50 protein-coding genes and 1 pseudogene are annotated in these 55468 nt (G+C 74.3%); 27 read left to right on the top strand and 24 right to left on the bottom strand.

Annotation, left to right across the window (positions count from 1 at the left end):
* Positions 1–180 precede the first annotated feature (180 nt).
* Positions 181–1164, top strand: coding sequence for a hypothetical protein (locus tag ACIBEC_RS28385; RefSeq protein WP_360497571.1), 984 nt, complete (start codon positions 181–183; stop codon positions 1162–1164).
* A gap of 185 nt (positions 1165–1349) precedes the next feature.
* Here ACIBEC_RS28385 and ACIBEC_RS28380 read toward each other — a convergent pair whose 3' ends face one another.
* Positions 1350–4100 (bottom strand): M4 family metallopeptidase, encoded by a 2751-nt coding sequence (locus ACIBEC_RS28380; RefSeq protein ID WP_360497568.1) that lies wholly within the window; start codon positions 4098–4100, stop codon positions 1350–1352.
* Between the two features lie 640 nt (positions 4101–4740).
* Between ACIBEC_RS28380 and ACIBEC_RS28375 the strand changes: the two genes are divergently transcribed.
* From ACIBEC_RS28375 to ACIBEC_RS28355, 5 genes are all read left to right on the top strand, one after another.
* The gene (locus tag ACIBEC_RS28375) at positions 4741–5706 is read left to right on the top strand and encodes an alpha/beta hydrolase-fold protein (protein WP_360497565.1); all 966 of its coding nucleotides are present in this window, start codon (positions 4741–4743) and stop codon (positions 5704–5706) included.
* 538 nt (positions 5707–6244) lie between these two features.
* Positions 6245–7159, top strand: a complete 915-nt coding sequence (locus ACIBEC_RS28370; RefSeq protein ID WP_360497562.1) for a hypothetical protein — start codon at positions 6245–6247, stop codon at positions 7157–7159.
* A gap of 71 nt (positions 7160–7230) precedes the next feature.
* Positions 7231–8094 (top strand): hypothetical protein, encoded by an 864-nt coding sequence (locus ACIBEC_RS28365; protein ID WP_360497559.1) that lies wholly within the window; start codon positions 7231–7233, stop codon positions 8092–8094.
* Positions 8091–8957: a hypothetical protein gene (locus tag ACIBEC_RS28360; RefSeq protein WP_360497556.1), complete on the top strand. Its 867-nt coding sequence runs from the start codon at positions 8091–8093 to the stop codon at positions 8955–8957. The genes ACIBEC_RS28365 and ACIBEC_RS28360 overlap by 4 nt, the downstream gene beginning before the upstream one ends.
* Positions 8954–10045 carry a hypothetical protein gene (locus ACIBEC_RS28355; protein WP_360497553.1) on the top strand — a complete coding sequence of 364 codons (1092 nt, stop codon included), beginning with the start codon at positions 8954–8956 and terminating at the stop codon, positions 10043–10045. The genes ACIBEC_RS28360 and ACIBEC_RS28355 overlap by 4 nt, the downstream gene beginning before the upstream one ends.
* Positions 10046–10160: 115 nt before the next feature.
* Here the strand turns inward: ACIBEC_RS28355 and ACIBEC_RS28350 are convergent, their stop codons facing one another.
* The 4 genes from ACIBEC_RS28350 to ACIBEC_RS28335 all read right to left on the bottom strand — a co-directional run bounded on the left by ACIBEC_RS28350 (position 10161) and on the right by ACIBEC_RS28335 (position 15566).
* Positions 10161–10802 carry a hypothetical protein gene (locus tag ACIBEC_RS28350; RefSeq protein WP_360497550.1) on the bottom strand — a complete coding sequence of 214 codons (642 nt, stop codon included), beginning with the start codon at positions 10800–10802 and terminating at the stop codon, positions 10161–10163.
* Positions 10803–10905: 103 nt separating this feature from the next.
* Positions 10906–11328: a carboxymuconolactone decarboxylase family protein gene (locus tag ACIBEC_RS28345; RefSeq protein WP_360497547.1), complete on the bottom strand. Its 423-nt coding sequence runs from the start codon at positions 11326–11328 to the stop codon at positions 10906–10908.
* A gap of 162 nt (positions 11329–11490) precedes the next feature.
* On the bottom strand, positions 11491–12594 hold the full coding sequence (locus ACIBEC_RS28340) for an NADH:flavin oxidoreductase/NADH oxidase (protein WP_360497544.1): 1104 nt from the start codon (positions 12592–12594) through the stop codon (positions 11491–11493).
* A gap of 182 nt (positions 12595–12776) precedes the next feature.
* Complete coding sequence (locus ACIBEC_RS28335; protein WP_360497541.1) at positions 12777–15566, bottom strand: AAA family ATPase; 2790 nt, start codon at positions 15564–15566, stop codon at positions 12777–12779.
* Between the two features lie 186 nt (positions 15567–15752).
* Between ACIBEC_RS28335 and ACIBEC_RS28330 the strand changes: the two genes are divergently transcribed.
* Entirely contained in the window at positions 15753–16688 is a 936-nt protein-coding gene (locus ACIBEC_RS28330) for a hypothetical protein (RefSeq protein WP_360497538.1), read from the top strand.
* A gap of 78 nt (positions 16689–16766) precedes the next feature.
* On the opposite strand, the gene ACIBEC_RS28325 is transcribed toward ACIBEC_RS28330, so the two are convergent.
* The 3 genes from ACIBEC_RS28325 to ACIBEC_RS28315 form a co-directional block, all read right to left on the bottom strand.
* The gene (locus ACIBEC_RS28325) at positions 16767–18152 is read right to left on the bottom strand and encodes an MFS transporter (RefSeq protein ID WP_360497535.1); all 1386 of its coding nucleotides are present in this window, start codon (positions 18150–18152) and stop codon (positions 16767–16769) included.
* A gap of 353 nt (positions 18153–18505) precedes the next feature.
* A complete protein-coding gene (locus tag ACIBEC_RS28320; protein WP_360497532.1) occupies positions 18506–19111 on the bottom strand; it encodes a TetR family transcriptional regulator C-terminal domain-containing protein in 606 nt (201 codons plus the stop codon).
* A 51-nt stretch (positions 19112–19162) separates the two neighbouring features.
* Positions 19163–20125: a quinone oxidoreductase gene (locus ACIBEC_RS28315; protein ID WP_360497529.1), complete on the bottom strand. Its 963-nt coding sequence runs from the start codon at positions 20123–20125 to the stop codon at positions 19163–19165.
* A gap of 185 nt (positions 20126–20310) precedes the next feature.
* On the opposite strand from ACIBEC_RS28315, the gene ACIBEC_RS28310 reads away from it, so the two are divergent.
* A complete protein-coding gene (locus ACIBEC_RS28310) occupies positions 20311–21093 on the top strand; it encodes an alpha/beta fold hydrolase (RefSeq protein WP_396289183.1) in 783 nt (260 codons plus the stop codon).
* A gap of 22 nt (positions 21094–21115) precedes the next feature.
* Here the strand turns inward: ACIBEC_RS28310 and ACIBEC_RS28305 are convergent, their stop codons facing one another.
* Both ACIBEC_RS28305 and ACIBEC_RS28300 read right to left on the bottom strand, forming a co-directional pair.
* Positions 21116–21622: an NUDIX hydrolase gene (locus tag ACIBEC_RS28305; protein ID WP_360497523.1), complete on the bottom strand. Its 507-nt coding sequence runs from the start codon at positions 21620–21622 to the stop codon at positions 21116–21118.
* Entirely contained in the window at positions 21619–21915 is a 297-nt protein-coding gene (locus ACIBEC_RS28300) for a hypothetical protein (RefSeq protein ID WP_360497520.1), read from the bottom strand. The genes ACIBEC_RS28305 and ACIBEC_RS28300 overlap by 4 nt, the downstream gene beginning before the upstream one ends.
* Before the next feature lie 126 nt (positions 21916–22041).
* Between ACIBEC_RS28300 and ACIBEC_RS28295 the strand changes: the two genes are divergently transcribed.
* The 3 genes from ACIBEC_RS28295 to ACIBEC_RS28285 are packed head-to-tail and all read left to right on the top strand — an operon-like array spanning position 22042 to position 23217.
* The gene (locus ACIBEC_RS28295; protein ID WP_360497517.1) at positions 22042–22875 is read left to right on the top strand and encodes a helix-turn-helix transcriptional regulator; all 834 of its coding nucleotides are present in this window, start codon (positions 22042–22044) and stop codon (positions 22873–22875) included.
* Positions 22856–23071, top strand: coding sequence for a DUF397 domain-containing protein (locus ACIBEC_RS28290; RefSeq protein WP_360497514.1), 216 nt, complete (start codon positions 22856–22858; stop codon positions 23069–23071). The genes ACIBEC_RS28295 and ACIBEC_RS28290 overlap by 20 nt, the downstream gene beginning before the upstream one ends.
* Positions 23072–23082: 11 nt before the next feature.
* Positions 23083–23217, top strand: a complete 135-nt coding sequence (locus ACIBEC_RS28285; protein ID WP_360497511.1) for a DUF397 domain-containing protein — start codon at positions 23083–23085, stop codon at positions 23215–23217.
* 73 nt (positions 23218–23290) lie between these two features.
* On the opposite strand, the gene ACIBEC_RS28280 is transcribed toward ACIBEC_RS28285, so the two are convergent.
* Positions 23291–24013 (bottom strand): heparin lyase I family protein, encoded by a 723-nt coding sequence (locus ACIBEC_RS28280; protein ID WP_360497508.1) that lies wholly within the window; start codon positions 24011–24013, stop codon positions 23291–23293.
* A 137-nt stretch (positions 24014–24150) separates the two neighbouring features.
* Complete coding sequence (locus ACIBEC_RS28275; protein ID WP_360497505.1) at positions 24151–25545, bottom strand: solute carrier family 23 protein; 1395 nt, start codon at positions 25543–25545, stop codon at positions 24151–24153.
* Positions 25546–25912: 367 nt separating this feature from the next.
* Here ACIBEC_RS28275 and ACIBEC_RS28270 point away from each other — a divergent pair, with 367 nt between their 5' ends.
* From ACIBEC_RS28270 to ACIBEC_RS28245, 6 genes are all read left to right on the top strand, one after another.
* Positions 25913–28813, top strand: coding sequence for a BTAD domain-containing putative transcriptional regulator (locus ACIBEC_RS28270; RefSeq protein ID WP_360497502.1), 2901 nt, complete (start codon positions 25913–25915; stop codon positions 28811–28813).
* A gap of 176 nt (positions 28814–28989) precedes the next feature.
* Positions 28990–29520, top strand: a complete 531-nt coding sequence (locus tag ACIBEC_RS28265; RefSeq protein WP_360497499.1) for a hypothetical protein — start codon at positions 28990–28992, stop codon at positions 29518–29520.
* Positions 29520–29822 carry a hypothetical protein gene (locus ACIBEC_RS28260; protein WP_360497496.1) on the top strand — a complete coding sequence of 101 codons (303 nt, stop codon included), beginning with the start codon at positions 29520–29522 and terminating at the stop codon, positions 29820–29822. Before ACIBEC_RS28265 ends, ACIBEC_RS28260 begins: the two co-directional genes overlap by 1 nt.
* Positions 29823–29992: 170 nt before the next feature.
* Positions 29993–30895 carry an RNA polymerase sigma factor SigF gene (locus tag ACIBEC_RS28255; protein ID WP_360497493.1) on the top strand — a complete coding sequence of 301 codons (903 nt, stop codon included), beginning with the start codon at positions 29993–29995 and terminating at the stop codon, positions 30893–30895.
* A gap of 128 nt (positions 30896–31023) precedes the next feature.
* Complete coding sequence (locus tag ACIBEC_RS28250) at positions 31024–31416, top strand: STAS domain-containing protein (RefSeq protein ID WP_360497490.1); 393 nt, start codon at positions 31024–31026, stop codon at positions 31414–31416.
* Between the two features lie 287 nt (positions 31417–31703).
* Positions 31704–32162, top strand: coding sequence for an ATP-binding protein (locus ACIBEC_RS28245; protein WP_360497487.1), 459 nt, complete (start codon positions 31704–31706; stop codon positions 32160–32162).
* A 74-nt stretch (positions 32163–32236) separates the two neighbouring features.
* Here ACIBEC_RS28245 and ACIBEC_RS28240 read toward each other — a convergent pair whose 3' ends face one another.
* A complete protein-coding gene (locus ACIBEC_RS28240; protein ID WP_360497484.1) occupies positions 32237–32605 on the bottom strand; it encodes a PRC-barrel domain-containing protein in 369 nt (122 codons plus the stop codon).
* Between the two features lie 254 nt (positions 32606–32859).
* Here ACIBEC_RS28240 and ACIBEC_RS28235 point away from each other — a divergent pair, with 254 nt between their 5' ends.
* The gene (locus ACIBEC_RS28235) at positions 32860–33963 is read left to right on the top strand and encodes a mechanosensitive ion channel family protein (RefSeq protein WP_360497481.1); all 1104 of its coding nucleotides are present in this window, start codon (positions 32860–32862) and stop codon (positions 33961–33963) included.
* A gap of 37 nt (positions 33964–34000) precedes the next feature.
* On the opposite strand, the gene ACIBEC_RS28230 is transcribed toward ACIBEC_RS28235, so the two are convergent.
* Positions 34001–34624, bottom strand: a complete 624-nt coding sequence (locus tag ACIBEC_RS28230; protein WP_360497478.1) for a TetR/AcrR family transcriptional regulator — start codon at positions 34622–34624, stop codon at positions 34001–34003.
* Between the two features lie 132 nt (positions 34625–34756).
* Between ACIBEC_RS28230 and ACIBEC_RS28225 the strand changes: the two genes are divergently transcribed.
* Complete coding sequence (locus ACIBEC_RS28225) at positions 34757–36955, top strand: MMPL family transporter (RefSeq protein WP_360497475.1); 2199 nt, start codon at positions 34757–34759, stop codon at positions 36953–36955.
* A 41-nt stretch (positions 36956–36996) separates the two neighbouring features.
* Here ACIBEC_RS28225 and ACIBEC_RS28220 read toward each other — a convergent pair whose 3' ends face one another.
* Positions 36997–37680: a hypothetical protein gene (locus ACIBEC_RS28220; protein ID WP_360497473.1), complete on the bottom strand. Its 684-nt coding sequence runs from the start codon at positions 37678–37680 to the stop codon at positions 36997–36999.
* A 97-nt stretch (positions 37681–37777) separates the two neighbouring features.
* Here ACIBEC_RS28220 and ACIBEC_RS28215 point away from each other — a divergent pair, with 97 nt between their 5' ends.
* A complete protein-coding gene (locus ACIBEC_RS28215; protein ID WP_360497470.1) occupies positions 37778–39115 on the top strand; it encodes a M14 family zinc carboxypeptidase in 1338 nt (445 codons plus the stop codon).
* Positions 39116–39159: 44 nt separating this feature from the next.
* Here the strand turns inward: ACIBEC_RS28215 and ACIBEC_RS28210 are convergent, their stop codons facing one another.
* Entirely contained in the window at positions 39160–39744 is a 585-nt protein-coding gene (locus tag ACIBEC_RS28210) for a TetR/AcrR family transcriptional regulator (protein WP_360497467.1), read from the bottom strand.
* 95 nt (positions 39745–39839) lie between these two features.
* Here ACIBEC_RS28210 and ACIBEC_RS28205 point away from each other — a divergent pair, with 95 nt between their 5' ends.
* A complete protein-coding gene (locus ACIBEC_RS28205; RefSeq protein ID WP_360497464.1) occupies positions 39840–40730 on the top strand; it encodes a class I SAM-dependent methyltransferase in 891 nt (296 codons plus the stop codon).
* 23 nt (positions 40731–40753) lie between these two features.
* Here the strand turns inward: ACIBEC_RS28205 and ACIBEC_RS28200 are convergent.
* The 5 genes and pseudogenes from ACIBEC_RS28200 to ACIBEC_RS28180 form a co-directional block, all read right to left on the bottom strand.
* A pseudogene (locus tag ACIBEC_RS28200) lies at positions 40754–41137 on the bottom strand (MMPL family transporter); the annotation flags it as partial.
* Positions 41138–41150: 13 nt separating this feature from the next.
* Entirely contained in the window at positions 41151–42386 is a 1236-nt protein-coding gene (locus tag ACIBEC_RS28195) for an RNA-guided endonuclease TnpB family protein (protein ID WP_360497462.1), read from the bottom strand.
* 50 nt (positions 42387–42436) lie between these two features.
* Positions 42437–42949, bottom strand: a complete 513-nt coding sequence (locus tag ACIBEC_RS28190) for a hypothetical protein (RefSeq protein WP_360497459.1) — start codon at positions 42947–42949, stop codon at positions 42437–42439.
* Between the two features lie 149 nt (positions 42950–43098).
* Complete coding sequence (locus tag ACIBEC_RS28185; protein WP_360497456.1) at positions 43099–45117, bottom strand: NHL repeat-containing protein; 2019 nt, start codon at positions 45115–45117, stop codon at positions 43099–43101.
* A 175-nt stretch (positions 45118–45292) separates the two neighbouring features.
* Entirely contained in the window at positions 45293–46513 is a 1221-nt protein-coding gene (locus tag ACIBEC_RS28180) for an MFS transporter (RefSeq protein WP_360497453.1), read from the bottom strand.
* A gap of 240 nt (positions 46514–46753) precedes the next feature.
* Between ACIBEC_RS28180 and ACIBEC_RS28175 the strand changes: the two genes are divergently transcribed.
* Positions 46754–47851: a chemotaxis protein gene (locus ACIBEC_RS28175; RefSeq protein WP_360497450.1), complete on the top strand. Its 1098-nt coding sequence runs from the start codon at positions 46754–46756 to the stop codon at positions 47849–47851.
* 107 nt (positions 47852–47958) lie between these two features.
* On the opposite strand, the gene ACIBEC_RS28170 is transcribed toward ACIBEC_RS28175, so the two are convergent.
* Positions 47959–48249, bottom strand: coding sequence for a hypothetical protein (locus ACIBEC_RS28170; RefSeq protein ID WP_360497447.1), 291 nt, complete (start codon positions 48247–48249; stop codon positions 47959–47961).
* A 503-nt stretch (positions 48250–48752) separates the two neighbouring features.
* Between ACIBEC_RS28170 and ACIBEC_RS28165 the strand changes: the two genes are divergently transcribed.
* From ACIBEC_RS28165 to ACIBEC_RS28155, 3 genes are all read left to right on the top strand, one after another.
* On the top strand, positions 48753–49565 hold the full coding sequence (locus tag ACIBEC_RS28165; protein WP_360497444.1) for a GNAT family N-acetyltransferase: 813 nt from the start codon (positions 48753–48755) through the stop codon (positions 49563–49565).
* A gap of 31 nt (positions 49566–49596) precedes the next feature.
* Positions 49597–49821, top strand: a complete 225-nt coding sequence (gene infA, locus ACIBEC_RS28160) for a translation initiation factor IF-1 (protein ID WP_360497441.1) — start codon at positions 49597–49599, stop codon at positions 49819–49821.
* Between the two features lie 178 nt (positions 49822–49999).
* Positions 50000–51052, top strand: a complete 1053-nt coding sequence (locus ACIBEC_RS28155; protein WP_360497438.1) for an alpha/beta hydrolase — start codon at positions 50000–50002, stop codon at positions 51050–51052.
* A gap of 113 nt (positions 51053–51165) precedes the next feature.
* On the opposite strand, the gene ACIBEC_RS28150 is transcribed toward ACIBEC_RS28155, so the two are convergent.
* Positions 51166–51837: a TetR/AcrR family transcriptional regulator gene (locus ACIBEC_RS28150; protein ID WP_360497435.1), complete on the bottom strand. Its 672-nt coding sequence runs from the start codon at positions 51835–51837 to the stop codon at positions 51166–51168.
* Between the two features lie 278 nt (positions 51838–52115).
* Between ACIBEC_RS28150 and ACIBEC_RS28145 the strand changes: the two genes are divergently transcribed.
* Both ACIBEC_RS28145 and ACIBEC_RS28140 read left to right on the top strand, forming a co-directional pair.
* Positions 52116–52685, top strand: coding sequence for an NADPH-dependent FMN reductase (locus ACIBEC_RS28145; protein WP_360497432.1), 570 nt, complete (start codon positions 52116–52118; stop codon positions 52683–52685).
* A gap of 245 nt (positions 52686–52930) precedes the next feature.
* Positions 52931–53923, top strand: coding sequence for a DUF4232 domain-containing protein (locus ACIBEC_RS28140; protein ID WP_360497429.1), 993 nt, complete (start codon positions 52931–52933; stop codon positions 53921–53923).
* Between the two features lie 185 nt (positions 53924–54108).
* Here the strand turns inward: ACIBEC_RS28140 and ACIBEC_RS28135 are convergent, their stop codons facing one another.
* A complete protein-coding gene (locus tag ACIBEC_RS28135; RefSeq protein ID WP_360497426.1) occupies positions 54109–55143 on the bottom strand; it encodes a helix-turn-helix domain-containing protein in 1035 nt (344 codons plus the stop codon).
* Between the last annotated feature and the right edge of the window lie 325 nt (positions 55144–55468).

The following is a 55468-nucleotide window of genomic DNA, read 5'->3' as shown; positions in this document are numbered from 1 at the left end:
GACGATCGGCCTCACCTCTCCTGTCTGAACATCGACAACTCTCGTCACATCACCCGCTCCGCGCCAGAGCGCCCGGCGGCGCACCTGGGCCACTGGCGCATGTGAGCCACCCGCCCGGGTAGGCTCCTCCGGCCACCCGGTACGGCCGGGCGGCAGGGGACACGATGACCGGGGGGTGTCGTGCACGACGTCTTGGATCCGGACTCCGAACGCGGCCGCGTCTACCGCGGCCTGGTCGGGCGGCCACGCGCCCGCCTGGCCGACCTGGCACACGGCGCGGGCCTGGACGAGGACACCGTGCTGGCCGTCCTGCGCGACCTCGCGGACGAGGGCGTCGCCGTGGCCATCGACAGCACCGGCAGCGCCGACGACCGCGACCACGACTGGGAGGCGCTGCCACCGGGCCGGGTCGTCGAGACGGTGCTGCAACGCGACGCGCTGCGCCAGGCCACCGCCCGCCGGGCCGGGGCCGAACTGGAACGCCTCTACCGCTTCGCCCGGCGCGACGCCGGCAGCTACGGCGCCCTGGAGGTGGTCGAGGACCCCGCCGAGGTGCTCGCGGCCAGCCGCCGCCTGCAGCTGGTGGCCCGTCACCAGGTACGGGTCATCGACGTGCCCCCGTACTCCGGCAGCCACGCCCACTACGCCGACCAGGAGGTCCTGCAGCGCCGCCGGATGGCCGCGGGCGTCGTCTACCGCGCGATCTACCAGGGCTGCGCGTTCGAGGACCCGGTGGCCGGGCCCAACATGGCCCGCATGGTCGAGGCGGGGGAGCAGGCCCGCACCCTGGACGAGCCGCCGCTCAAACTGGCCATCGGCGACGACGACCTCGCCATCGTCACCCTGCCCGCCGACGACCGCCCCGGCGTCGTCTCCCTGCTGATCCGCCCCTCCAGCCTGCTGCAGGCCATGACCGGCGTCTTCGAGACCCTGTGGCGCCTGGCGGTCCCGGCCACCGTGGTCGGCGTCGACCTGCGCGTCGACGAACGCGACCGGCGCATCCTCACCCTGATGGCCGGCGGCGCCACCGACGACGCCATCGCCCGTCGCCTCGGCCTGGGCCGGCGCACCGTGGTACGCCGCGTCTCCGTCCTCCTCGCCCACCTGGGCGCCACCACCCGCTTCCAGGCCGGCGTCCAGGCAGCCCGCCGGGGATGGCTCTGAACCGGGGGCCGCAGCCCGGGATGCCGTAGCACGGTGGCGGGGCATGGCGGTGGGGCACGGCGGCGGGGCCGCAGGGCAGTTCGCCCCGCGGCCCCGCCGTCCTGCTGTCCCGCCCTCCTGTCGTCCCGCCGTCCTGGCGTCCTGCCGTTCTGTCGTCCTGCTGTCCTGTCGTCCGTGACGCGTTCTCAGCAGGTGCCCGCCGGGCGGTCGCGGACCACCAGGTCGGTACGGCCGGCGGTCGCGTCCAGCCAGATCACCCGGCTGCCCTGGTCGGCGGCGGCGTCGTACTGGCCGCCGCGGTTGCAGGACAGGCGCTGCGGGGTGCCGCCGGCGAGCGGGACCTGCCACAGCTTGGGCAGCGCGGCGTTGGTCCAGCCGCCGGCGGGCTTGGCGCCGCTCTCCTGGTAGGTGACGGTCTGGTCGGAGGCGGTGAGGCCGGTGAGGAACGGGGCGTGCGGGGAGTCGGCGCTCACCAGGTCGACGACGCCCGAGCCGTCCACGGCCGCGGAGCGGATCGTGCTGCGCGTGGTGTGGTCGGCGGGGACGTCCACCCACAGCAGGCGCCCGCCCGCCAGGGCGAGGGAGCCGGCGCTGCTCGGTCCGGAGCCGGCCGGGGCGTGCGCGGTGTACTGGGCGGTGACCTTCCCGGCGGCGATGGAGTAGACGGTCGGGACGGTCATCCACCGGTCGCCGTCCTGCCAGGTCTCGGTCCAGGCGACGAGGCCGTCCTTGAGGACGGGGCGGGACACGCTGTGCCCCTCGGGCAGCGGGAGCGCGATCGGCGCGCCGCCGTCGTGGCTCAGGTACGGCCGGGCGTAGTCGTGCTCGCTGACCGTGAAGACGATGTCCGGGCCGGAGACCTGGGCGGAGCCGAGCTGTTGGGTTGCGGAGCGGAAGACGCTCCGTACGGGGCCGGCGCCGCTCAGCGGGGCGGTCAGCACGTCCTGGGTCCTGTCCTGGGAGCCGCCCATGGCCACCCACGCGGCGTTCGTCCCGTCGGTGGTGGCCCAGCTGTGGATGCGGCCGTCCTCGGGGCTCAGGCGCACCGGGGTGCCGCGGCCGTCGACGGTGCCGGTGTACAGCCCGGTGCCGGCGGGCCCGTCGCCGAGGATCAGCCAGTGGCCGCCCGCGGCGGCCGGGGTGGCCATGCCGTTGGAGGCGTTCTGCAGCAGGGTGCGGCTGTCGGCGCCGAGCCGGTGCTGCCAGCCGGGGCGGATCCCGTGGGCGTCGAACGCGGCGGCCACCGCGCGCAGTTGGCGCTTGTCCAGGCCCTGGTCGCGGCCGGCGGCGAGCACCGCGTCGCGGCCGGCGAGGAAGTCGTCGCTGGAGGTGAGGTAGTCGGCGAGCGCGTGGTAGATGACGCGGTCGGCGGTGAGCGGGTCGAGGGTGCGCCGGATGTCCCACAGCGCGCCGCTGAAGATGGGGGAGTTGAGGTGGACCCCGCCGTTGTCGACCTCGTAGCGGGTGCCCACGTAGTCGGCCGTGGTGGTGCGGTGGCCGTCCAGCCGGCGCTGGGCGCAGGCCTGCGGGGTGCCGGTGCGGCACAGGCTCTCGCCGAGCAGCGCGGCGGCGGGGTCGTCCATGGACAGGCCCCGGGCGGTGGCCTCGATGGCGTTGCCGAAGTAGTCGGCGATGGCCTCGTCCATGGCGCCGGACTGGCCCAGGTAGAGCAGGTTGGCGGTGTGCTTGACGACGCCGTGGGTCATCTCGTGCCCGGCCACGTCCAGCGCGACGGAGTAGGGGTAGAGGCCGGGGCCGCCGGAGCCGTAGACCATCTTGCTGCCGTCCCAGAACGCGCCCGGGTACGGCTTGCCGCCGTCGTTCACGTTGACCACGGAGACGATCGCCCCGCCCTTGCCGTCCAGGCTGTCGCGGCCGAGCCGGTTGCGGTAGAAGTCGTACACGATCCCGGCGTTGAGGTGCGCGTCGGTGACGCCGTGGTCGCCGGTGGCGGCGGGGAAGTCGGGGGTGGGGGAGGTGGCGGGGGCGGTGTCGGCCGGGACAGGTACCTGGCCGACGTCGCCGGCCTCGCGGCCGGTCGCGTCGTAGGTGGTGATGGTGGCGGGGCGGGTGAGGTCGGTGAGCTGGTAGGTGCCGTCCGCCCGCTTGGCGATGTTCACGGTGGCGGTGCGCCCGTGGGCGTCGGGGGCGGTGCCGGTGGCGGGCTGCAGGCCGTCGTCGGCGGCGGTGGGGGCCGGGGCGGTCTCCGCCCCGGTCGCCGGGCGGGGCGCGCCGGCGTCGTGGGCGAGGGCGACGGTGCCGGTGGTGGCGTCGACGTACACCTCCCGGACGGTGGCCGCGGCCTTGTCGCGCACGGTGTAGTGCTCGGTCAGGCGGCCGCCGCCGTCGGGCAGGATCACCGCGCCGCGGTCCTCGGCGGTGGCGGTGGCGGTGGTCTGCGGGCTTTCGGGTGCGGCGGCCTGGGGGTCGGTCGGCGCGGTGAGCGCCGCCTGCCGCAGGGTCTCGGCCGGGACGGTGGGGGCGGTGGGGGCGCTCAGGCCGGTGAAGTAGCGCCCGCCCGCCGATTCCACCTTCTGTCCGGCGCCCTGGCCGGACAGGTGCACCAGGTACTGGCCGCCGAGCACCGGGATCCCGCCGTGGCGCTGTTCGAACCTGACGGTGCGCCGGCCGTCGGGGCCCTGCGTGGAGCCGAGTTCGGCCAGCTCGCCGGTGTCGATGTGGTAGCGGTCGGGGTGCGCGGCGAGGTGGGCCAGGGCGGCCGGGGCCGGGTCGCCCTGGGCGGGTTCGGACAGGCCGGTCACCAGCTGCGGGGCGGCGGTGTCGCGGCCGGCCACCAGGGCCGGCACCGGGTCCGCGTCCGGCGCGGGCGAGCCCGCCGCCGGTACGGCCAGGGCGGGCGGTACGGCCAGCGCCAGCGTCACGACGGCTGCGGCGCCGAGGGCGAATGTGCTTGCGGTACGGGGAAGTCGGGGCACGGCGGTCCTCTCGCACGTGGGTCGGAAGCGCGGCGGCACTCGGCCACCGCACCGATCACAATAGACAGTTGAGAAACATATGTCGATGGACTGCCTATTGCTCGGGGTGGAGCCGGGGGGAGCCGGGCGCGGCATGCCTTCTTCTCCCGCCCGGAGTCGCTGCGCACAGCAGCACGCGGTGAAGCGTGGGCGGAACCAGATGGTCCGATCCCTCGTCCACTACGATGATCGTTTGCTTGGGCCGGCCGACTGGGGGAAACGTGCCGACATCTGTCCATCCGCCGGCTCTCGGCCGGGCTGCCACGCAGGTCCGCTCGACCGGCGGGCGTCAACCAGAAGCCGCAGAACGGCATGCAGTCCAGCACCGCTGCTGCCATCGCCCGCTGCCGCTGCTCTGAACCGGCACCCGCCGCACGCCACCCGCCGCACGCCACCCGCCGCACGCCACCCGCGGCGCACAGCGCCGACCGAGCCCTGCGGCAGTGCCGGGGCCGCAGCAGTGCGGGCCGTCTCCGGGGCCGGCCGGGCGGACCTCAACGACACGCGCCTCATGAACGCGGGCATGCCTACGGGCTTCGCCCCGTGCGACGCCGGCCCGCAGCCGCGCGCACGAAGCCGAACGGCGAAAGGCCGAACAGACATGACCACACATATCGACAGTGCCACCGAGCAGCCCGAGCAGCCGAAGCCGAACCCCGCCGACCGCGCGGTGTCGCGCCGGCGCCTGCTGCGGATCGGGGCCGGCGTCGTGGGTGGCGGTGCCGTGCTCGGGGCGGCGGCCGGGGGCGGGATGCTCGCCGGATGGCTGCCCGGTGGGGTGGGGCTGAAGAAGGTGCTGGGCATGACCGGGACGGACGGCACGGTGCCGGACGTGGCGCCAGGAGCGGTACGCGTCGAGCAGGTGCGTTCGGCGGCGCGGAGCCGGGAGGTCACGATGATCACCATGCTCCCGCCCGGCGCCGCGGCGAGCGCGAACCTGCCGGTCTGCGTCATGCTGCACGGACGCGGGAGCGACGCGCAGGGCATGGTGGCGCTCGGGGTGCCGCAGTTCCTGGCGGCCGCGGTCAAGGGCGGCGTGCCGCCGTTCGCCGTCGTGGCGGTGGACGGCGGGGACGCCACGTACTGGCACCAGCAAGCCCCCGGCGGAGACGACCCGCAGGCGATGCTCCGCGAGGAACTCCCCGGCTGGCTGCACGCCCGTCAACTGCCCACGCCGCGCGCCGTGATGGGGATCTCCATGGGCGGATCGGGTGCCCTGCAGTACGCCATCGGCCGCACGCAGGCCGGCCGCAACCTGGACGCCGTCGCGCTGCTCAGCCCGGCCGTCTTCCGCACCTGGGCGGACGCCCGCACCACCGGCGGGTACGCCGACGAGGCGGACTGGCAGGCCCACGAACCGACACTGCGTCCGGACCACCTGCAGGTCGGCGCCCTCGGCGTGTGGTGCGGCCAGGAGGACCCGTTCTGCCCCGCCGCCCGCCAGGTCGCGAGCCAGGCCCGGGCGCGAGAGGCGCGGTTCCCCGACGGCGAGCACACGGACGGCTTCTGGCGGCGGGTGATGCCCGACGCGATGTCCCTGCTGGGGCACGCGCTCGCCACCACGTGAGAACCCGCTCTTCCCCCGATCCTCTCGTCGGTGCTCGTGCGTAGGGTGCGACCGCACCATGGGCTTCGCCTGAAGCAGGCCAGCCAGGCCGGCCGGCCAGGCGAGGCGGACCCGGGGCGGACGACCGCCATGACGCGACGCCCGCACCCGGGCCCGGTGACCGCCCGCGACCGCCGCCAGCGCCGTCGCCGTCCTTCCCCTCGTCGTCCGTCCTTCCCGCCTCGTCCGGCCTGCCCGTCGATCGTCCTCCCGCCGGGGCCCGACCACACCCCCGGGCCGGGTTCCGTGCCGAGCGGGGACGCGGCCGCGACATCGTCACGGGGTCCCGGGCGGCGCACCGTTGCGGTTAGATCACGACGTGTCCGGTTCATCAAACAATGGGCGAGAGTGCGGTGATTGATTTTGTTGGCAGTGCTGTCAGCGGACTCTCATAATTCCTGCTGACACGCGTGACGCACGGCCCGGAGAACCCGCTGGGAGTGATTCCCACGAGGGGCCCCGCGCGTGGGAATCCGCATTCTTTCCCTGGGGGAGTCCCTTGCCCGAGCCCGAGAACGAGAGCGCCGCCGCCGAACCTCCGGCACCGGCCCAGCCGCCCGCGCCTGTTCCTGCGCCTGTTCCTGCGCCTGTTCCTGTTCCCGCGCCTGCGCAGGCTCCCGCTACGGTCGAGGACCCGGCCACGCAGCCGCAGCCGTCCGCGCGCCGCCTGCCGCGCGCCGTCGGCGTCGCGCTGGCCACCGCCGGCCTGCTCGCCGTCACGGCGGCCAGCGCCGCGGTGACCGTCGCCGTCGGCAAGCCCGACGCCCACCCGGCCGCCGCCGCACCCGCCGTCACCGCCGCCCCGAAGGCGAGCGCGAGCGCCACCGCGAGCGCCTCGCCCACCCCCGAGCCCGTCCCGGCGCCGACCGCCGTCCCGGCCGAGCCCGCCCCGGTCAGCACGGTCAAGGGCACGGTCAGCGGCAGCAAGCACGAGGGCGACCTGCGCTACTTCCTGCTCCCGATCCCCCCCGGCGGCGAGTCGTACGGGCCCGCGGACGGGATGACGATGACCGACGAGGACGTCGCCGACCTCTTCGGCAAGCAGGACGGCATCAAGGACATCCTCGCCTCCTACGGCTACAAGGAGGGCGCGACCCGGATGTACCGGACGGCCGACGGCAAGGCCGAGGTGACCGTCACCCTGCTGCACTTCGGCTCCGCCGCGATGGCGACCGACTTCGTCAAGGGCTACAAGATCAAGTCGCTGGACCCGGTCGACATCGACGGCCTCCCCGACGCCCGCGGCTACCTCAAGAAGCCCAAGCAGCAGGCGTACACCGGCTCGATGACCGGCATCGCCAGCCAGGGCGACGTCCAGTACACGATCGACGTCGATGTGAAGGGGACGCCGGACAAGGCGCTGCTGAGCGAGCTGATGAAGCGCCAGCGCGACTGGCTCGCCTCGGGCGGCTGAGCCCCGCGCCCACGCGCGCCGCCGCACGCCCTCCGACGCCACCCCTTCCTTCCTCCTCTGGAGCCACTTCCGTGACCACCGAACCCGCGGAGCCGGTACCCGCGCCCGCCGCGCCCGCCGCGCCGCCCGCACCCGCCGTTCCACCGCCGCCCGCCACCGAGCCGCTTGCCGCCGAGCCGTACGCCACTGAGCCGCCCGCCGCCGACCCGTTCGCCGCCGAGCCGGGCGACCTGCTGGAGGCCGGCCCCGAGCGCGCCCCCCGCGCCCCGCGCCGCCCCCGCCCGGTACTGCTGGCCGCCTGCGCCCTGGTGCTGGGCACCCTGGCCGGCGGCGGCGTCGGCTACGCCGTGCAGGCCCAGCGCCCGCCCACGCCGCTGCCGCCGCTGCAGGCCACGCGCCCGTCCTACCCGGCCGAGGTGGTCGACCCGGCTGCCCTCGCCGCCGAGCAGCCCGCGCCGCCGGCCATCGACGGCGACCTGACCAAGCTGCTGATCACCGCCCCCGAGGGCAGCACCCCCTGGAGCGAGAACCCGGACAAGCCCAGCTGGATCTCGATCGGCGAGGTCGCCGAGCAGAGCGGCAACGCGGCCTTCGCGTTCCGGGACCTCGCCTCGCGCGGCTTCCGGCGCGCGGCCGAGGTGGACTGGAAGAAGGACGACACCCTCTACCGCGTCTCGCTGATCCAGTTCGCGCCGGACCACGCCGACGAGGCGAAGTCCGCCAGTTGGCCGTCGTTCGCCGACGGCGCCAACGGCGGCTACAAGGTGGAGTCCGAGCCCCGGCACTGGGCCGAGAGCACCGAGCAGTACTACTACGGCCAGGCCGTCGCCAAGCGCGGCTCGTTGCAGATGACGATCGAGGTCTTCGGCACCCAGCAGGTGAACGCCGACCTCCTCAAGGACCTCGCCAAGCGACAGTGGGAGCGGCTGGCATGAACGACGACACCGTGACCGCGAACCCGGCCGCGCCCGCACCCGAGCCGACGCCCGCACCCGCACCCGAGCCGACGCCCACGCCTGACCAGGTGCCCGCCGACGCGCAGGCCCCCGCCGCGCCCAACCCCGCCTCCCGCCGCCTGCTGCGCGCGGGCGCCGCGACGGCCGCCGCCGCGCTGGTCGGCGTGGTCATCGGCATCGGCATCATCAAGACCCAGTACGACGACCCGGCCCCGGCCACCGCCGCCGCCCCGTCCACCGGGCCCACCCCGACCGCGACCGCGACTCCGTACGGCGCCAAGTCCAACGGCAGCCACTTCGGCGCGCTGCGCGACCTGCTGCTGCCCGTCCCGGCCGGCTATGAACTCGGCCCCGACGACGGCGTCTACGGCAACGACACCGAGCTGAACGGCGAGCAGCTGGCCGCCCAGCTGGACGCCGAACTCCAGCAGGTCCCCAAGGAGAAGCGCGACAAGCTCCGCTCCTACTGGGACGGCCTGCACATCAAGGCCACCGGCGTGCGCTCCTACCTCTCCGGCGGGGACGACCTGGTGATCGGCCTGAAGCTGCGCCAGTTCAACCAGCAGGAAGTGCAGCGGATCAACGAGTACACCGCGGTCTTCACCGGCGACACCGGCCTCTTCCGGATCGGCCCGGCGATCCCGGGCCACCCCGAGGCGCACTGCTACCTGATGCCGGCGCCGCCGTCCGCGCCGATCGACTACCTGGAGTGCTCGGCCGCCGAGGGCGACCTGCTGGTCGTCATGAACGCCGAGGGCGTGGCACCGCTGCCCAAGGACAAGATCGTCGCCCTCTTCACCCTGCAGCTCGACCGCCTCGCCCGCCCGGGAGCGTCCGCATGACCGACCACGCCACCCCGCCGCAGCCCGCGTCGGACCCGCTCCCGCCGCCGCCCGCCCCGCCCGCCCCGCCCGCGCCGCCCGTGGCCCCGGAGGCACCGACGGCCCCGCCCGCGCCGCCCGTGACCCCGGAGGCACCCACGGCCCCGCCCGTGCCGCCGCTGCCCGAAACCGCCATCGGTGCCGTCGAGTTCACCGCGCCCGCCCTGACCCCCGAGGCCCTCGCGGAGCAGGAGGCCCGCCGGGCCCGGCGCCGCAAGGCCGCGGTGCGCTGGAGCTGCGCCGCCCTGGTGTTCGCCCTCGCCGGCACCGGCACCGCCCTGGCCGTCACCGCCCCCGAACGCACCGACATCCCGGGCCTGGCCACCGCGAGCGACGGCCGCTACACCTTCCCGCCGCTGACCCTGCCGCCCCTGCCCTCGGGCAAGGCCGCGCCGGACGCCAAGGGCAAGTCCCTCCACTACGCGGACCTGCGCTACCTGCTGCTGCCCGCCCCCAAGGAGGCCGGCGGCTCCGTGACCGCGCCGACCTTCCCGGCCCCCACGGCGAGCCCCACCGCCTCGGGATCCCCGACGGCGTCGCCGACCACGCCGCCGGCCGCGTCCCCGACGGCAGCCCCAACCCCCGCCCAGGCCGCCGCAGCCGCCGCGGCCTGGGTGCCCTGCGACGCGATCCTCACCGAGCAGCAGGACCCGGCCAAGCTGCGCGAACTGCTCCTGCAGAACGCCTGCCGTGCGGCCACCGTCCGGGAGTGGACGGCCTCCGACGGCACCCGCACCCAGATCCGGCTGCTGCGCTTCGGTTCCACCGGCGAGTCCTGGGACACCTACACCTCGCTGCGCTCCAAGGGCCGTTCCAAGGCCGCCCCCGACACGAAGTCCACCGCCCACACGGACTGGGACACCGTCGACGGCGTGGAGCTGACCACCCTGGAGTCCACCGCGAGCGCCCCCAAGGGCAACCCCACCGCCCGCGTCGCCTACCTCTGCGCCTCCGACATCCTGGCCGTCGTCACCATGACCAGTCCCAACGGCGTGCCCACCGCCCCGTTCCGCCAGGTCGTCACCCTGCAGTCCGACATCCTGGCCTGAGCCCGGGCGTCCGAGCGCAGGAAGTCGGCCCGGCCGACTTCCTGCGCTCAACCACACGGCGGCGCCAGGCAGCGACGGACGGCGGCACGGCGCCGTCAGACGGCCCCGGACGCCGTCAGGCCTGCGCCGCGTCCCACGGCCGGCGGGTGCCCGCCGTGAAGCCCGCCCGCGCGGCGACCGCGAGGGCGGCGGCCGGCCGCAGGTCCTGCGGATCGGCCAAGCAGGCCAGGACCGGCGCCAGCTCGCCGACGGTCAGGCGCTGCGCGCGGGCGGCGTCCAGCAGTTCCGTCAGCCGCCGGCCGAAGCCGGCGACGTACGCCGACTCTTCCGCCTCCCCCTGCGGGACCCGCTCCCGGACCCGGTCGGCCAGGTGGTCCTCGACGTTCTCCACCGCGCCGGTCAGGCGTGCGCCGGGGTCCGTCTCGCCGGGTGCGCTGCGCCAGTTCCCGCCGTCCGGCTCCCACCAGAAGCAGAACCCGGCCCGGTCGGCCGGCGCGGGCACCCAGTCCGGCGCGCCCGCCAGCAGCTGCGCCTCGTCGCGCTCGGTGCTGAAGTCCACGTCGAAGCCGCTGATCACCGCCCGGCCGCCCGGCAGCCAGGCCAGCTGCCAGCCGTTGCTGCTCCCGTCGTCGTGGGTCAGCACGCCGCCCGGCTCCACCCAGTACCCCAGCTGCTGCCCGATGCCCTCCTGGAGGACGGCCGTCACCCCGCCCAACAGCCAGGACTCGGTGGGCGACGGCGGCAGGTAGTCGGGCACGGCGGGGCTCCTCGTTGGTCCGGATCCGGATACGTCTTGCCGGACGCCCGCCCGCCCCGGAAGGTTCCGGGCCCCTGGCAGGCGCCGCCGCCGGGCGGGCCCGTCAGGCGCCGGCGACCGGCAGCAGGCCACGCTCGCCGAACACCTTCCTGGCGACGAAGGTGGCGTTCAGCGCCTTGGGGAAGCCGCAGTAGCCGGCGGAGTGCAGCAGCGCCTCGACGATCTCCTCGGGGGTGAGCCCCACGTTGAGGGAGGCGTTGATGTGGACCTCCAGCTGCGGCTCGCACCCGCCGAGCGCGGTGAGCATCCCCAGCGTGACCAACTGGCGGTCGCGCGGGGCGAGCTGGGGGCGGCTGTAGATCTCCCCGAATCCCCAGGCGACGATCTGGTGCCCGAGTTCGGGGCTGATGTCGTCCAGCGACTGCACGACCCGGCGCCCGACCTCGCCGTCGATGCGCTCGAGCACCTCCATCCCGTGCTCGAAGCGCTCCCGGCGGACCTCTGCGTCGTTCGCGGCCGTGCTCATCGCGGCACTCCTCTCCCGGCCGCCCCTACCGGCGGCCCTCGTCCCGATCCCGACCGGTCCCGCCCGCCGAGGTCGGCGGGCGGGACCCACGGCAGAACCGTAGGACTTGGAGTGCACTCCAACTCAAGCCCGACACTCCCGGGCCGCCGGCGTCAGGGACGGTCAGGAGCGGTGGTACTGGACGGGGGAGGGGACCTCGCCGCCGAGTTCGGCGGCGGCGCGGCGGGCCCAGTACGGGTCGCGCAGCAGTTCGCGGCCGAGCAGGACGGCGTCGGCGCGGCCTTCGGCGACGATGGCCTGGGCCTGGGCGGGGTCGGTGATCAGGCCGACGGCGGCCACGGGCAGGCCGGCCTCGGTGCGCACGGCCTCGGCGAAGGGCACCTGGAAGCCGGGCGCGGCCTCGATCCGGGCGTCGGGGACGAGGCCGCCGGTGGAGACGTCCAGCAGGTCCACGCCGTGCGCCTGCAGTTCCTTGGCGAGGCGGACGGTGTCCTGGGAGGTCCAGCCCTCGCGGCCGTCCTGCGGGTTCTCGGTGAGCCAGTCCGTCGCGGAGACGCGGAAGAAGACCGGCAGTTCCTCGGGCCACACCGCGCGCACCGCGTCGACGACCTCCAGCGCGAAGCGGATGCGGCCCTCGAAGGAGCCGCCGTAGCCGTCGGTGCGGCGGTTGGTGTGGGGGGAGAGGAACTCGTGGATCAGGTAGCCGTGGGCGCCGTGGATCTCGGCGACCTGGAAGCCGGCGTCCAGCGCGCGCCGGGCGGCGTCGGCGAACCGGCGCACGATCGCGCCGATCTGCTCCTCGGTCAGCTCCTGCGGTGTGGTGTGGGCGGGGGAGAAGGGCGCGGCGCTGGGGCCGACCGGTACCCAGCCGTGCTCCTCGTCGGCGGCGACGGGGCGCCCGCGGTCGACCCAGGTCCGCTCGGTGGACGCCTTGCGCCCGGCGTGGGCGAGCTGGATCGCGGCGACGGTGCCCTGGGACTTCAGGAAGGCGGTGATCCGCCGGAAGGCCGCGGCCTGCTCGTCGTTCCAGATCCCGAGGTCGTACGGGCTGATGCGGCCCTCGGGGCTGACGGCGGTGGCCTCCGTGATGATCAGCCCGGTGCCGCCGGCGGCGCGCGCCGCGAGGTGGGTGAAGTGCCAGTCCGTCGGGACGCCGGCCGTGTCCCCGCCCGGCACGGCGCTGTACTGGCACATCGCCGGCATCCAGATCCGGTTGGGGACGGTCAGCGCCCGCAGGGTGTACGGGGTGAAGAGGGTGGTGCTCATGTCGGACTCCCGGTGGGGTCGGCGGCGCCAGGACGCAGGGGCGCACCCGCAACTGATTGCAGCTGCAACTTATGACTCCAAAGATAGTTGCGCGCGCAGGCACCTGCAAGGGTCTCCATCCCCCTGGCCCCCGCCGCCCAGCCCCGCCGCCCTGACCCCGCCGTCCTGGCCCCCGCCCCGCCTCAGCCCGCGCCGCCCGCGCCCAGCAGATCGCGGGCCCGGGCGGCCAGGCCGTCGGCGTCGCACCGGGTGGCCAGCTCCAGCCCCCGGGTGAGCGCCGTGCGGGCGTCCGCCGCGGTGCCCAGCGCCTCGCCCAGGTCGACCAGGGCGAGCGCGTGCTCGTAGCGGGCGGGCGAGCGCTCCAGCCGGCCGACCGCCTCCGCCAGCAGCCCGGCCCTGCGGGGCCGCTCGTGCACCGCGGCGCACAGCCGCAGCGCGCTGCCGACGGCCGAGTCCGTGCCGGACTCCCGGGCCCGGCGCACCGCCTCCTCGGCGAGGTCGCGGGCCCGGTCCGGCTGCTCGGCGGCCACCGCGCGCGCCAGGTGGCCCAGCCACGGCGCCCACACCGTGTTGCGCCACCCGCGCGCGTCCAGGGCCGCCCCGGCGGCGGCCAGCGTCGCGGCCGCGCCCGCCGCGTCGCCCCGGGCCAGCAGCAGGCGCCCGTACAGCGTCGGGGCGTCGGGCAGCACCATCACCGTCGGGTACGGCGGGCCGAAGGCGTGCTCGTGCGCGAGCTCCAGGGCCTCCGCCACCCGGCCGCGCGCGGCCAGGGTCTCGGCCAGCGCCCCGACCGCGTCCCAGTGCAGCGGGATGCCCGGGCCGATCCGCTCGGCGATGCGCAGGGCCCGGCGCAGGTAGTCCTCCGCCGCGGCGAGGGCGCCGCAGCGGAAGCGGAGCATGCCGGTCAGCAGGTAGGCGAAGCCGAGGTGGCCGCCGCTCCACCCGGCGACCTCGTAGGCGCGCACCGCCTCGCCGAACAGCTCCTCCGCCCGGTCGACCCGGTCGGCGTACAGGAAGCTGATGCCCAGGATCCCGGGCAGCTCGAAGCCCCAGGTGGTGTTGGTCCAGCCGAGGCTGTGGGGCAGCCGGCCGCCCGGCAGCGCGGACTCGCCCAGGGCGATCGCCTCCGCGCTGTCGACGCCGCGCAGCGTGAGGTCCCAGCAGCGCAGCACGGCCACCGCGTGGGCCAGACCGTCGCGTTCGAACACGCCCTCGCCCGGGGCCGCCGCCGCGTCCGCGGCGGCGCCTTCACCGCCGCCGCCGAAGCCGGGGTCGGGGTCGGCGTCGGTGAAGGCCAGGCCGACCGTGCCCAGCATCCGGTCGAACTCCGCGAGCCGCCGCGAGCGGCCCGGGCCGTCCGCGTCCTCGGACTGGAACGCGGCGAACATGAAGTGGGCGACCTCCAGGCGCAGCCGCCCCGGCCCGGGCCCGATGCGCGCCGCCTCCTCGGCGCACAGCGCGGCGGCCTCGCCGAGCCGGTTGCTGTGGGCGAGGGCCTGGGCGAGCCGGAAGGTCGCGTCCACCCGCAGCTCGGGGTCCAGCCCGTACGGGTCGGCGAGCGCCAGGCGCAGCTGGTTGACGGTGGTCGCCGGGTCGGTGAGCAGCGCCGAGCAGCCGAGTTCGTAGAGCACCGAGGCCCGGTCCAAGTCGGCGGGCGGCTCGCTGATGGCGCGGCGCAGGCAGCGCTGCGCGGCTTCGGGCGCGCCGATGGCCAGGTGTTCGCGGGCCGCCCGGCGCAGCTTGTCGACGATCTCGCCGTCGCCTTCGGGCAGGATCTCCAGCAGGTGGCGGGAGGCGGCCAGCAGGCCGAGGCCGGCGTTCTCGAGTTCGACGGCGGCGACCCCGTGCATCCCGGTCCGGGTGGAGGGCGACATCGACTGGTAGACCGAGGTGGCGACCAGCGGGTGGACGAACTCCAGCCGGCCCGCCGCGGTGCCGGTCAGCACCCGGTGGTGGCGCAGCTCGCGCACGGACTGGGCGGCGGTCTCCGGGCCCTGGGCGCAGATGGCCGCGGCGAGGTCGGAGCGGATGTCGGTGTCCAGCACGGACGCCGCCCAGGCGAAGCGCAGCGCGGTGGGGCCGAGCCGCTCCAGCCAGTGCCGCAGCGTCATCCCTCGGGCGGTTGCGGCGAGTTCGCGCAGCTGCCCGGTGCTCTCCTCGACCGGGTCGAGCCGCTGGTCGGCCACCTCGCGCAGCAGGGTGGCGGTCTCGTACGGGTTCCCGCCGGTGACGGCCCAGACGTGGCGGCAGAAGGCGTCCTCGGCCGCCGCGCCCAGGGCGGCCCGGACCAGGTGCGCGACCGAGGCGGGCTGGAGCGGGCGCAGTTCGTGCCGGCGGTCGGCCCGGTCGGCGAGGCTGCGTTGCAGCGCCAGGGCGTCGTCGGGGAACTCGTCGCGGCAGGCGAGTACCAGCAGGGCCGGCAGCTCCCGGGCGCGGACCGCGAAGCCCGCCAGCCAGCCGAGCGACTCCGGGTCGGCCCAGTGCAGGTCGTCGACGATCACGGCCACCGGGGAGCGCAGCTGCACGAGGCGGGTGAGGACGAAGTCCAGCCCGTCCCGCACCCCTTGGGGATCGAGCTGCCCGCGCGGCGGCAGCAGCCCGGCCGCCGGGCCGACGACGTCCTCCCACGGCCCGAAGACCTGCGCCCGCTCCTCCTCGGACAGGGCCGCCAGCACCGGGCGCACCAGCTGGCGCACCACGTGGAACGGCTCGTGGCACTGGCGCTGCCCGCCCCGGGCGAACAGCACCGTGCAGCCCGCGCGCCGCGCCGCCCGCCGCACCTCGGTCAGCATCGCGGTCTTGCCCAGCCCGGCCGCGCCGGTGTAGAGCAGCAGCTCCCCGACCCCGGTGCCGGCGGGCCGGGTGAGCGCCTCGATCGCCCGTGCCGCCGACCGGAGTTCGGCCTCGCGCTCGTGAAGCGGTCCGTCGCCGCCCTGCCCGTTGTCGCCGCCCCCGGCCTTCCCCTCGGCCACCCGCCGCCTCCACCTCGCCCCGCCGGGGCCCTCGTCACCGTTGTTGCAGAGGGCCCGAGGCTACTGCCGGAGAGTCGGCTCCGGCACAGGCTTGACAAAGCCGCCCGCACCGAAAACCCGTTGGCCGCCGCCCGTACGGGCCGTGATAATCGCCGGTCGGCAGGTGCGAAGGGGGAACGGGCGGGCGTGGAGGTCTTCGAGTGCAGGGGGTGCGGTACGGCGCTGACCGTGCCGCTGTCGCGGGTCGCGTTCCCCGTCTACGCCGGCTTCACCTACGGCAACGGCGTGGCCATGCCGGTCCTCATGGAAGCGGGCACCTACGGCGTCGACGAGGACCCCGCCGGCGAGCCCCGGTCGATCGTGATCGCCCCCGGCGACGCCCACGGCACCGCCGTGGTCCAGCGGCGTGAACTCGGCGCCTGCTGCGGCATCGACGGCCGCTACGGCCCGAACACCACCTGCGCCGGCTGCGGCCGCAAGGTCGCCACCAGGGTCGACGACTGCTCGCTGTGGCAGGCCACCTGGCTGGAACCGTCCGCGGTGCGCCCCGTCCCGGCGGGCCCCGACCGGCCGATCGCCGACTGGCACACCGTCACCGACCGGTGGTGCGCCGCCGACCTGTCGGACGGGAACGGCAGCCGGAGCATCCGCTGGGACGTGGAGGCCGCCGTGACGCTGGCCCACCTGGTCCACGCCGCCGACGGCGCGCCCCTCGCCCCCGCCGCCGGACCGCTCGCCCAGGCCTTCCGCCCGCTCCTCGCCCAACTCCCGCCCCCGCGGGCCGCTCCGGTTCGGCGCGCGGCCCTGGCCGGACCGGGCCTGCCGCAGACCGGCCTCCGCCCCGACATCGCCGTGGTCCCGCGCCACCCCCAGACCGGCGAGCCCTGGCCCACACCCCCGGGCACGGCCGCCGCGCCGCTGGCCGCCGGGTTCTGGGCCGCCCTCGCCTTCCGCGACGAACGCGAACTCGCGCCCGCCACCGGCGGCCTGCCCCCCGGCGTCGAACGCGACGACCCCCTCCCGCCCCACCCCCTGTACCCGGGCTACCTCGACCGGCGGGTCTTCCGCGCGGTCCTGAACCGCCTGAACGGCGTCGACGACACGGACGACGACTGGTGGTGACGAACGACGGCGGCGCCGCCCGGGAGAAACACCCCGGGCGGCGCCGCCGTCACTCCCGCGCAGGCCGTCAGCGCACCGTCAGCGCACCGGCTGCGGCACGCGCTGCGCCGGGACGCCCGGCGCCTCGGCCGTACGGGGCGCGGCCGGCGAGGCGCCCAGCGCGGTGCCGCGGGTCTCCTCCGCCCACAGCACGCACACCAGCAGGCCCAGCGCCGTCGTCCCGGCGGCGATGAGCATGGTCGGGCCGGTGCCGAGCCCGGTCAGGGACAGCGGCAGCAGGTAGGTGCCGACGGCCGCGCCGATCCGGCTCACCGAGGTGGCCACACCCACGGCGGTGGCCCGGATCTCGGTGGGGAACAGCTCGTTGGGGTAGGTCCAGTCGAGCACGTTGGGCCCGCCGCACAGGAACGCGTACGCGCACAGCGCCAGCAGGGCGACCGCGGCGGGGGCGGTGGGCCACACGCCCAGCAGGGCCAGCGGGACGGTCATCAGCGCGAAGGACCAGATGATGACGGGGCGCCGGCCGCGGCTGTCGATCAGGCGCAGCGCCGGGTAGCAGCCGAGCAGGAAGACCAGGCTGATCAGCCCGGTGCCGAGGGTCTCCATGACGGTGCCGCCCGGCAGGCCGAAGGAGGAGAGGATCTGCGGGCCGAAGGTGAGCATCGCGAACAGCGGGCCGACCTGGCAGAGGAAGAACAGGCCGCAGAACAGGGTGCGGCGCCGGTAGGGCTGGGTCATCAGCAGGCGCAGCCCGGCGGGCCGGCCGTGTTCGGCCGGGTCGGGCATCAGCTCGCGGCCGTCGACCCGGACCCCGAGGTGCTTCTCGACCACGCGCACCGCGTCGCCGACCCGCCCGTTCGCGGCGAGCCAGCGCGGCGACTCCGGGGAACCGCGGCGGATCACCAGGAAGACCACGCACAGCACCGTGGAGCTCGCCAGCATCCACCGCCAGCTGCCCGGCCCGGCCAGCTCCAGGAACAGGTAGCCCACCACGTAGGCGAGTACGGAGCCGGCGTACCAGGCGACGATCTGCTGACCGAGCAGCCGCCCGCGCTGCTTGGCGGGCAGCCACTCGGCGAGCAGCGAGGTCGCGATGGGGTAGTCGGCGGCCACGGCCATGCCGAGCACGAAGCGCAGCACGGCGATCGCCCATACCTGGTCGACCCAGAAGGAGAGCACCGAGCAGGCGACCATCACGAGCAGGTCGGCGGTGTACATCACCTCCCGGCCGATCTTGTCGGTCAGCACGCCGAAGAGCGCGCCGCCGACGAACATGCCGACCAGGGCGGCGGCGCCGATCAGGCTGACCTCGGCGGTGGACAGCCCGAGCTCGGGACGCATCCCGATCAGGGCGACGCCGACGATGCTCAGGATGTAGCCGTCCAGCAGCGGCCCGCCCGAGCAGGCCAGGGCCAGTCTGCGGTGGAAGGCGGTATACGGGGCGTTGTCGATGGTCTGGGACATGTGCTTGGGGTCCTCCGGAGCGTACGGAGGCGGGCGGGCCCGCTCACCGTGCGCCGGGTAGACGGCAGGTGGACGACGCCGCCCACCTCGGACGGCGCCACCGCCCGATCACACCGGGCGACCGTCCACGGTTGCCCGGGTTCGCACCGGTCACCACGAGGTCGAAGGTCAAACGGATTGATGACCTTGGTCCCGAAGCGGACGGGCCCTTCGGCCGTGTCGATTCACGGCTTGCCCAGTCCTGCCGGGGCCTGTTGCACGGTGGCCGCCCGAAAGCGCACGCAGCGTGACCCTTCTCACCCCGAAGGCCCGAACCGGCCCTTTGGGTGTGGCCCGCCCCACAGCGCCGGGCGTCAGCCGTCCGCGCCCGGCCGGTCCGCGCGCAGCCGGGCGAGGCCCACGTCCAGGGCGGCCTCCAACTGCGTGATCGAGCCGGTGGTCATCAGGATCAGCACCCCGCCCTGCACCCCGGCCAGCAGCGCCGCGGCCTCCCGGTCGGCGTCCAGCGCGGGGGTGACCTCGCCGGCGGACTGCAGGTGGCGGATGCCCGCGGCGAGCTGCTCCTGCCACTGCGCCAGCAGCTCGCCGGCCACCGCCCGGGCCGCGCCGGTGGCCGAGCCCACCTCGGACAGGGCCACGTGCAGCGGGCAGTCCGAGCCCTGCGCCCGGTAGCGGGCGACGACCTTGTCCCGCCACCGCTGCCAGGCGTCCCAGGAGGTCAGGGAGCCCAGCTCGGGCTGCTGGTCGTCGAGCACCCGGGCCGCCTCGTGGCGGGCCACGGCCAGCAGCAGTTCGTCCTTGCCGCCGGGGAAGTAGTGGAACAGCTGGCTCTTGCTGGTCGCGGTGCGGGCCATGACGTCCTCCAGCCGCAGCGCGAAGACGCCCTCGTCGCGGATCTGCCCGGCGGCGCCCTCGACGATGCGCTGCCTGGTCGCGGCGCCCTTGCGGGTCAGCTGCACGTTTCCCTCCCGGTGCCGGTCGTCAGGTCCGATCGTGGCGTACCCGCCCGGTCAGGGCAGGAGCATCAGTTTGCCGGTGGTGCGGCGGGACTCGAGGTCCGCGTGGGCGCGGGCGGCCTCGGCGAGCGGGTAGCGGCCGGTGATCCGCGGGGTCAGGCGCCCGTCCAGGAGCAGGTCGAACAGCTCGCCGGCGCGCCGGGTCAGGGCCTCGTGGGTGGGGACGTGGTGGTGGACCACCGGGTAGGTCAGCAGGATGCTGTTGGGCAGGTCGGTGGGCCGCAGCGTCGGCACGCCCATGAAGGGGCCGTAGTACGCGTGCACCCCGTGCGGGCGCAGGGCCAGCTGCGAGGAGGCGAAGGTGTCGGCGCCGCCGCCGTCGTAGACCACGTCGGCCCCGCGGCCGCCGGTCAGCTCCCGCACCGGCCCCTCGAAGCCGGCGCCCGAGTGGACCAGCACGTGGTCGGCCCCGGCCTGCCGGGCGACGTCCGCCTTCTCCGGGCGGGAGACCAGGCCGATCACGTTCCCGCCGCGGGCCTTGACCAGCTGGGTGAGCAGCAGCCCGACCCCGCCGGCCGCCGCGTGCACCACGGCCGTGTCACCCGGGCCGACGGGGTAGGTCTCGGTGCTCAGGTGACTGGCGGTCAGGCCCTGCATCAGCACGCCGCCCGCGATCTCGTCCGGCACCCCGTCAGGTACCTTGACCAGCGAGTGCGCCGGGACGGCCAGCAACTCGGCGTAGCTGCCCGGGTGGTAGAACCAGGCGACCCGGTCGCCGACGGCCAGGCCGTGCACCCCCGCGCCGAGGGCGACGACGTACCCCATGCCCTCGGCGCCCAGGACGGCGGGGGCCGCCCAGCCGCCCCCGCCCTGCGCGCGGGCACCGACGTCCATGAAGTTCACTCCGGCCGCGCCCAGGCGCACCAGCGCCTCGCCGGGGCCGGGCACCGGGTCCGGCAGCTCGGTCCAGCGCATGACCTCGGGGCCGCCGTGTTCCTCGATCCGGATCGCGTGCATGGGGTGACCGCCTTCCTGTGCGGGCTCGTTCGGGAGGGAACGAACAGCACGGTAGGCAGCCGAAAATGGACCCACAAGTCCAGAAACCGCGCGGTGGCGGCGCGTTGGGCGCCGCCAGGGCCCGAGCGGGGTCGGGGTACCCTGACCGCCGACACGGGAACGAGGGGGCCGATGTGGCGCACGTGATGACACCGGACGGCGTCCGGATCGCCTACCAGCTGCAGGGCCAGGGGGCGCCGCTGGTCCTGCTGGCAGGCCAGGCCAACAACCACCACTGGTGGGACGCCGTCCGCGCCGACTTCCACCCCGCCCGCAGCACCCTCACGCTCGACTACCGCGGCACCGGCGACAGCGACAAGCCCGACACCCCCTACAGCACCGAGCTGTTCGCCCGGGACGTCATCGCCGTCCTCGACGAACTGGGCATCGACCGGGCCGACGTCTACGGCACCTCCATGGGCGGACGGGTGGCCCAGCACCTCGCGGCCCGCCACCCACACCGGGTCGGCGCCCTGGTCCTCGGCTGTACCTCACCCGGCGGCCCGCACGGCGTCGAACGCGGCAACGACGTCCGCCGAGCCCTGGCGCAACCCGACCCCGGCGCCTCCCGGCAGGCCTTGCTGGAGCTGATGTACACCCCCGGATGGCTCGACTCCCATCCCGGCCCGCACCACACCCTCGGCGACCCCGGCATGCCCGCCCACGCCCGGCGCCACCACCTCACGGCCAGCAACCGGCACGACGCCTGGGACCTCCTGCCGCAGATCGGCGCACCCACCCTGGTCATCCACGGAAGCGACGACCTGCTCAACCCCTCCGCCAACGCACCCCTGCTCGCCGACCGCATCCCCGGCGCCCGGCTGCACCTGATCCCCGGCGCCCGGCACGCCTACTTCGAGGAGTTCCGCGCACACGCCGGACCCCTCGTCCTGGACTTCCTCACCACCGCCCCGCGCAGGCCGGCGTAGCAGGGCCGTCCCGGTCAGCCGGTCAGCCGACCGGGACCGGGACGCCCCGGACGAGGAGCGGGAGACCGGCGCCGTGCTCCCAGGCGTCCCAGGCGTCCTCGACGCGGCGGTACTGGTCATCGGTCATGACCCGGTGCAGCTTGTGCTGGGGCACCCAGTGCAGGGCGCGGACGTCCTCCGGCGGCCGGTGCGGGCGGACCGCTGCGGCCTGCCGGGAGGTCACCACCCCGCCCGCGTACACGAAGTCGAGGCCTTCGCAGAGTTCGCCGGCGGGGGAGTAGTCGACCGAGAGGATCGTCCGCAGCGGCAGGACGAGCCCGGTCTGCGTTTCGAGGTGACGCCGGGCGGCGAGGTGGGGGAGCTCGTTCTGCTCGGCGCTGCCACCGGGCATGACCAGCCCGTCATCGTGGACGGAATCGACCAGGAGCACGAAGAAGTCGCCCGACCCTCCAGGGTCCTCGCGCAGAACGAAGACCTGCTGCCCCGACCGCCGGCCGGGAGGCCTGCTGTGGAAGAGGGACTTGCTCAACTCTGCTCCCGGCGTGAGGAATTGCTGTCGGACGGCAACGGCCACCCGTCGAACGGCCTACGGCGCGACTTCCCGCAGGTCCCCGGCGCGAACTCCCGGGGGTCGAGCGACCGGATGGAGGAGAGGTCGACCCGTCGCTCCGGCCCGGTGGACCCCAGCGGCCGAAGCACCGCCTTCCCGAACGCCACCTCGACGAAGACGCCCTCGCACGGCTTACCGCTTTCGAGGCTGCTGAAGTCCCGCACCACCTCATGGAGTTGGAACCAGGTATCGGGTCTCTGCATATCGGGCATGGGGGTCTCCGTAGGTTGCGCTGCGTTTCCGGTGAATCACCAGGTGTAGCCATGGTGGCGCTCCACCCCCTACGATCGGAAGCGTTTGAACTCTCTAGTTGACCTGACTTTAAATTGAGAGTGATCATGAACCGTCGTACGCTTGATCCGACGTCATCACCGCTGGCAGCGCTCGTCGTTCATCTCCGCACGTCACGAGATGCTAAGGGTCTGACCCAGGCTGAACTGGGCAAGCTGGTCGGGTACTCGAACGTCTACATCTCGAACGTGGAGACGGGGAAACAGGCCCCGAGCTTAAACTTCGTCAAGCTCTGCGAAGTCGCCTTGGAGACCAATGGCTCGCTTGAACTCCTTTGGTGGAGCTGGAAGAACGGATCGTTGATTCCGGGTTTCCCTGAGTTCGCGGCCAAAGAGCGGGAAGCCCTGGCCATCCGGCTCTTCGAGTTGGACATGGTGCCTGGCATACTCCAGCACTCGGAGTACAGCGCTGCTTATGAGTCGGCACCCGTTCGACGTGGCGAAGCTACACAGGAGCAGGCGGACGAACGCCTCAGGCTTCTGTCCGTGCGACAACAGCTCCTCGATCGAACGTCGGTGATCCACGTCGTTCTCGACGAATCAGCCCTACGGCGTCCGATCGGCGGACCGACTGTCATGGCGCGCCAGCTGCAGCTCTTGGAGCACCTGGCCTCGCGGCCCAACCTCGTCGTTCAAGTCGCCCCCTACACGCTGGCTGAGGAGCGGCCCTTCTCGCATTCGGTCACGCTGCTCACCCTGCCGAACCGGAGCATGGTGGGGTATACCGAAACGCTGCAACGGGGCTTCTTGGAGCAGGACACCGGGGTCGTATCAAGGTGGGCCGGAAAGTACGATCGACTCCAGGTGAATGCCCTGAATCAACCGGACAGCCTGGTCGTGATCCGGGAGGCACGGAAGGACTATGAACGCCATGCAACTTGACCTGACCGGCGCCGGGTGGCGGAAGAGCACGTACAGCAACGGGCAGGGCGGCTGCGTTGAAGTTGCAGATGGCTACCTGGGTGTCATGCCGGTTCGTGACTCGAAGGACCCGGAAGGGCCCGCCCTGATCTTCCCCTTCGCGGCCTGGGAGTCGTTTGTCGCTGCTGTCCGAACTGGTGAGTTCGGCGCCGTCTGAGAGGGAGCGTCATGGCTGATCGTGTGGACCTGGCCGATGCCCAGTGGTTCAAGTCCTCGTACAGCAACAACGGGGGCACCTGCGTCGAGGTGGCTCCCGGCTTCCCTGGCGTCCGCAGCGGCGAGCTCGGCGATATCGGAAGCTGACATGCCGCAGGCCCGGACCGCTCCCACATGCGGTCCGGGCCTGCGGACGTCTTTGCGTCCGTCCGTCCTTCTCTTACGAGCCGGCGGTGGCGGCGTCCAGCGTGGTGGCCATGATCGGGCTGGTGAAGGTGTTCGTCGCGTCGCCCGTGGACTCGTGGTACGAGCCCCACTTGAGGTAGTTGCGGTCGCCGTCCCAGGTGGTGCCCTTGAAGGTGCCCGACCCGGTGGTGAAGGTCTGCTTCTTGCCGTCGAACCAGAAGTCGATGGTGCCGTCAGTGCGCCCCAGGCGGATCTTCAGCGCGTAGGAGTGCCACTGGCCGTTCGCGGTCGGCGCGGTCCACAGCGTGTGCGACACGTGCTCGGTGTCCCACTCCTGCAGCCGGATGCGGCCGTTGGTCGCGTCGATCTCGATCGGGTGGTTGGCCGTATCGGTGCTCGGCGAGCACTTGAGCTGGAAGACGTACCGGCTGTTGTCGTCCTTGATGTCCACCTTGGACGACCAGCCGAGGTAGAAGGTGTCGCCGTTCTTCAGGTCGGGACCGACCGTCTCGCAGCGCTCTTCGCCGGCGGCCTGGTGGGCCCGCCACACCTTGCCCTTGGCGGCGTCGTCGACGACCTTGAAGTTGCCGGAGGCGCACTGCACGGAGGCGAAGGAGGACGCCCCCTTGCTGGTGTTCGGGGTCCAGAGGACCTGGCCCGCCGCGCTGCTGGGCGTCACCGAGACGCAGGAGATGGCGAGGGTGGCGGCGGCCACGCCTCCGTAGGAGAGCTTGCGGCGGCGGGACGGACGGGACATGGGTCTCCCCGGGGTCGAATGGGCGGACGTGGGCGTACGCAGCGATTCGACCATCCTCCGGGCCCTCTGACCAGGCGGAACAACCGGCGGAAGTAGTCGCGGGGGCCACTTCCGCCGGTCGGCTCCGGTACGAGCCGTCAGCGGTCGGTGTCGGCGTCGGCCTGCTCGTCGTACGAGGAGGTGCCCTCGTCCAGCAGCGGTTCCTGCGTCTTGAGGTGGGCGGGGGCCAGGGCCCGCAGCGCGTGGTAGCCGGTGATGACGACCAGGGTGCCCAGGGCGATGCCGCTGAGGCTGAAGGTGTCGGTGAACTTCAGGGTGACGTTGCCGATGCCGATGATGATGCCCGCCGCGGCCGGCACCAGGTTGAGCGGATTGCGCAGGTCCACGCCGGACTTGGTCCAGATCTGCGCGCCGAGCAGGCCGATCATGCCGTACAGGATGACGGTGATGCCGCCGAGCACCCCGCCGGGGATGGCGGCGACGACGGCGCCGAACTTGGGGCAGAGGCCGAAGAGCAGCGCGAAGCCGGCGGCCGCCCAGTAGGCGGCGGTCGAGTAGACCCGGGTCGCGGCCATGACGCCGATGTTCTCCGAATAGGTGGTGTTCGGCGGGCCGCCGACGGCGGTGGAGAGCATGGAGGCGACGCCGTCCGCGGAGATCGCGGTGCCCAGCTTGTCGTCGAGGTTCGAGCCGGTCATCTCGCCGACGGCCTTGACGTGTCCGGCGTTCTCGGCGACCAGCGCGATCACCACGGGCAGTGCGACGAGGATCGCGGACCACTGGAAGGAGGGCCCGTGGAAGGTGGGCAGGCCGACCCAGTCGGCCTTGCCGACGCCGGACAGGTCCAGGCGCCAGTGGTCGGTCATGTGGCCGCCCGCGTCCACCGAGTGGATCTTGCCGAAGACGCGGTCGAAGACCCAGGAGATCCCGTACCCGAAGACCAGTCCCAGGAAGATCGCCACCCGCGACCAGAAGCCGCGCAGGCCGACCACGGCCAGCCCGGTGAAGAGCATCACCAGCAGCGCCGTCCACTGGTCCTGTGGCCAGTACGTGGACGCCGTCACCGGGGCCAGGTTGAAGCCGATCAGCATGACGACCGCGCCGGTGACGATCGGCGGCATCGCCGCGTGGATGATCCGCGCCCCGAACCGCTGGACGGCGACGCCCACCAGGAACAGCGCCACGCCCACGACGAACACTGCGCCGGTCACCGTCGCGCTGGTGCCGCCCTGGGCCCGGATCACCGCGGCGACGCCCACGAAGGACAGCGAGCAGCCCAGGTAGCTGGGCACCCGGCCGCGGGTGGACAGCAGGAAGATGACGGTCGCCACGCCGGACATCATGATCGCGAGGTTCGGGTCGAGCCCCATCAGGACGGGCGCCACGAAGCTCGCTCCGAACATCGCCACCACGTGCTGGGCGCCGAGCCCTGCCGTGCGGGGCCAGGAGAGCCGTTCGTCGGGGCGGACGACCGCCCCCGGCGCGGGTGTGCGCCCGTCGCCGTGCAGCTTCCAGCGGACGCCGAGATCCATGATGGGGTTTCGCTTTCTGTACTTCCGAAGATCCGTCCGCACCATTCTGGTGGCCGCCGCGGGTTGCGCCGAATCCCCCCTCGTCTCAGCCCCGCGTTCCAGGGGCCCGGCATCCGCCCTGGTCAGAGCCTGCCCGGGCGTTCCGCCGTCCCGAACTGCCGGTGATCCCTGGCGGCCGGGACGGATCACCGCGCAAGCTCTCACCCGAGGCCGCGGACCCCGTCACGCACCGGCAACGGCCCTGCGCCCAGGGGCCCGTGACGCCCAGTCGTCATTCTGCGGTCATCTGGGTGTCACCCGGGCGACACCCTGTGATCAGCGGATCGCCTACTGTCATATGCTTGTCACATTGAATGGGGAGCGGGTTTTGGATTTCCGATTGCTGGGCTCGGTGGCCGCGGTGGCCGCGGACGGCCGGGAGCTGCCGGTCGGGTCCGCCAAGCGCCGCAGCCTGCTGGCCATGCTGCTGCTGAACCCCGGCGCGCCGGTCGCCGTGGACCGGCTCACCGAGACGCTGTGGGACGAGGAACCGCCCCGGCACTCGCGCACCGTCATCCACAACCACGTCTCGGGCCTGCGCGCGCTGCTCGCCGCGCACGACGCGCCCGCCGGCGGCGTCGAGCTGGTCACCGACGGCGGCGCCTACCTGCTGCGGGTGCCCGACCTCGCGGTGGACACCGCCCGCTTCGAACACCTCCTGCGCTCCGCCCGCTCGACACCCGACACCGCCGAGACGGTCGCGGCGCTCCGGGAGGCGCTCGCGCTGTGGCGCGGCCCCGCACTGGCCGGCACCGCGCCCAGCGTCCCGCTGCAGTGTGCCGCGCACGCCCTGGAGGAGCTGCGGCTCGCGGCCGTGGAGGAGCTGGCGCGCGCCCACGGCCGGCTCGGCGACCACGGCGCGGCGGCGGGCGTGCTGTCCACCGAGGCCACCATGAACCCGCTGCGCGAGTCGCTGGTCGCGGCGCTCATCCTGGCGCTCGGCCGGGCCGGGCGGCGCTCGGAGGCGCTGGACTGGTTCCACCGCACCCGCCGGGCGCTGGCCGAGGAACTGGGCATCGACCCCGGTCCCGAACTCGTCGAGGCCTACGACTCCCTGCTGCGCACGGACGCCGCCTCCCTGCGGCCCGACCGGGTCCCGCCCCCGCGGGTGGCCACCGTCGGCGGCCTGGCCTCCGTCCCCGACCCGGTCCCCGCACACGCCCCCGCCCCTGCCGCACCGGCCGCGGCGCCCGTCCCCGCCCCCATGCCCACCCCGGCCGCCGGAGCCGCCACCGCCCCGGCCGACGCCGCGCGCCCGCCGCGCGCCACACCCTGGCCCTTCCCCCGCCGCCCGCGCGGCTTCTCCGGCCGGGAGGACGAACTGGCCGCGCTCGACCGGGCCACCACCGGCCCCGGCGCGATCGCCGTCGTCACCGGCGGCGCCGGGATCGGCAAGACCACCCTCGCCCTGTACTGGGCCCACCGCCGCCAGGACGACTTCCCCGACGGCCGGCTGTTCGTCGACCTCTGCGGCCACAGCCCGCTGCCCGAACGCTCCACCCCCGCCGTCCTGCGCGAACTGCTGCTCGGCCTGGGCCTGCCCGCCGAGCAGATGCCCGCGACCCCCGAGGCCATGGCCGCCCGCTACCGGGAGCTGACCGCCGACCGCCGGATGCTCATCGTCCTGGACAACGCCCGCCGCTCCGACCAGGTCCGCCCGCTGCTGCCCGACGGCGAGGACTGCGTCACCCTGGTCACCAGCCGCGACCGGCTCGGCGGCCTGGTCGCCTCCGACGCCGCCCGCCCCGTCCCGCTCGCCGAACTGTCGTCCCCGCAGGCCGTCACCCTGCTCGCCGCCACCCTCGGCGCCGACCTGGTCGCCGCCGAACCCGAAGCCGCCGCCCGGCTGGCCGGCCTGTGCGACGGCCTGCCGCTCGCGCTGCGCCTGGCCGCCGCCCGCGTCGCCACCGGCCCGGCCCGCGACCTCGCCGTCCTCGCCGACGAACTGGCCGACGAACAGGGCCGGCTGGGCATCCTCGACATCGAGGACACCAGCGTCGCCGCCGCCCTCGCCCTCACCGTCCAGCACCTGTCCGATCCCGCCCGCCGGATGTTCCACCGCCTCGGCGCGCACACCGGCACCACCCTCGACAGCCGTACGGCCGCCGCGCTCGCCGACTGCCGCCCCGGCGAGGCCTCCGGCGCGCTCGGCCAGCTCGCCACCGCCCACCTCATCGTCGAGATCGGCCGGGACGCCTACACCCTGCACGACCTCGTCCGCCTCTACGCCCGCAGCCTGCCCGGCGAGGTCGACGACGAGGTGCTGCCGCGTCTGCTCGACCACCTGCTGAACACCCTGCTCGTCGCCTGCGACGCCGCCGAACCCGGCAGTGAGCCCTGCTGCACCCCGCCGGCCGGCAGCCGGCGCCCCGCCGACGTGCGCCCGTTCCCGGACCGGGAGAGCGCACTCGCCTGGTACGCCGCCGAGCGCGACACCCTGCGCGGCGCGGTCGAGGCGGCGGTCGCGGCCGGACTGCACGACCGGGCCTGGCGCCTGGTCCTGCTGCAGTGGCCGCTGATCGTGTGGCAGGTCCGGGACGGCTGGGTGCCGCTGCTCGAACACGGCCTGGCCGCCGCCGAGGCCGACCACGACCCGGCCGCCCAGTCCCGCGCCCGCGCCCTGCTCGGGTGGGTCCTGCTGGAGGAGGGGCGCCACGAGCAGGCCCTCGTCCACCTGGAACGCGCCCCCGACCTCGCCGCCCAGGCCGGCGACGGCACCGCGCAGGCCGTCGCCCTGATGAACCTGGCCGTCGCCCTCGGCCGCTACGGCAGGAACGCGCGGGTGCGCGGCCTGCTGGTCCGCGCCCTCTCGCTGTCCGAGCGGGCCGCCCGCGCCGACCTGGTCGCCCTCGCCCGCCAGCACCTCGCCCAGGAATGCCTGACCGCCGGCACCCCCGAGGAGGCCGCCCACCACGCCGCCCGCGGCCTGGCCGTCGCCGAACCCCCCTTCCCCGCCGCCCGCCGGGTCCTGCTGCTGACCCTCTACGGCCGCGCCCTCGCCGCCACCGGCCACCCGGAGGAAGCCGCCCACCACCTCGACGCCGCCGTCCGCGAGGCCCGAGCCCACCGGTTCGGGGAGGGGGAGGCGGGCGCCCTGGCGGCCCTGCACGCCCTCCCGGCCACGGCGGCCACGGCCCTCGCGACGGTCACCGCGACGGTGCCGGCTCCCGCGACGGCCACCGCGACGGCGAGGGCCACCGCCGGGGCGCCCGGCCCGGGCGGCCGCTGACCACCGCGACGCCTACCGCCCGTACGGCGTGGGGCCGCCGGCCGTGTCCGCGGCGACGCCTACCGCCTGCGGCCCGCCCCCGCGCGCTGACCCGAGGCCGGTAAAACCCTCCGCCACCGGTAGAACCGTCCGCCACAGGGAAAGTGACGTCGCATCAGTGCCGGCGGGGCGGCACCGTGCCCGAACGGTTCGTCCTCGCCGCCCGCCCGACCGAGGGAAGCGCGATGACCGTGCCGCCGGAGTGGACCCGCCAGACCGAACTGCTGGAGCTCTACAAACTCGCCGTGGAGATGGCCGACCGCGTCTCGGCCCGCCGGGGCACCGCCAACACCTTCTTCCTGTCCGTGCAGACCGCCCTGGTCACCCTCATCGGCTTCGGCATACCCAGGCTCTCCGAGTCCCCGTGGTGGGTGCCCACCGCCGTCGCCCTGGCCGGCATCACCCTCTCCGTCGCCTGGTGGATGCAGCTGCGCAGCTACCGGGACCTCAACGCCGCCAAGTTCAAGATCATCAACGCCCTGGAGGAGCAACTCGCGACGCGGATCTACACCGACGAGTGGGACACCCTCAGGAACGCGACCCGCAGCGGCCGGTGGCGCAAGCACTACACCGAACTCGGTACCACCGAGCGGGCCGTGCCGGTCGTCTTCGCGGCGGCCCACCTGATCCTGCTCACCGGCACCCTGGTCACCGGCACACTGGCCTGATGAGCCACCTCGATCCCATCGCCGATCTCATCCGTGCCTGCCTGCCCTCGGAGGCGAGACCTCCCGCCGGCTCCGACGACCTCTTCCGCCTCTACGCCGTCCTGCTCCAGGCCAAGGGCGACCAGGTCACCGACGAGGACGTCCACAACGCCTGGACCGCCTGGACCCAGTCGACCGACGACACCCACCAGGCCCTGGTGCCCTTCGACGAACTCGACGCCCCCACCCGCGCCCTGGACACCCCCTACACGCTGGCCATCCGCACCGCCGCCCGCAAACTCCACCACCCCACGCCCCGCTGAGGACCGGGGCTCGCGGACGGGGCAGTGCCGCCGCCGCGGGCCCGGGCCGCCGGTCACGCCGGGCAGCCGCCGCCGGGTTTCACGAAACCTCCACCCCGGATGGCCGCATCGATCGGCCGTCACCGGGTAGCCGGGCGGTTCGACCGTGCCGACACGAGGAAGGGAATCCGATGGCCGTGCCCACTGGTGAACTGCCCGTTTCCGCCGAGCCGTCGACGGGTGAGCCGTCGGCCCTCGCGGCCGTGCCCGACGGGGGGCTGCGGGACCTGCTCCCACCGCAGCTCGCCGCGGCCGACGATCCGCGCGAGATCGCCCCGGCCGACGCACGGCAGCTCACCCGGGTGCTGCTGCGCCGGCTCGCCACCCTGGAGGAGGGGACGCGGGAGTACTCCTACGTCCGCGCCACCCTGGTGGAGATGAACCTGTCCCTGGTGCGGTTCGCGATCCGCCGCTTCACCGCGCACCGCGAGCCCCAGGAGGACCTGCTGCAGGTCGGCGCGGTCGGCCTGATCAAGGCCATCGACCGCTTCGACCCCAGCCTCGGCGTCGAGTTCACCACCTTCGCCATGCCGACCGTCCTCGGCGAGATCCGGCGCCACTTCCGCGACACCACCTGGGCCGTCCACGTGCCGCGCCGCCTCCAGGAGCTGCGCATCGTCCTGGCCCGGGCCCAGGAGAGCCTGGCACAGGAGCTGGACCGGGCCCCCACGGTCGCCGAACTCGCCCGCCACCTCGACCTCTCCGCGGAGGAGGTGGTCGAGGGCCTGACCGCCGCCAACGGGCACACCGCCGGCTCCCTGGACACCGGCACGGAGGACGACGAGGGCCCCGGCCCGCTGGGCGAGCGCCTCGGCGAGGACGACCCGGACCTCTCCCTCGTCGAGGACCTGGTGGCGCTCAAGCCGCTGGTCGCCGCCCTGCCCGAGCGCGAGCGCCTCATCCTCTCGATGCGCTTCTGCGAGGACCTGACGCAGTCCCAGATCGGCGCCCGCCTCGGGCTGTCCCAGATGCACGTCTCCCGGCTGCTCAGCCGCACCCTGCGGCAGCTGCGCGAGGGACTGGAGGACGCCTGACCGTGCGCCGCGGCGAACCCGCCCCGGGCGGGCAACCCGCCCGGGGCGGCACCGATCCACGACCCCCTGCTTGGCCGACGGGCGCGACCTCCGTATGGTCGAAGGGCACGGACAGGGAGGGGACGACGATGACGCCATCCGACAACCATAGGGAGATCGTGCTGGCGGCCTCCCCGCCCCGGCCTGAGCTGGCGGTGCGGACCCGTCACGAGGCCTGCGGCGCGGTGGTGTGCGTCCTGGTGGGCGACCTCGACATCGAGACGCTCGCACCGGCCGCCGACGCGCTCACCGCCCTGGTCGCGCAGCGTCCCCGCGCGGTGGTGATCGACCTCGCCGGCGTGGGCTTCTGCGACTCCTCCGGCCTGAACCTGCTGCTCAAGACGCGCCTCGCGGCGGGGGAGGAGCGGGTGGCCCTGTACCTGGCCGCCGTGTCACCCACCGTCCTGCGGGTCCTCGAACTGACCGGCGCACACGCCGTGTTCTCCCTCCACGAGTCGGTCGCAGCGGCCCTGGAGGCCTGAGCCGGGGCGGTCGGTCCTCCCGGCGCGGGCGGCGCACCGGGTGTGCCGTTCGCGCCACGGCCCGGGGCCGTGGCGGTGCATAATCCGGAAAGCACCGGGAATCCGACCATGCGAACCGCCGTCGATCCGAAAGGGTGCCCTCACAGCAATCCGTGTGACTACCTGACGGATGATCACATATCAACATGCTGTTCCGCCCTGGCGGCGAAACGGCTGTCCATGACCCGCTACGCGGGCGATCCATTTCCTTCCCTGGCTGAAGCCGGGAGTATCCACGGAGATATCAGATGAGCCGGGGAACCCTCGATGGTGATCCGCACCGGGCCGGGACCGCGCTGCCCGTCGGCGGCCAGCGCAGACGGCTGACCCTGGCCGGGCTCCCCAAGCCGGTCGCCCACGCCAGGACCTTCACCGCCGGCGCCTTGGCCGACTGGTACGCGTGCACCGGCGAGGGCGCCGCCGCGGACGTCCTCCTGCTGGTGGCGGAACTTGTGGCCAACGCCATGCTGCACGGAGGCGGCCCGCTGGAGCTGGTCCTGGACGCCACCGGGGCCCGGCTGCGGGTCGAGGTCAGCGACCGCAGCCCGGCCATGCCCGTCCCGTGTCTGCCCCACGTGCCGGCCCTGCCCGGCGGCCACGGCCTGGTCATCGTGCAGCGCATCGCCGACCGCTGGGGCGCCGAAGCGCACAGCCAGGGCAAGACGATCTGGGCCGAGTTCGACGCCCGGCGCCTGACCCGCGCCTGACCCGGCCGCCCCCCGCGCACGGCGGGCGGGCGGCCGGCGGTCAGCGGACGCGGGCGCGTTTCAGAGGACGCGCCTCAGAGGATGCGACCGCTGTAGAACGGGCCGTAGTAGAGCCCGTACCGGTCGCGGGCGTCGAGTTCCGCCTCGGCCGTCTCGTCGCCGAGGTCGGGGCTGTTACGGATCTCCGCCTTGGTCCGGTCGACGTACACCTTCTGCTCCCCGACCTCGATGCGGGCGACGGTGCCGGCCGGCAGGAGCACCCGCTTGCCGAAGATCCAGGGGCCGGTGTCGACCACCAGGTACTGGGCGCCCACCTCCTCGGACAGCTTGTCCACCTTGCCGATCGGGCCGTCCTCGGCCTCCACGTGGAACCCGATGAGGTCGGTGCCGGCGGTGTGGCCGCTGGCGCTGCGGAACTCCCAGATGTCGACGTTCCCACTCATCTCCCGTTCCCTTCCCTTCCGTGCCGTGGTGCGGGCCGTACGGGTGCCCGGCCCCGCGCGTACGCGCGATGACCGCGTGCCCCGCAGCGCCGCTTCCATGCCGCGCCCGCGCCTGGGCCCGCCCGGGTTTGCCCCCTGTCGTCGCGCCGGCAGGAATGGTCGGGCCGCGCCGGGAAAAACGAGCAGGCGGCACCGGGCCGGGCGGCGTGGACCGCCCACCCGTCGGGGCCCGGGGCGGAAGGGAAGAACGGACGATGTGGTGGAGTCTGGTACGCCTGGCATTCGCGGGCGCCGCGGCGGTCCTCGCTGCGTACGGTCTGGACCGGATCGCGCAGTTCGCGGTACGGCGGCTGGCCGCCCGCGGGGGCACCACCGGCGTGCCGAAGCTGGTGCGCAGGTGCCGGCTGCCGATCCTGGCGCTGACGGCGTGCCTGCTCCTGCTCGCGGCCCTCCCGTGGGTCGCCGCGCCGGCCGCCGCCCGCGAGGGGCTGCGCCACCTGGCGGTGATCCTGGCCATCGCCGCCGGCGGGTGGCTGTGCGCCCGGGTGGTGGCGCTGCTCGTGGACAGCACCCTCAGGCTCGCCGTGCACCGCCGCGACCCGGCGTGGGCCGGCCGCGCCCGCACCCAGGCCGACCTGCTCGGCAGGATCGGCCAGGCGATCGTCGCCCTGGTGACGCTGGGCGCGGTCCTGATGACCTTTCCTGCGGTGCGTGGCATCGGCACGAGCCTGCTCGCCTCCGCCGGCCTGGTCGGCGTGGTGGCCGGTGTGGCGGCCCAGAGCACGCTGGCCAACGTCTTCGCCGGCGTCCAGCTGGCCTTCGGCGACCTCGCCCGGATCGGGGACGTGGTCGTGGTGGGCGGCGAATGGGGGACGGTGGAGGAGACCACCCTGACGGCCGTGGTGATCGAGACCTGGGACCAGCGGCGACTGGTGATGCCGATGTCCTACTTCGTCGGCCGCCCCTTCGAGAACTGGTCCCGCCGCTCCAGCCGGATCACCGGCACCGCGCTGCTCCACCTCGACCACCACGCCCCGGTCGCCCAGCTGCGGGAGGAGTTCGACGCGTTCCTGGCGAAGAACGAGCTGTGGGACGGCGAGGGCAGCGCCCTGCAGGTGGTCGACACCACCCCGACCACCATCGTGGTCAGGGTGCTGGCCACCGCCGCGAACGGCGCCGACGCGTTCGAACTGCGCTGCGAGCTGCGCGAGCACCTGGTCGGCTTCCTGCGCGACCACCACCCGTACGCCCTGCCCCGCCTGTCCGTGGCGCAGGCCCCCGGCCCGCGCCCGCAGGTCCCGGACCCCCGGGCCGCCGACGAGGCGCCCCGCCCTCCCCAGGGCCCGCCCCGGCCGTGACCGGCACCGGGCCGGGCGGCCCGGACGGGGCGGCGGTTCATCCCCGCGCGGGCGCCCCGGCGGCGGCGAGGAGCGCGTGCACGGTGGCGGCCATGGTGTGGCGCGCCTGTTCGACGTCCAGGCCGCAGCCGCGCCAGTGGTGCCAGGTGCTCCACGTGGTCACCGCGTCCAGGCCGTTGAGCAGGTCGGTGCGGGCGGGCTCGGGGAGCGGGTCGAGTTCCGCGGCGAAGACCTGGGTGAGGCGCAGGCGTGCGAAGTCCAGCATCTGCCGGACGGCCTCCTGGATCCGCGGGGAGGGGTTCTCCAGCCGCATGACGGCCAGTCTGGCCGGGGTGACGCCCTCCAGGATGCGGGCGCGCTGTTCGGTGAGGGCTGCCACGCGCAGCTCGCGCGGCCCCTCGGTGGGAAGCGGCCTGATCTGGGCCGCGAGCTGTTCCAGGCGCCGGTCGACGGCCACTTCGGCGAGCTCGGCCATGTCCGCGAAGTGGTGGAACACCAGGCGGCGCGAGACGCCTGCCCGTTCGGCCACCTTGTCGGCGGGGAAGTGGGCCTGGTTCTCGTCGAGCAGTGACAGCACGGCGTCGGCGATCTTCTCGCGGGTCTGCCGCCCGCGTTCCGTGCGCCCGTCGGGGACGGGCGCGGCGGCTTCGGACCGTTTCACGTGGGCTCCTCGCCCTCTCGTTGACATTTTTGCACCGAGAGTGCAAGTGTACGCATTGCACGAGGAGTGCAATAAGTTTGGCGGGGGTCGGTCGAGGCTGCCCGTCGCACGGGAAAGGGCTGTCCGCCGCCGATGTTCACCACTGTGGGGCGCTGGTGCGCCCGCAGACCCAAGCGGGTCCTCGCGGCCTGGCTGCTGCTGACGGCCGCCGCGCTCACCGCCCTCGCCACGTTCGGGCGCGTCACCAGCGAGGCCGTCTCCATCCCCGGCAGCGACAGCCAGGCCGCCAAGGACATCGCCGACCGCGCGTTCCCCGGCTCGGCCTCCGGCAAGCAGCCGGTCCTGCTCCACACCCCGGCCGACGCCGCCACCCTGACCGACTCCGGCGCGGCCGCCGCGGTGCGCAGCGCGGCCGCGGCCATCACGGCGGTGCCGCACGTGGTCGCCGTCACCACGCCCTACGACCCGGCCGCCGCGGGCAGCATCAGCGCCGACGGCCACACCGCCTACCTGTCGGTCGAACTCGACGTCTCCGGACGGGAGGTGACGCCCGCGACGACCGATGCCGTGCTCGCCGCGGCGGCCCCGGCCACCGCCGCCGGCATCGAGGTGACCCCGGGCGGCTACCTGGCCGCCGCGGTCGACAAGGGGAGCACCGGGCGCAGCGAGGCCATCGGCCTCGGCGCCGCCCTGGTGATCCTCACCCTCACCCTCGGCAGTCTCGTCGCCGCCGCGCTGCCGCTGCTCGCCGGCGTGATCGGCCTCGGCATCGCGCTGCCCGTCCTCGGCCTGGTCGGCCACCTGATGGACGTGCCCGAGGCGGGCGAGACCATCGCCGCCATGATCGGCCTGGGCGTCGGCATCGACTACACCCTCTTCGGCCTCACCCGCTTCCGGGACCTGCGCGCCGCCGGGGTCGGGATCGAGGACGCCGCCGTGCGCACCACCGCCGGGTCCGGCAAGTCCGTGGCCTTCGCCGGCAGCGCCGTCGTCGCCGCGCTCGCCGGACTGGCCCTGGGCGGACTGCCGCTGCTGTACGCCCTGGCGCTCGCCCCCGCGATCGCCGTGGTGACGGCGCTGGGCGTGAACCTCACGCTGCTGCCCGCGGTCCTCGTCCTGCTGGGCGGTCGGCTGACCCCCCGGCCCGCCGCCCCCGCCCCCGAGGGGCGCCCGCGCGGCTGGGGGCGGGTCGCCGCCCTGGTCGCGGCCCGGCCCTGGCCCCTGCTGCTGGCCGGCCTGGCCCTGCTCGGCGCCCTCGCCGTCCCGGCCGCCCGCCTGCACCTGGGCCAGCTGGACGCGGGCAGCAAGGCCGCGGGGAGCATGAGCCGCACCGCCTACGACCGGATGGCCGCGGCCTTCGGCCCGGGTGCGGGCGGCGTGCTCCAGGTCGTCGACGTGCTGCCCGCCCCGGCGGCCGGGGGAGCCGGCGACCCGCGGGCGGCGGCCGTGACCACCGCGCTGCGCGGGGCGGAGGGCGTGGCCGCCGTCAGCCCGCCCGCGCTCGCCGCCGACGGCCGCACCGTCCGCTGGCAGGTCACTCCGGCCACCGCCCCCTCCGACCCCGCCACCACCGCCCTCGTCCACCGGCTGCGTTCGGACGTGCTGCCCGCCGCCACCGGGAGCGGCCAGGTCCTCCACGTCGGCGGCACCCCCGCCGCCCAGGCGGACCTCAACGCGCGGATCGCGCAGCGCATGCCGTTGGTCGTCGGCTTCGTCCTGACCGTCGCGGGCCTGCTCCTGCTGCTGGCCTTCCGCTCGCCGGTCGTCGCGGCGAAGGCGGCCGTGATGAACCTGGTCTCGGTCGCCGCCGCCTACGGTGTGCTCACCGCCGTCTTCCAGCAGGGCCACGGTGCCCGGCTGATCGGCCTGGACGGCGCCGTGCCGATCCCCGGCTACGTGCCCCTGCTGATGTTCGCCGTGCTCTTCGGGCTGTCGATGGACTACGAGGTCTTCCTGCTCAGCGCCGTGCGGGAGGGCTACCTGCGGGAGCGGGACAACCGGCGCGCCGTGGTGGCCGGCCTCGCCGGCACCGGACGGATCATCAGCTCGGCCGCCCTGATCATGGTCGCCGTCTTCCTCGGCTACCTGCTCTCCGACGATCCGGTCGTCAAGATGTTCGGCATCGGCCTGGCGACCGCCGTCGCCCTGGACGCGACCGTCGTCCGCGGCCTGCTGGTCCCCTCCACCATGGTCCTGCTCGGCGACGGGAACTGGTGGCTGCCCCGATGGCTCGACCGCCTCCTGCCGCACGTCGACATCGAGGGCGACGGCCACCGGGAGCACCCCGCCGCACCGCACACCGTCCCCGCGGCGGCCGCAACCGGGGCGTGAGCCCCCCGCGCCCGCGCCCGCCGCCGGTCCCGCCTCGCTGCTCAGTCGGAGTCCGGCGCCTCCAGCGCGGCGTCGACGGCCTGCCCGGCGGCGGCCTGCTCGACGCGCCGGGCGAGCATCGTCGCCAGCTTCCGCAGCTTCGGCACGTCCGCCGAGTCCTCCAGCATGGCGCCCGCGAAGGTGGTGCCCACCCGCATCAGGATGACGTTGCGCGCGCTGCTGCCGTGCGTGCCGCTGAAGGCGACGGTCTCGTTGCCGATGGTCGGCACCGACAGCTTGGAGGCCGTCTTGCCGGCTTTCGTCTCGAACTCCTTCGCGGTCATCGCGAGGTAGGCGTCGGCCTGGTCCTTGGTGGCGAAGGTGGTGATCTTGAACGTGGCCGTGACGGGACCGTCCTCGAAGTCGGCGGTCCCGTCGAGCTTGCAGCCCGGGCAGTCCTTGTCGGTGCCGTCCTCGACGGAGACCCGGTTGTTGTGGACCTCCCAGCCGGGCATGGCCGCACGGCCCGGCAGGGTCTGCTTCAGCGCGACCTTGTCGGAGAGCACGGTCTGGAAGTCCGGCCACTTCTGCGCACCGGCGGCCAGTTCGCCGGAGACCGGGCCGGAGCCGCAGGCGGTCAGCGCGCCGCCCAGTACGACCGACGCGATGCCGATGCCCAACCCCCGTGCGGTGGTGCCGATGTGCGCGGCCATGCCGTACTCCCCGTCCCTGGCTTCCAAGATCATCGGATGATATGTCAGCTCAAGGGTCGTGCGGACAACTCCCGCCGCGCCCCCGTCCGTCGTACGCTCCGAGCCCGGGGAGACGACCACAGGGGGCCGGATGCTGACCGACACATCGACCGGCGCGGGCAAGGCGGTACTGCTCCACGACCGCTGTCCCACGCTCGCCGAACTCGCCGCCACCGCCCACCGGTTGGCCGCCCTGCGACCCGACCTCTGCCGGGTGCGCACCGTCGGCACCTCCCGGGCCGGCCGCCCGCTCACGCTCCTGTCGGTCGGCCGCGCCGAACGCAACGTCCTGGTCGTGGCGGGCGCGCACGCCGACGAGTTCGCCGGCCGCGCCAGCACCGTGGAACTCGCCCACCGGGTCCTCGCCCGCCCCGCCCTGCGCACCGCCGCGACCTGGAACTTCCTGCTCTGCCTCGACCCCGACGGAGCACACCTCGCACGCGGCGCCCTCACCGCCCGCACCCTGCCCGAGTACTTCGCCGGCTACTTCCGCCCCGCCGCCGAGGAACAGCCCGAATGGGCCCCGGCGGTCGGCGGCCGCCTCCCCGAGAGCCGGGCCCTGCTCGACCTGATCGACGAACTGCGGCCCACCCTCCAGTTCACCCTGCACAGCATGGACGTGGGCGGCACCTTCATCCAGGCCACCTGCGACCCGGCCGACCTCGCCGCCCCGTTCGCCACCTCCGCCGCCGCCCTCGGCATCCCGGTCGAGACCGGCACCTACGACACCTTCTGGCTGCGCGAGTCCGGCCCCGGCGTCTTCCTGATGGAGCCCCACCACATCGACCGCCAGGAGAGCAGCACCGGCATGCTGACACCGCACCGCGCCGAGAGGGCCGGCGACACCGGCGGCGTCCGGGCCTCCACCTGGTTCGCCCCGCAGCGCCACGGCGGCGAGACCGTCATCGTCGAAGTACCCGCCTGGACCAGCGACCGCCTCGGCGACACCCGCCCGGCCGACGACGCCCCCGAGCGCCTGACCGCCAGTGCCGACCGGCTGCGCACCCGCACCGCCCTGCTCGCCGACCTGCTGGACGCCGCCCTGCCCCACCTGCCCGACCGGGACACCGCCCTGCTCCGGGCCGTCCGCAGCCCGCTGACCGCCTCCCGGCAGCTCGCCGACGAATGGGACCCGCGGGCCCTCGGCCGGCGCCTGCTGGGCCCGGGGCTGATGACCCGGGCGAAACTGGCCGGCATCGACCTGTGGGCGCACCGCATCCCGGTGCGCGCCGCCGCCCTGCTGCGGCGCGTCGTCGACCCGGCCGGGGCCCGCCTGGCCCCCGACACCGCCCGCCTCGACGCTCTCCTACAGGACTGGTGCGCCCGCTACCAGCGGCGCTTCCGGCCCGCCTGGCTGCCGGTGGCCCGCCAGGCCGAGCACCAGGCCAACATCGTCCAGGCCGCCGTGGAGCTGCACCTGACGGCCTGACCGGCCCGGCCGTCCCGGGCGGGAGGGCGGGCCGGGCCGTCGGGTCAGGCCTCGGTGACCAGCGCGTCGACCAGCCGCCGCACCAGCTGCGCGCCGTCGGCCGACCGGTCCCCGTGCATCAGCAGGTGGTGGACCGTGCCCACGAGGGCGAGCGCGAGCATCGCGCAGTCGGCGTCGGCGCGGACCCGGCCCAGGCGCTGCTCGGCCTCCAGGTAGCGGACGATCGCGCCCTCGACCGCGTCCGGCCCGGGCGCGCCGGCCTCCCAGGCCAGCCGCACCCGCTGCGTGGCGCCCTGCCGGGCGAGCGCGGCCGCCGCGATCACCGGCCCGGTGGTGCCGAGCAGGACGAGCGCGGCGCCGGTCAGGTTCTCCCGCACCTCCCCGCTGCCCGCCCGCCCGGGCAGCGGGGCGACCTCGGCGGCGATCCGCTCGAAGCGGTCCAGGACGAGCTGGGCCATGAAGTCGTCCAGGTCGGCGAAGTGGTTGTACAGCAGCCCCTTCGCGCAGTCGGCCTCCTCGGTGACGGACCGGTTGGTCAGCCCGGCCGGCCCCTCGCGGGCGAGCACGCGCTCGGCCGCCGCGAACAGCCGTTCCCGCACGTCGGGGATCGCTACGCCGCGTGGTGACATCCAGGTCCTCCGGAACGGGTCTTGCACAGTATGGGCGAGTGCCCATACCTTGCTATGGGCGATCGCCCATACTAGTGTCCGACAGGAGCGAACCCATGCGCACACCCGTCAACACCGCCCAGTCCCACGCCTGGAACGGCGACGAAGGCCAGCACTGGAGCGACCACCACGACCGCTGGGACGCCGTCAACGAAGGCTTCGACCCGCTGCTCCTGGCCGCCGCCGCGATCACCCCCGCCGACCGCGTCCTCGACATCGGCTGCGGCGCCGGCCACACCACCCGCCGCGCCGCCCGAGCCGCCACCCACGGCTCCGTCCTCGGCCTCGACCTCTCCGCCCCGATGCTGGCCCGCGCCCGCGCCCTGACCGCCGACCAGGACCCGGACCACACCCCCTCCGGCCGGATCGCCTTCGAACAGGGCGACGCCCAGATCCACCCCCTGCCCACCGCCGCCTTCGACGTCGCGATCAGCCGCTTCGGGATCATGTTCTTCGAAGACCCCGTCGCCGCCTTCGCCAACATCGCCCGCGCCCTGCGCCCCGGCGGCCGCCTCGCCTTCGTCTGCGTGGCCGACCCCGCCCGCACCGAATGGGTCCGGGTCCTCGACGAGACGCGCGCCGCCCTCCCGCTCCCGAAGCAGCAGGACGCCCCGCCCGCCGGCCCCGGCATGTTCTCCCTCGCCGACCCCGCCGAGATCCACCGCGTCCTCGGCGCCGCCGCCCTCACCGACATCCGCACCGAACCCGCCGAGGCCCACGGACACTTCGGCCGCGACACCGCCGACGCCGCCGACCACCTCCTCGGCTCCGGCCCCGCCCGCGACCTGGCCGAACAACTCGACCGGACCCACCCGGGCGACACCGACACCCCCACCGGCACCGACCGCCTCCGCGCCGCCCTCACCACCGCCCTCGCCCCCTACGAACGACCCGACGGCGTACGGCTGCGCACCGCCGCCTGGCTGGTCACCGCCACCCGCCCCTGACCGCCCCGGGCGCCCTACGCCTGCTCGCCCTCGCCCTCGGTGTCGATGTGCGGCAGGATCCGGTCCAGGAAACGCGGCGTCCACCAGGCCGCCGCGCCCAGCAGGGTCATCACCGCCGGGACCAGCAGCAGCCGCACGATCGTGGCGTCCACCAGCACGCTCACGGACAGGCCCAGCCCCATCATCTTGATCACGATGTTGTCGCTGACGATGAACGCCGCGAACACGCTGACCATGATCAGCGCGGCGCAGGAGATCACCCGGGCCGTGATCTCCAACGCGTGCGCCACCGCGTCCTGGCTGCGCCCGGTGCGCAGCCAGGCCTCGTGCACCCGCGAGAGCAGGAAGATCTCGTAGTCCATGCTCAGCCCGAAGACGATCGCGAACATCATCATCGGCACTTGACTTCCGCTCCCCCGGCTAGAGTCGGGGGATTCCTGCCACGGTCGTCTGACCGTCTCGGTGGGTTCCTGCTTCTTCGCGCTGTGCCGGGACAGGTCCCGGTCTTACCTGCGCTCGACAGGCTGTCACCGCCAGTCCGGCGGCCTTGGCTGTGTTGACGGCGGCGTTGATGTCCCGGTCGAGCCATACGCCGCATGCCCGGCACTGCCAGACACGGACGCCCAGGGGCTTGGGGCCGTCCTGGACGCCGCAGTTCGAGCAGACCTGCGAGGTCGGTTCGAAACGGCCGATGCGGATGAAGGTGCGCCCGTACCGGGTGGCCTTGTACTCCAGCATCGTGACGAACGCCGACCATCCGGCGTCGTGGACGGACTTGGCGAGCCTGGTCCGGGCGAGTCCGTTGACTGCCAGGTCCTCAACGGCAACCGCTTGGTTCTCGCGGATGATCTTCGTTGAGAGCTGGTGGTGGAAATCGCGCCGGGCGTCGGCCACCCGTGCGTGCGCGCGGGCGACCTTGGCACGAGCCTTGTCCCGGTTCTTGCTGCCCTTCTCCTTACGGGAGAGATCCCGCTGTGCCTTCTTGAGGCGCTTCTCGGCCCGGCGTAGGAAACGGGGGCTGTCGATCTTCCGGCCGTCCGAGAGGACGGCGAAGTGGGTCAGGCCGAGGTCGATCCCGATGCGCCCGTCTGTCTCAAGCATGCGCCCGAGGTCGGAGGCCGGATCGGTCTCGATTACGAAGGACGCGAAGTACCGGCCCGCGCTGTCCCTGACCACAGTCACCGTGGACGGCACCGACGGCAGTGCGCGGGACCACTTCACCCGCACATCGCCGATCTTCGGCAAGGACAGGTCACCGCCCGGCGTGATCTTCCACCGGGCGTTCGCGGTGAACCGGACCGACTGACGCGTGTCCCGCTTGGACTTGAAGCGGGGCGCGCCGGGCTTCGGGCCCTCGCGGGTGCCTTTGAGGCCGGCGAAGAAGTTGGAGTACGCGGTCTCCAGGTCCCGGAGGGACTGTTGCAGGACGACCGCCGACACCCCGCCGAGCCATGCGCGCTCGGGGGTCCTCTTCGCTTCGGTGATCAGCAGCTTCGACAGGTCGCCGATCGTCGGGTATGGCAACCCGTCCGCACGGGCTGTCTCACGAGCCCGAAGGGCGTCGTTGAACACCACCCGCGCGCACCCGAACGCCCTTGCCAGCGCAGCACGCTGAGGCCCGTTCGGGTACAAGCGGAAGCTGTACCGAAGCTGCACGACAATCACTGTACTAACTACAGTTCATTTATGGCCGGGTATCAGAACATTCACAGGGGATGGAGAACAGCGGGATCGATAGCACCCCCAGCACGACCAGCCCGGCCACCAGGTAGGGCCAGGGGTTCGCCTCCACCCCGCCCGTCGGCGGCCAGCGGACCGCCCGGCGCCACCGGCTGCCCCGGCGGCGGCAGCGGGCTCTGCACCGAGATCACGTGCGGCAGCTGCTGCAGCGAGGCGAGGGCCTGGGCGATCTGCGGCTGGAAGCCGGTCAGCTGCGCGGCGTCGTGCAGCACCACCTGGGAGCTGGTGCCCGCGGCGGCCGGCTCGTGCGCCTGCAGGACGTCGCGGCCCTGCTGCGCCTGGGTGCCGGGCAGCGAGAAGTCGTCCGAGTAGGTGCCGCCGACCGTCTTGTTGGCGGCCTGGATGCCGGCCAGGGCGACGATCCACAGGACGATGACGATCAGTGAGTGGCGCGCGCACCACTCGCCCAGGCGGCGCAGCGCCGCCCGCCTGGTCGGGCGCTCGGCGGCCGAGGGGACGGGGCGGGCGGACAGCGGCATGGACGGCTCCCGGGTCTGCTGCGCGCTGGTGCGCCGGATCGGCGCAGTGTTCCCGGCGGGGCCGGACCGCCCCCGGGTACCGGCGGGTAGTCGTCCCGTCGGCCCCGGCGCGGTCGCCGGGGCCGACGGTCAGGGGCTGTCAGGGGCTGTCAGGGCCGGGCGGGGCCGCCGAGCAGGGGCGTGGTGACGGGGGCGGCGGCGCCGATCAGGACGACCAGTTCGTGGCCGCCGGGGTTGGTCCGGACGGGGACGGTGCGCCAGTTGTTGGCCAGCCAGACGTTGCCCGAGGGGTCGATCTGCAGGCCGGTGTTGCGCTCCAGCCCGTCGCTCGGGTAGCCGGTGTCGGGCGGGGAGAGGGGCTGTCCGGTGCGGTAGCCGGGCGGGCAGGCGGTGAGGTCGGTGCCGCACAGGCGGGCGACGCGGTGGCCGCCGAAGTTGGCGACCCAGACGGTGTCGTCCCCGTCGACGGCGACGCCCCAGGGCAGGAACAGTCCGCCGCCCGTGAAGGGTTCGGGGGCCGGGGTGCCGTCGGGCCCGATCAGGGTGACCGAGGCGCCCGGGCGCGGGCCGGCCTCGGCGGCGACGGCGTCGGCGAAGTCGTCCGCGGTGGTGTCCGCGCAGGGGACCGGCAGGATGCCGCTGTTGCTGACCCAGGCGTAGCCCTTGCTGTCGGTGGCGACGGCGAGCGGGCGGCGCAGGCCGCCGCCGGTGACGGTCCGCTCCGGGGTGCCGTCGGGGGCCAGGACCTGGACGCTGTCGTTGCCGTTGCCGCTGACCCACAGCCGCCCGGCGGGGTCGACGGCGGCGCCGAAGGGCTTGCTCAGCGCGGGGGTGGGCACCTCCCGGGCGCGGGTGGCGTCACCGTCCGGGATCCGGGTCACGCTGTCGCCGCCGCAGTTGGCGACCCAGACGGTGCCGGCCCGGTCGGCGGCCATGCCCTGCGGCTGGGCGATGCCGCCGGTGCGCCATCCTTCGGGCGGGGAGAGCGGGGCGCCGTCGGGGGCGAACTGGGAGACGCTGCGCTCCAGCGGGGTCGGGTCGACGGGGCAGCCGCGGCCCTGGAAGCCGAAGTTGCCGACCCAGGCGCTGCCCCTGGCGTCGACGGTGATGCCGAAGCCGGCGCCGTACAGGCCGCCGCCGCGGTGGGGCGCGCCGGGGGCGTCCCGGCCGGTGGGGGTGAACGTGAGGACGGTGCGGCCGCCGCAGACCGGGACGGCGGGGTCGGCGCCGTAGCGGTAGTTGTTGGTGACCCAGGCGTTGCCGTCGGCGTCGAAGGCGAGGTTGCCGGGGCCGTCGAGCTCGTGGCCGTTGCCGTCGTAGCGCAGGGCGAGGGTCCAGGCGTCGGGGGCGGCGGGCAGGGCGGGCCGGTAGCGGGGGGTGGTGTCGGCGAGGGCGAAGAGGGCGGCGGCGTTGTGGCCGGGGTCGTGGGCGATGTCCACGGCGGCCCGCAGGGTGTCGCGCGGCCGGTCGTGGCCGGGACGGCGGGCCAGGTCGAACAGCTGCTCGCAGGCGTCGCCGGTGACGCACGCGGCGAGCAGGTTGGCCAGGGTGTTGAACTCGGCCATGGTCGAGGTGAGGGCGCCGTTGGGCGCGGTGGCGAGGGGGGCGGCGATGTCGCCGGTGCCGGTGTCGGCCAGATTGTGGGCGACGGCGGCGGCGTTCGGCAGCCCGGGGCGGGGGCCGGAGACGCCGGCCGGGCCGGTGAAGCGGGCCAGGGCGTAGGCGACGGCGACGGTGGTGCGCTCGTTGACGACGAGTTCGGGTGGGGCGTCGGCCCCGCTGAGCACGGCGGCGAGCACGGCCGGCCCGTCCTGCGGCGCCCCCTCCAGCGCGGCCCCGTCCTGCGCGGTGCGTTCCCCCGGGTGCCCGAGGCCGGCGAGCACGTACAGCACGGCGCGCGGGTCGTGCGGGCGGCGGTAGTCGAGGGTGAAGCGCCCGTCCTCGGCGCTGCGGGTGCGGGCCAGCACCCGTGGCGCGGCGCCCTCGCCGTCCCCGGCCTGGTAGAGCGTCACCTCGGCGCCGCCGAGCGGGGTGTCGCCGCTGCGGACCACCCCGCACTGGTCGACGGTCTCCCACCCGGCGGGGGCGGCGGCCGCCGCGTGGGAGGGTCCGGCGGCGAGCTGGGCCAGGAGGGCGGCGGTCAGCAGGACGCCGCGGCGTCGGCGCATGGGGGCTCCGTTCGGTCGCAGGGAAACGGCGGCCCGTGCGCCCGTCACGGGCGGGGCCGCCGCCCTCCTGCCTGCCACATCCGGGGGCCGCCCGCGCGCGACCGGCCGCGGGACGCGGCGGAAATTGCCCGGTACGGGTGAGGCGGCGGCGCGGGCGGCCCCGGTGGACGGGGCGTCAGCCGAGCTGCGCCGGTGCGGCGCCGGCGAAGGAGCGGTCCTGCTCGGGGGCGGCGGCCGTGGCGGCGCGGGCCTGGTCGCGGCGTTCCAGGGCGGCGGACCAGAGGGCGAGGACGAGCGCGGCGGCGGCGAGGGCGGCGCCGACCCAGTTCGGGGCGGTGTAGCCGAGGCCGGCGGTGATGACGATCCCGCCGAGCCAGGCGGCCAGCGCGTTGCCGAGGTTGAACGCCCCGATGTTGACGGCCGAGGCCAGGGTGGGCGCGCCGTGGGCCTGGTCCAGCACCCGCTTCTGCAGCGGGGGGACGGTGGCGAAGCCGAGGGCGCCGACGAGCAGGAGGGTGACGGCGGCGAGGATCCTGCTGTGCGCGGTCAGGGTGAACAGCGCCAGGACGACGGCCAGGCCGCCGAGGGCGGTGTACAGCATCGGCATCAGCCGGCGGTCGGCGAACCTGCCGCCGAGCAGGTTGCCGAGGAACATGCCGACGCCGAGCAGCACCAGCAGCCAGGTGACCGCGCCGTCGGAGTAGCCGGCGACCTGGGTCATCATCGGGGCGATGTAGGTGATCGCGGCGAAGACCCCGCCGAAGCCGAGCACGGTCATCGCCATCGCGAGCAGCACCTGCGGGTTGCGGAAGGCGGTCAGCTCGCGGCGCAGGTGGGCGCCCTCGGGGCGCGGCATCGCGGGCACCAGCCTGGCGATGCCGAGCAGGCCGACCACGCCGAGCGCGGCGACGACGCCGAAGGTGGTGCGCCAGCCGACGGCCTGGCCGATGAAGGTGCCCAGCGGCACGCCGACGATGTTGGCGACGGTCAGCCCGGTGAACATGGTGGCGATGGCGCCGGCCTTCTTCTCGGGGGCGACCAGGTCGGCGGCGACGACGGAGCCGATGCCGAAGAAGGCGCCGTGGGCCAGCGAGGTCACGATGCGGCCGGCCAGCATCAGCGGGAAGCTCGGCGCGAACGCGGAGAGCAGGTTGCCGACCACGAACAGGCCCATCAGCAGCATCAGCATCGTCTTGCGGTTGATCCTGGTACCGAGGGCGGTCATCAGCGGCGCGCCGATGACGACGCCGAGGGCGTAGCCGGTGACCAGCAGGCCCGCGTGGGGGATGGAGACGCCGTAGTCGCCGGCGATCCGGGGCAGCAGGCCCATGATCACGAACTCGGTGGTCCCGATCCCGAATGCGCCGATGGCCAGGGCGAGGAGAGCGAGAGGCAAAGGCCCGAACCCTTCTGTGATTGCTTGAGTGGGCGGCTAGCGTGCTTCGACAATAGTTGCACACGCGCAATAAGTGCAATCGCGAGTAGGGTGCACGCGCCGTGACCGTCCGGCCAGTGGTCCAGACCACTGGCGCGCGCCGTAAAAGCCGCACATCGGTACATTGAGGGCGATCGGGAGCAGCGCCAGGCTTCGCGCGTCCACGCACAGAAGGCCGAACCGCCTTCGGAAAGGGTCTCCATGCACCCCGCCCTCAGCCCCGCCGTCCTCGCCGAGCTGCGCCGGCCCCGGCCCTACCCGGCGGTGTCGATCCTGATGCCCACCCACCGCCGGGAACCGGACAAGACGCAGGACCCGGTCCGGCTGCGCAACCTGCTGGCCGAAGCGAAGGAGAAGGTCCAGGCCGACCCCGCGGTCTCCCGCGCCGAGCGGATCGACGTCCTGGAGCAGCTCGACCGGGCCCTGAGCGAAGTCGACCTGGTGCACGCCGAGGACGGCCTGGCGATCCTCGCCGCGCCCGGCGAGCACCGGATCTGGTCACTCGGGCGCACCGCCCCCGCCCGGGTGGTCCTGTCCGACACCTTCCTCACCCGCAACCTGGTCGCCGCGCACGCCGCCGAACGCCCCCACTGGGTGGTCGCGATCGCCGCCGACCGGGTGGCGCTGTGGGGCGGCACCCAGGAGCGGGTCGCCGAGGAGACCGGCAACGGCTTCCCGCTGGTGCGCGTCCACGACAACCCCGACCCCGAACGGCAGGAGCAGATCGGCGACACGCCCAGCACCTTCCGCGACGAGGAGACCAAGACCTTCCTGCGCCAGGCCGACGTCGGGATCGGCAAACTGCTCGCCGCCTACGCCCGCCCGCTGTACGTGGTCGGCGAGGCCGCCGCGCTCGCCCTGCTGGACACCGTCGGCCCCATCGCCCAGCAGGCCACCGCGCAGATCCCGCACGGCGGCCTCGCCCAGGCCGACGCCGAGACCGTCCGCCGGGTGGTCGAGCCCGCCGTGCGCGCCCGCGCCGAGCGCGAGGTCGCCGACGCCCTCGCCCTGCTCGACAAGGCCCGCGGCCGCCAGGGCTTCGCCGCCGGCCTGGACGAGGTCTGGCGGGCCGCCGGCGAGGGCCGGATCGACCTGCTGGTGGTCGAGGAGAACTACCGCGCCACCGTCCGCGACGACGGCGAGCACCTCGTCCCCGCCGAGGCCGGCCAGGCCGGCGTCCGCGAGGACATCGTCGACGAGGTCATCGAGCGCGGCCTCGACACCGGCGCCCGGGTCAGCTTCGTCCCCGACGGCACCCTCGCCGACAGCGACCGGATCGCCGCCGCCCTGCGCTACTGACCCGCCTTCCGCGCGTCGGGCCCCACGCGCGTGCCTGGCCCGACGGGCTTGCCGGTCCCAACCGGCTTGCCGGGGGAGCGGATGCGCGACACCGGCGGCGGGGTCGGCTACCCGGCGGCCGCTGCGGCGGGGACCTGAGGGGCCGGGACCCGGGAGGCCGCGCCGCCGTCGGGGCCGGCCGGCTCCAGGGCCACGTCGAGCACGTCGACCATCCTGCGCAGCTTCTGCTGGACCCGTACGGCCTCGCGCCGCGGCACACGGACGACCGCCCGGGCCGAGGCCGGCGCCACGGTGCTGAAGGCGAGGTCCAGGACCCGGTGGTTGTTGAGCGTGGAGGCGAGCCGTGCGAGCGTCCCGGCGGTGGGGCGCAGCGTGACGGTGAGCCGGGCGTGTTCCATGGCGGCGGTCCTGTCGGTGGATGGGACGGGCGGGCCGGAAAGCAGAAAGACCCCTCGCGGAGTGCGAGAGGTCTGCGTGCGGGCGGTGGGCCGGGGGAGGGTCACTCCTCCCGGCGCGGTGCCGGCACGCTGCCGCTGGTAATCAGCTGCTGCTGCATGCCCCGCATGCTGGCAGAAACCCGCCGGGGTGGGACAAGGCGTCTCACCCTGCGGGACGTTGGCCGCGGTGACCCGGCGGCGCAAGGCCCGCGGCCCGGACGTGGCACCCGGTCGGCGTCCCCGCGCGGGCCGCCGTACCGCCGCCGCACCGCCGCCGCCCGTAAACCGGTTGGCCGGGCACACCGCCGACTGCTACGGTCTGCGCAGCCGTGAGAAAAACGCGAGGAGGTGTCACCCATGAAGGCTGTATCCGTGTGGGTGCTCCCCCTTTCCGCCACGGCGGGCGATTGACACAGGTGTCGCCCGGGAGCGCCTCAGACCAGGCACTCCCGAAGGGCAACACCATGAACACTTCGCACCCCACCCCCGACACCCCCGCCACCGACGACCACGCGCTCGCGGTCACGCGGATCTCGGACACCCAGTGGCACGCCGTGGAGGACGACCGCGTGGTCGGCCACGGCGACGCCTCACGCCGGCCGGACGGCCGGCTCTTCGTCAGCGTCGACGCATGGCAGGGCGCGGTCTTCGACCGCATCGCCGCCGCGATGTCGGCCGACCTGCCGGAACCGCTGCACACCGTCACCGACGGGGCCGACCACGACACCACGGCCGCCTGGCAGCGGGCCGGCTTCACGACCGTACGCCGCGAGTGGTGCTACCTCCTGCCCACCGACCCGCAGGCCACCGGGCTCGGCCCGGTCCGGCCCCCGGCGGGCGTGACGATCGTGCCCGCCGGCGAGGCGCAGGAGGATCCGCTGCGCGCCCTGGACCGCGTCATCCACGAGGAGGTCGAGGCCGGCATCGGCTGGCCGGCGATGCCGGCCCAGGTGCTGCCCCGGCCGGCGTGCAGCACCGTGGTCGACCCCGCCAAGTACGCGGTGGCACGGCAGGACGGCCGCTACGTCGGGCTGCTCCGGATCGCGCCGCTGCGCCGGCCGCGGATCGGGCTGCTCGCCGTCCGCGCCGACCACCAGCGCCGCGGCATCGCCCGGGCGCTGCTGGCCCACGCACTGGAATCGCTGCACCGCGACGGCGTCACCTCGGCCTGGGCCGAGGTGACGGAGTCCAACACGGCCGCCACCGCCCTCTTCGAGGGCATCGGCGCCCGCCGCGCCGGCAGCACCCTCGAACTCGCCCGCCACCGAAGCCATTGACACCCCAACACCGAACGGAGAGGTGAGAGCCATGAGCAAGACCGCAGACGGCATCGAAGTCGAAGGCACCGTCACCGAGTGCCTGCGCAACGCCACCTTCAGGGTAGAACTGCCCAACGGGCACATCGTGCTCGCCCACATCAGCGGCAAGGTCCGCAAGAACCACATCAAGATCCTCCCGCACGACCGGGTCCTCGTGGAGCTCAGCCCCTACGACCTCACCCGCGGCCGCATCCGCTACCGCTACCGGTCATAGCCGGTGGCTGCGGCCGGCGGCTCAGGTCGGTGACCGCGGCCGGTGACGGTGGCGTCGGTCGGTGACTGAGAGTCAAGTGACTGATGTGCTTGACCGTTTCGCGGGCCACAGTGGGTGGTGCCGGCCGCCGGTCCGCGGTGGCATCGGCTGACGCCACCGCGCGACGGAGGAAACGAGCATGATCGACAGGCGCACCTTCACCAAGGCCGTCGGGCTGGGGGCGGGCGCGAGCGCCCTGTCCCTGGCCGCCCTGTCCCAGGTCGCGGAGGCCGCACCGGCGGCCCCCGTACTGGAGGCCGTGCCGGGCGGCGCCGCCGCCGGGCGGACCGGGTTCGCCCGGCTGGCGCAGGTCCGCGCCGGAGTGCTGGACATCGGCTACGCCGAGGACGGCCCGGCGGACGGCCCCGTGGTCATCTGCCTGCACGGCTGGCCGTACGACATCCACAGCTACGTCGACGTCGCCCCGCTGCTCGCCGCGCAGGGCTACCGCGTCATCGTCCCCTACCTGCGCGGGCACGGCTCGACGCGGTTCCTGTCCGCCCGTACGCCGCGCAACGCGCAGCAGGCGGCGGTCGCGCTGGACATCGTCGCCCTGATGGACGCGCTGGGGATCGGCCGGGCGGTGCTGGCCGGTTTCGACTGGGGCTCGCGCACCGCCGACATCATCGCCGCGCTGTGGCCCGAGCGGGTCAAGGCGCTGGTGTCGGTCAGCGGGTACCTGATCACCGACGTGGAGAAGCAGAAGGAGCCGCTGGCGGCCGCCGCCGAGCACACCTGGTGGTACCAGTTCTACTTCGCCACCGAGCGCGGGCGCCAGGCCATGGAGGACCGGGACAAGCGGCGCGACCTGTGCCGCCTCGTCTGGGAGAGCGTCTCCCCGACCTGGGCCTTCGACGACGCCGTCTTCGCCCGCACCGCCGCCGCCTTCGACAACCCCGACTACCCGGCGATCGTCATCCACAACTACCGCTGGCGCCTGGGCTTGGCCGACGGCGAGCACCGCTACGACCGCGTGGAGCAGCGGCTCGCCGCGCGGCCGCGCATCGCCGTCCCCACCGTCACCCTCGACCCCGGGCGGGACCCCTTCACCGCCCCCGGCGACGGCTCCGGCTACCGCCCGTACTTCACCGGCCCCTACCTGCACCGCACCCTCGCGGACGTCGGCCACAACCTGCCCCAGGAGGCGCCCGACGCCTTCGCCCGGGCCGTCCTGGACGCCGACCGCCTCTGAGTGGCCGTGACGCCGACCGTCTCTGACACCGACCGCCTGTGACACCGACCGCCTGTGACACCGACCGCCTGTGACGCCGGCCGCCTGTGACGCGTCGCCGGGCGGCCGCCGGGTCAGCGCTTCGCGTACTCGGCCAGGAACAGGTCGACGCCGGAGCTGATCGTCCGCCACGTCTCCGCCTCGTCCGGCCCGGCCCCGGGGCTGAAGGTGTGCACCAGCTGCAGCACGCCCACCGTGCAGGCCACCAGTTGCTGCACCGCGAGCTTCGGGTCCGGGACGGCGAGCAGGCCGCGCCGGTCCAGTTCGGTGAGGGCCTCGACCAGCGGGGCGTTGTTCATCTCGTAGCTGACCTGGTACCAGAGCCGGCCCAGCTGCGGGAAGCGGTCGATCTCGCCGATCACCAGGCGGCGCAGGGACATGATGTCGGGGCGCAGCACGATGCGGGCCCAGTCGTGGGTGAGCGTGATCAGTGCGGAGCGCAGGTCGGCGGCTTCGGCGATGGTGGAGTTGTGGGGCTTGAGGCCCTCGTAGGTGGTGGGCAGGAAGCCGCCGATCACCGCGAGGAAGAGCCGTTCCTTGTTGCCGAAGTGCTTGTAGATGGTGGCCTTGGAGACACCGGAGCGTGCGGTGATGGCGTCCATCGAGGCGGCGGAGTAGCCCTCCTTGAGGAACTCGGCCAGGGCGGCGTCGATGATCGCCCGTCGGCGCCGCTGGGCGGCGTCGGCGGGGCCCGGGATGATCGGCAGGCCGAACTCGTCGGTGGGCCCTGCGGTGTCGGCGGCCATCGGGTGCTCCTCGGAGGGGTCTGCGGAGGGCGGGGGAAACGGTACTGATCAGTATAAGAACTGAACTGTCCGGTACAAGTCCATGCGCGCGCCGCGCCGCCCGGACTGAACCATACGATTCAGTTCACCGCAAAAGACTGAACCGTCTGGTTGACGCACTGAACTGAACCGTTTAGATTTCTCGGCGTCGGGACGACGACGAGCGGCAGCCGCCCACCAGCGAACGCCGACGAGTTCGGCCTGCCGGTCACACCCGTACCCATCGCAAGGAGCACGTCATGAGCGCGTCCAAGGTCTTCGCCATCTCCGGCTCGCTGCGCGCCGACTCGCACAACACCCAGCTGCTGCGCGCCGCCCGCACGTTCAACCCGGCCGGCATGGAGATCGAGATCTACGACGGCCTGCGCGAGATCCCGCCGTACGACTACGACCTCGACCACCCCGGCAAGCGCCCGGCCGTCGTCGAGGAGCTGCGCCGCAAGGTCACCGAGGCCGACGGCCTGCTCATCGCCACCCCGGAGTTCAACTACTCCATCCCCGGCGTCCTGAAGAACGCCCTGGACTGGCTGAGCACCGACTGGACCAAGACCGAGGGCCTGCCGCTGCACCGCAAGCCCACCGCGATCATGGGCGCCGCGCCGACCAACTTCGGCTCGGTCCGCGCCCAGCTCGCGCTCCGTCAGGTCTTCGTCTGGACCGACAGCGACGTGGTGGTCAAGCCCGAGCTGGTCGCCTTCCGCTCCCACGAGCGCTTCGACGACCAGGGCGAGCTGACCGACGAGGTCACCATCGGCATCCTCAAGGACCTGCTCATCGCCCTCCAGGGCAAGATCGACGCCCGCTCCTGACGCCTGACGCCTGACGCCCGACGCCTGACGCCCGACGGCCCCGGCCCCGGCCCCCCGGAACACTCCTGGGGGGAGCCGGGGCCGCCCGTGTGTGAACTGCCCTGCCAGACACGTGGGCTGATGAACCGTTTGATACGGCCGGTCGCCGCGCCGCACACCCGGCACCCCGGACCATTGCCGACCTGTTGCAGGGGGAGTGGCCCGGCTCACAGCCGTTCGAGGGCGAAGCGTGATCGACTCGGCCGATGCGCGAGTCCGAGAAGCCCACCCCGCCGCCGTCGGCCCGTCGGCCCGCCGCGGCCGTCACCCTCGCCGTGGCCGCCGCCGCCCTGCTCACCGCCTGCGGCCCCCGGACGACCGGAGCGAGCGGCGCGGCCGGGGCGTTCGCCACCCCGGCGGCCTCCGCCGGCGCCGCACCCTGCGGGGCGCCGCTGCCCGCGCCCGCCGGCGGCGCCCAAGCGCCGTCCGGACTCGCGCGGGACGGCGTGCGGATCACCGCCGCGAGCCCGGCCTGCGCCGAGTACGAGGTGACCAACCCGAACGGTGAACCGTCCGACGTCACCGTGGTGTTCAACCGGCTCTCGGCCGCCGGAGCCGCCCTGGACACCATGACCCACACCGTCGCCGCGCTCGCCCCCGGAGCCACCGAGAAGAGGCGGATCGACCTGTCCGGCCCGGGCCCGGCCCTGCCGGGCGCAGCCGCTTCCCAGGTGAAGATCGTCAAGGTCCGCAGCGTGCCCAGCGCCGAAGCCCCGCAGCCCGCCGGCCCCTGCCCGGCCTCCGGCCTGCGCCTGTACGCGGACGAGGGCGACGCCGCGATGGGCCTGCGCGTCGCTGGCCTGCACCTGCGCAACTGCGGCACCGCCACACTGGCCCTCGACGGCTACCCCACGCTGCAACTGCTCGACCCCGAGCACCACCCCGTCGACGGGGTCCGGCTGCTCTCCGGCGGCGCCGAGATCGCCACCGGCACCGGCGCCGACAACCCGCCGCAGAAGATCGCGCTGCGCCCGGGCGAGGGCGCCCGCGCCACCCTGGTGTGGCGCAACACCACCGGGGACGGCGCCCCGGTGAACGTCCCCTACGTCCGGGTCCGCGCCACCCCGGACGCGGCCCCCGTGATGGTCACCCCGGAACTCGACCTGGGCACCACCGGCCGCCTCGGCGTCGGCGCCTGGGCCAGGGAGGACGCCGGAGCGAAGCCGCCCGCCACCCGGCCGCCGGCCCAGGGCGGCTGACCCCGCCCCCCAGCCCCCCGGCACGGCGCACCACGGCACAGCCCGGCACAGCACAGCACGGCACGACCGGCGGCCCGGCACGCTCCCCCGTGGCGTGCCGGGCCGCCGGTTCGTCTCCTCGTGGAGGATGCCAGGGCGCGGCCCGGCCGAGTTGGCACTGCGTCGACAGTCCCTTGGCGCTGCGTCTACTCTCCGGCGCCTCCGCCGCCGGTGTGCTCGGACAGCGCCTGGCGGCGGTGCTCGCCGGGCGGGAGTCCGTACGCGGCCCGGAAAGCGCGGCTGAAGTCGGAGGCGCGGGGGATGCCCCAGCGGGCGGCGAGGGCGTGGACGGGCACGGCGCGCAGGGCCGGGTCCGTCAGGTCGCGGCGGGCCTTGTCCAGCCGCTGGCGGCGGATCCAGGCGGCGACCGTCTCGCCCTGCGACTGCTGGGTGAAGAGGCGGTGCAGGTAGCTGACGGAGATGTGGTGCGCGGCGGCGATCACGGGCGGGGACAGCTCGGGGTCGTGCAGGTTGCGCAGGATGAACGTCCGTACGCTCTCCAGCAGGGCCCGCTGCCGGGTGTCGTCCGGCACGGCCGCCTCGGCGTCGAGTTCCCGGGCCAGCCAGGCGGCCACCAGGTCGACCACGACCGTGCCCAGCCGGGGCGCCTCGGCCGGTCCCAGGGCGGCGGCCTGCCGGTCCAGGCCGACGATGAACTCGGTGAGCAGCGCGCTGGTGCCCTCCCGTCCGGAGAACGCCCGCCCCATCAGGGCGCGCAGGCGGTGGGGCGGCAGCGGCAGCGCGGACACGGGGAAGTCGACGCCCACCGCTTCGACCCGGCGGGGGCCCCGGTCGACGGCGCGTGCGCCGAGGCCCCGCACGTCGTACGGCTGCGAGCTGTCGAGCACGTACAGCTCGCCCGGGCCGAACACGGCCGTCCGGTCGCGGTCGCCGTGCGTCAGCGACAGGCCCCCGTCGAGGACCATGGTCAGGTGGTACACCCCGGGGTCCGAGCGCCGCACCCTGCCGGCGGTGCGCCGGAACCGCGCGGGCGGGAACGACGATCTGAGGAGGGTCACCGGCCCCAGCTCCAGGCGCCGCATCTCCGCCGTGAAGTCGTCGGCATGAGCGCTGGTCATCTCGCTGTCCCGGGTCCGTCCGATCAGCTCCCGCCAGCAGTCGAACCGTTCCTTCGCGGGCACGTCCTCGCCCCGGAACACACTCGCCGTCCTCGCGCTCACGCTCCCGTTCCCTCCTCCGTGCTCGTCCTGCGGCCCGCCGACGAGGCCTGCCGCTGACGGCGCCAGGCCCTGCGGCGACTTGCCAGAGCGTAAGGGGACGGTGACGGTACGACGAGTGCGGGGGTGGCGGTCGGAAGGTGGGCGGGTAGCACGCCCGCTTTCAGCGGGAGGGGTTCGTTCGATCCGAGCCCGGCGCTCCCATCAGTAGGGGCGGAAGTCGCATGCGACTTCCGCCCCAAAATCCTTCCAGCACCCCCCCGGGCCGGCCCGCGGCCCCGGGCCCCAGCCCCGCCGCACCCCCCAGACGAAGTGCACCAACACACCC

The organism is Kitasatospora sp. NPDC051164 (assembly GCF_044455625.1).
Classification (GTDB): Bacteria; Actinomycetota; Actinomycetes; order Streptomycetales; family Streptomycetaceae; genus Kitasatospora.
The sequence above is the reverse complement of the archived record's forward strand: the minus strand, read 5'-3'. Positions and strand labels throughout refer to the sequence as shown.

What these genes read in the sequence shown, in the direction of transcription:
- ACIBEC_RS28150 (WP_360497435.1), bottom strand. Translation starts at nt 51,837, where the DNA reads ATGGCCGCCGACACCGCAGGGCCCACCGACGAGTTCGGCCTGCCGATC.
- ACIBEC_RS28240 (WP_360497484.1), bottom strand. Translation starts at nt 32,605, where the DNA reads ATGAGTGGGAACGTCGACATCTGGGAGTTCCGCAGCGCCAGCGGCCAC.
- ACIBEC_RS28260 (WP_360497496.1), top strand. Translation starts at nt 29,520, where the DNA reads ATGAGCCACCTCGATCCCATCGCCGATCTCATCCGTGCCTGCCTGCCC.
- infA (WP_360497441.1), top strand. Translation starts at nt 49,597, where the DNA reads ATGAGCAAGACCGCAGACGGCATCGAAGTCGAAGGCACCGTCACCGAG.
- ACIBEC_RS28280 (WP_360497508.1), bottom strand. Translation starts at nt 24,013, where the DNA reads ATGTCCCGTCCGTCCCGCCGCCGCAAGCTCTCCTACGGAGGCGTGGCC.
- ACIBEC_RS28235 (WP_360497481.1), top strand. Translation starts at nt 32,860, where the DNA reads ATGTGGTGGAGTCTGGTACGCCTGGCATTCGCGGGCGCCGCGGCGGTC.
- ACIBEC_RS28325 (WP_360497535.1), bottom strand. Translation starts at nt 18,152, where the DNA reads ATGTCCCAGACCATCGACAACGCCCCGTATACCGCCTTCCACCGCAGA.
- ACIBEC_RS28295 (WP_360497517.1), top strand. Translation starts at nt 22,042, where the DNA reads ATGAACCGTCGTACGCTTGATCCGACGTCATCACCGCTGGCAGCGCTC.
- ACIBEC_RS28300 (WP_360497520.1), bottom strand. Translation starts at nt 21,915, where the DNA reads ATGCCCGATATGCAGAGACCCGATACCTGGTTCCAACTCCATGAGGTG.
- ACIBEC_RS28285 (WP_360497511.1), top strand. Translation starts at nt 23,083, where the DNA reads ATGGCTGATCGTGTGGACCTGGCCGATGCCCAGTGGTTCAAGTCCTCG.
- ACIBEC_RS28355 (WP_360497553.1), top strand. Translation starts at nt 8,954, where the DNA reads ATGACCGACCACGCCACCCCGCCGCAGCCCGCGTCGGACCCGCTCCCG.
- ACIBEC_RS28215 (WP_360497470.1), top strand. Translation starts at nt 37,778, where the DNA reads ATGCTGACCGACACATCGACCGGCGCGGGCAAGGCGGTACTGCTCCAC.
- ACIBEC_RS28165 (WP_360497444.1), top strand. Translation starts at nt 48,753, where the DNA reads ATGAACACTTCGCACCCCACCCCCGACACCCCCGCCACCGACGACCAC.
- ACIBEC_RS28155 (WP_360497438.1), top strand. Translation starts at nt 50,000, where the DNA reads ATGATCGACAGGCGCACCTTCACCAAGGCCGTCGGGCTGGGGGCGGGC.
- ACIBEC_RS28315 (WP_360497529.1), bottom strand. Translation starts at nt 20,125, where the DNA reads ATGCACGCGATCCGGATCGAGGAACACGGCGGCCCCGAGGTCATGCGC.
- ACIBEC_RS28205 (WP_360497464.1), top strand. Translation starts at nt 39,840, where the DNA reads ATGCGCACACCCGTCAACACCGCCCAGTCCCACGCCTGGAACGGCGAC.
- ACIBEC_RS28245 (WP_360497487.1), top strand. Translation starts at nt 31,704, where the DNA reads ATGAGCCGGGGAACCCTCGATGGTGATCCGCACCGGGCCGGGACCGCG.
- ACIBEC_RS28340 (WP_360497544.1), bottom strand. Translation starts at nt 12,594, where the DNA reads ATGAGCACCACCCTCTTCACCCCGTACACCCTGCGGGCGCTGACCGTC.
- ACIBEC_RS28175 (WP_360497450.1), top strand. Translation starts at nt 46,754, where the DNA reads ATGCACCCCGCCCTCAGCCCCGCCGTCCTCGCCGAGCTGCGCCGGCCC.
- ACIBEC_RS28275 (WP_360497505.1), bottom strand. Translation starts at nt 25,545, where the DNA reads ATGGATCTCGGCGTCCGCTGGAAGCTGCACGGCGACGGGCGCACACCC.
- ACIBEC_RS28185 (WP_360497456.1), bottom strand. Translation starts at nt 45,117, where the DNA reads ATGCGCCGACGCCGCGGCGTCCTGCTGACCGCCGCCCTCCTGGCCCAG.
- ACIBEC_RS28290 (WP_360497514.1), top strand. Translation starts at nt 22,856, where the DNA reads ATGAACGCCATGCAACTTGACCTGACCGGCGCCGGGTGGCGGAAGAGC.
- ACIBEC_RS28190 (WP_360497459.1), bottom strand. Translation starts at nt 42,949, where the DNA reads ATGCCGCTGTCCGCCCGCCCCGTCCCCTCGGCCGCCGAGCGCCCGACC.
- ACIBEC_RS28210 (WP_360497467.1), bottom strand. Translation starts at nt 39,744, where the DNA reads ATGTCACCACGCGGCGTAGCGATCCCCGACGTGCGGGAACGGCTGTTC.
- ACIBEC_RS28255 (WP_360497493.1), top strand. Translation starts at nt 29,993, where the DNA reads ATGGCCGTGCCCACTGGTGAACTGCCCGTTTCCGCCGAGCCGTCGACG.
- ACIBEC_RS28250 (WP_360497490.1), top strand. Translation starts at nt 31,024, where the DNA reads ATGACGCCATCCGACAACCATAGGGAGATCGTGCTGGCGGCCTCCCCG.
- ACIBEC_RS28140 (WP_360497429.1), top strand. Translation starts at nt 52,931, where the DNA reads ATGCGCGAGTCCGAGAAGCCCACCCCGCCGCCGTCGGCCCGTCGGCCC.
- ACIBEC_RS28225 (WP_360497475.1), top strand. Translation starts at nt 34,757, where the DNA reads ATGTTCACCACTGTGGGGCGCTGGTGCGCCCGCAGACCCAAGCGGGTC.
- ACIBEC_RS28375 (WP_360497565.1), top strand. Translation starts at nt 4,741, where the DNA reads ATGACCACACATATCGACAGTGCCACCGAGCAGCCCGAGCAGCCGAAG.
- ACIBEC_RS28220 (WP_360497473.1), bottom strand. Translation starts at nt 37,680, where the DNA reads ATGATCTTGGAAGCCAGGGACGGGGAGTACGGCATGGCCGCGCACATC.
- ACIBEC_RS28170 (WP_360497447.1), bottom strand. Translation starts at nt 48,249, where the DNA reads ATGGAACACGCCCGGCTCACCGTCACGCTGCGCCCCACCGCCGGGACG.
- ACIBEC_RS28345 (WP_360497547.1), bottom strand. Translation starts at nt 11,328, where the DNA reads ATGAGCACGGCCGCGAACGACGCAGAGGTCCGCCGGGAGCGCTTCGAG.
- ACIBEC_RS28145 (WP_360497432.1), top strand. Translation starts at nt 52,116, where the DNA reads ATGAGCGCGTCCAAGGTCTTCGCCATCTCCGGCTCGCTGCGCGCCGAC.
- ACIBEC_RS28360 (WP_360497556.1), top strand. Translation starts at nt 8,091, where the DNA reads ATGAACGACGACACCGTGACCGCGAACCCGGCCGCGCCCGCACCCGAG.
- ACIBEC_RS28310 (WP_396289183.1), top strand. Translation starts at nt 20,311, where the DNA reads ATGACACCGGACGGCGTCCGGATCGCCTACCAGCTGCAGGGCCAGGGG.